This is a genomic window from Vibrio sp. B1ASS3 (assembly GCF_905175355.1).
GTDB lineage: Bacteria > Pseudomonadota > Gammaproteobacteria > Enterobacterales > Vibrionaceae > Vibrio > Vibrio owensii.
Window position 1 is genome coordinate 2,018,501 of record NZ_HG992743.1, and the last position, 57,671, is coordinate 2,076,171.

Annotated in this window: 46 protein-coding genes and 1 pseudogene (2 of these 47 running past the window's edge); 18 read left to right on the forward strand and 29 right to left on the reverse strand. The window is 46.7% G+C overall.

Annotated elements, in window-relative coordinates; genetic code table 11:
• The 3 genes and pseudogenes from KJB05_RS27240 to KJB05_RS27250 form a co-directional block, all read right to left on the reverse strand.
• Positions 1 to 199 (reverse strand): annotated as a pseudogene (locus tag KJB05_RS27240) (PTS transporter subunit EIIC) (its annotated part extends 1,112 nt beyond the left edge of the window); the annotation flags it as partial.
• 50 nt (positions 200 to 249) lie between these two features.
• The gene (locus KJB05_RS27245; RefSeq protein ID WP_208446540.1) at positions 250 to 1,170 is read right to left on the reverse strand and encodes an IS5 family transposase; all 921 of its coding nucleotides are present in this window, start codon (positions 1,168 to 1,170) and stop codon (positions 250 to 252) included.
• A gap of 51 nt (positions 1,171 to 1,221) precedes the next feature.
• Positions 1,222 to 1,383 carry a PTS transporter subunit EIIB gene (locus tag KJB05_RS27250; protein ID WP_208445367.1) on the reverse strand — a complete coding sequence of 54 codons (162 nt, stop codon included), beginning with the start codon at positions 1,381 to 1,383 and terminating at the stop codon, positions 1,222 to 1,224.
• A 262-nt stretch (positions 1,384 to 1,645) separates the two neighbouring features.
• Between KJB05_RS27250 and KJB05_RS27255 the strand changes: the two genes are divergently transcribed.
• Positions 1,646 to 2,845 (forward strand): D-galactonate dehydratase, encoded by a 1,200-nt coding sequence (locus KJB05_RS27255; RefSeq protein WP_039974011.1) that lies wholly within the window; start codon positions 1,646 to 1,648, stop codon positions 2,843 to 2,845.
• Positions 2,846 to 2,897: 52 nt separating this feature from the next.
• Here the strand turns inward: KJB05_RS27255 and KJB05_RS27260 are convergent, their stop codons facing one another.
• The 11 genes from KJB05_RS27260 to KJB05_RS27310 all read right to left on the reverse strand — a co-directional run bounded on the left by KJB05_RS27260 (position 2,898) and on the right by KJB05_RS27310 (position 18,027).
• Complete coding sequence (locus KJB05_RS27260; protein WP_208445368.1) at positions 2,898 to 3,614, reverse strand: GntR family transcriptional regulator; 717 nt, start codon at positions 3,612 to 3,614, stop codon at positions 2,898 to 2,900.
• Between the two features lie 226 nt (positions 3,615 to 3,840).
• The gene (locus tag KJB05_RS27265) at positions 3,841 to 5,763 is read right to left on the reverse strand and encodes an alpha-amylase family protein (protein WP_208445369.1); all 1,923 of its coding nucleotides are present in this window, start codon (positions 5,761 to 5,763) and stop codon (positions 3,841 to 3,843) included.
• A complete protein-coding gene (locus KJB05_RS27270; RefSeq protein WP_208445370.1) occupies positions 5,757 to 7,238 on the reverse strand; it encodes a glycoside hydrolase family 32 protein in 1,482 nt (493 codons plus the stop codon). Before KJB05_RS27270 ends, KJB05_RS27265 begins: the two co-directional genes overlap by 7 nt.
• A gap of 244 nt (positions 7,239 to 7,482) precedes the next feature.
• Positions 7,483 to 8,487 carry an OmpG porin family protein gene (locus KJB05_RS27275; protein ID WP_005434293.1) on the reverse strand — a complete coding sequence of 335 codons (1,005 nt, stop codon included), beginning with the start codon at positions 8,485 to 8,487 and terminating at the stop codon, positions 7,483 to 7,485.
• 194 nt (positions 8,488 to 8,681) lie between these two features.
• Positions 8,682 to 9,815, reverse strand: coding sequence for a sn-glycerol-3-phosphate ABC transporter ATP-binding protein UgpC (ugpC, locus tag KJB05_RS27280; protein ID WP_005434288.1), 1,134 nt, complete (start codon positions 9,813 to 9,815; stop codon positions 8,682 to 8,684).
• Between the two features lie 96 nt (positions 9,816 to 9,911).
• Complete coding sequence (pgmB, locus tag KJB05_RS27285) at positions 9,912 to 10,547, reverse strand: beta-phosphoglucomutase (RefSeq protein ID WP_005434287.1); 636 nt, start codon at positions 10,545 to 10,547, stop codon at positions 9,912 to 9,914.
• The gene (locus KJB05_RS27290) at positions 10,540 to 12,882 is read right to left on the reverse strand and encodes a glycosyl hydrolase family 65 protein (RefSeq protein WP_041056115.1); all 2,343 of its coding nucleotides are present in this window, start codon (positions 12,880 to 12,882) and stop codon (positions 10,540 to 10,542) included. The genes pgmB and KJB05_RS27290 overlap by 8 nt, the downstream gene beginning before the upstream one ends.
• 18 nt (positions 12,883 to 12,900) lie before the next feature.
• Positions 12,901 to 14,319: a carbohydrate ABC transporter permease gene (locus tag KJB05_RS27295; RefSeq protein ID WP_208445371.1), complete on the reverse strand. Its 1,419-nt coding sequence runs from the start codon at positions 14,317 to 14,319 to the stop codon at positions 12,901 to 12,903.
• A complete protein-coding gene (locus KJB05_RS27300; protein WP_208445372.1) occupies positions 14,312 to 15,406 on the reverse strand; it encodes a sugar ABC transporter permease in 1,095 nt (364 codons plus the stop codon). Before KJB05_RS27300 ends, KJB05_RS27295 begins: the two co-directional genes overlap by 8 nt.
• Positions 15,407 to 15,417: 11 nt before the next feature.
• The gene (locus tag KJB05_RS27305) at positions 15,418 to 16,656 is read right to left on the reverse strand and encodes an extracellular solute-binding protein (RefSeq protein ID WP_045410777.1); all 1,239 of its coding nucleotides are present in this window, start codon (positions 16,654 to 16,656) and stop codon (positions 15,418 to 15,420) included.
• A 393-nt stretch (positions 16,657 to 17,049) separates the two neighbouring features.
• Positions 17,050 to 18,027 carry a LacI family DNA-binding transcriptional regulator gene (locus KJB05_RS27310; RefSeq protein ID WP_005434280.1) on the reverse strand — a complete coding sequence of 326 codons (978 nt, stop codon included), beginning with the start codon at positions 18,025 to 18,027 and terminating at the stop codon, positions 17,050 to 17,052.
• 505 nt (positions 18,028 to 18,532) lie between these two features.
• On the opposite strand from KJB05_RS27310, the gene KJB05_RS27315 reads away from it, so the two are divergent.
• Positions 18,533 to 18,919 carry a DUF2541 family protein gene (locus KJB05_RS27315; protein WP_005434277.1) on the forward strand — a complete coding sequence of 129 codons (387 nt, stop codon included), beginning with the start codon at positions 18,533 to 18,535 and terminating at the stop codon, positions 18,917 to 18,919.
• A gap of 116 nt (positions 18,920 to 19,035) precedes the next feature.
• Here the strand turns inward: KJB05_RS27315 and KJB05_RS27320 are convergent, their stop codons facing one another.
• The 8 genes from KJB05_RS27320 to KJB05_RS27355 form a co-directional block, all read right to left on the reverse strand.
• A complete protein-coding gene (locus KJB05_RS27320; protein ID WP_208445373.1) occupies positions 19,036 to 20,031 on the reverse strand; it encodes an OmpA family protein in 996 nt (331 codons plus the stop codon).
• A gap of 10 nt (positions 20,032 to 20,041) precedes the next feature.
• Positions 20,042 to 21,082 (reverse strand): adhesin, encoded by a 1,041-nt coding sequence (locus tag KJB05_RS27325; protein WP_208445374.1) that lies wholly within the window; start codon positions 21,080 to 21,082, stop codon positions 20,042 to 20,044.
• Positions 21,082 to 21,840 (reverse strand): molecular chaperone, encoded by a 759-nt coding sequence (locus tag KJB05_RS27330; RefSeq protein ID WP_039974007.1) that lies wholly within the window; start codon positions 21,838 to 21,840, stop codon positions 21,082 to 21,084. The genes KJB05_RS27325 and KJB05_RS27330 overlap by 1 nt, the downstream gene beginning before the upstream one ends.
• 17 nt (positions 21,841 to 21,857) lie before the next feature.
• Positions 21,858 to 24,323 (reverse strand): fimbria/pilus outer membrane usher protein, encoded by a 2,466-nt coding sequence (locus KJB05_RS27335; protein ID WP_208445375.1) that lies wholly within the window; start codon positions 24,321 to 24,323, stop codon positions 21,858 to 21,860.
• A gap of 69 nt (positions 24,324 to 24,392) precedes the next feature.
• Positions 24,393 to 24,926, reverse strand: a complete 534-nt coding sequence (locus KJB05_RS27340) for a fimbrial protein (RefSeq protein ID WP_009706582.1) — start codon at positions 24,924 to 24,926, stop codon at positions 24,393 to 24,395.
• Positions 24,927 to 25,262: 336 nt separating this feature from the next.
• On the reverse strand, positions 25,263 to 26,009 hold the full coding sequence (locus KJB05_RS27345) for a helix-turn-helix transcriptional regulator (RefSeq protein WP_306301440.1): 747 nt from the start codon (positions 26,007 to 26,009) through the stop codon (positions 25,263 to 25,265).
• A 379-nt stretch (positions 26,010 to 26,388) separates the two neighbouring features.
• On the reverse strand, positions 26,389 to 27,189 hold the full coding sequence (locus KJB05_RS27350; protein WP_038894649.1) for a tyrosine-type recombinase/integrase: 801 nt from the start codon (positions 27,187 to 27,189) through the stop codon (positions 26,389 to 26,391).
• Between the two features lie 543 nt (positions 27,190 to 27,732).
• A complete protein-coding gene (locus KJB05_RS27355) occupies positions 27,733 to 28,164 on the reverse strand; it encodes a Spy/CpxP family protein refolding chaperone (RefSeq protein ID WP_009706585.1) in 432 nt (143 codons plus the stop codon).
• Between the two features lie 206 nt (positions 28,165 to 28,370).
• Between KJB05_RS27355 and KJB05_RS27360 the strand changes: the two genes are divergently transcribed.
• On the forward strand, positions 28,371 to 28,697 hold the full coding sequence (locus tag KJB05_RS27360; RefSeq protein WP_005434274.1) for a 2Fe-2S iron-sulfur cluster-binding protein: 327 nt from the start codon (positions 28,371 to 28,373) through the stop codon (positions 28,695 to 28,697).
• Between the two features lie 69 nt (positions 28,698 to 28,766).
• Here KJB05_RS27360 and KJB05_RS27365 read toward each other — a convergent pair whose 3' ends face one another.
• The gene (locus KJB05_RS27365) at positions 28,767 to 31,517 is read right to left on the reverse strand and encodes a M16 family metallopeptidase (RefSeq protein WP_208445376.1); all 2,751 of its coding nucleotides are present in this window, start codon (positions 31,515 to 31,517) and stop codon (positions 28,767 to 28,769) included.
• Between the two features lie 317 nt (positions 31,518 to 31,834).
• Here KJB05_RS27365 and KJB05_RS27370 point away from each other — a divergent pair, with 317 nt between their 5' ends.
• Together KJB05_RS27370 and KJB05_RS27375 are read left to right on the forward strand one after the other, a co-directional pair.
• Positions 31,835 to 33,721, forward strand: coding sequence for a methyl-accepting chemotaxis protein (locus tag KJB05_RS27370; protein WP_208445377.1), 1,887 nt, complete (start codon positions 31,835 to 31,837; stop codon positions 33,719 to 33,721).
• A gap of 233 nt (positions 33,722 to 33,954) precedes the next feature.
• Entirely contained in the window at positions 33,955 to 34,887 is a 933-nt protein-coding gene (locus KJB05_RS27375) for a hypothetical protein (RefSeq protein WP_208445378.1), read from the forward strand.
• Positions 34,888 to 34,892: 5 nt separating this feature from the next.
• Here the strand turns inward: KJB05_RS27375 and KJB05_RS27380 are convergent, their stop codons facing one another.
• Entirely contained in the window at positions 34,893 to 35,342 is a 450-nt protein-coding gene (locus tag KJB05_RS27380; protein ID WP_045484240.1) for a DUF302 domain-containing protein, read from the reverse strand.
• Between the two features lie 218 nt (positions 35,343 to 35,560).
• Between KJB05_RS27380 and KJB05_RS27385 the strand changes: the two genes are divergently transcribed.
• The 5 genes from KJB05_RS27385 (at position 35,561) to KJB05_RS27405 (ending at position 43,334) form a co-directional block, all read left to right on the forward strand.
• Positions 35,561 to 37,552 carry a peptidase U32 family protein gene (locus tag KJB05_RS27385; RefSeq protein ID WP_208445379.1) on the forward strand — a complete coding sequence of 664 codons (1,992 nt, stop codon included), beginning with the start codon at positions 35,561 to 35,563 and terminating at the stop codon, positions 37,550 to 37,552.
• Positions 37,553 to 37,594: 42 nt separating this feature from the next.
• Positions 37,595 to 37,981: a hypothetical protein gene (locus tag KJB05_RS27390; protein WP_208445380.1), complete on the forward strand. Its 387-nt coding sequence runs from the start codon at positions 37,595 to 37,597 to the stop codon at positions 37,979 to 37,981.
• 519 nt (positions 37,982 to 38,500) lie between these two features.
• Positions 38,501 to 41,620, forward strand: coding sequence for a hydrogenase expression protein (locus KJB05_RS27395; RefSeq protein WP_208445381.1), 3,120 nt, complete (start codon positions 38,501 to 38,503; stop codon positions 41,618 to 41,620).
• 210 nt (positions 41,621 to 41,830) lie between these two features.
• Positions 41,831 to 42,472: a methyltransferase domain-containing protein gene (locus KJB05_RS27400; RefSeq protein WP_208445382.1), complete on the forward strand. Its 642-nt coding sequence runs from the start codon at positions 41,831 to 41,833 to the stop codon at positions 42,470 to 42,472.
• Between the two features lie 37 nt (positions 42,473 to 42,509).
• The gene (locus KJB05_RS27405; RefSeq protein ID WP_244868328.1) at positions 42,510 to 43,334 is read left to right on the forward strand and encodes a hypothetical protein; all 825 of its coding nucleotides are present in this window, start codon (positions 42,510 to 42,512) and stop codon (positions 43,332 to 43,334) included.
• A 20-nt stretch (positions 43,335 to 43,354) separates the two neighbouring features.
• Here KJB05_RS27405 and KJB05_RS27410 read toward each other — a convergent pair whose 3' ends face one another.
• Both KJB05_RS27410 and KJB05_RS27415 read right to left on the reverse strand, forming a co-directional pair.
• Positions 43,355 to 44,359, reverse strand: a complete 1,005-nt coding sequence (locus KJB05_RS27410) for a glycosyltransferase family 2 protein (RefSeq protein WP_039840640.1) — start codon at positions 44,357 to 44,359, stop codon at positions 43,355 to 43,357.
• Positions 44,360 to 44,389: 30 nt separating this feature from the next.
• A complete protein-coding gene (locus KJB05_RS27415) occupies positions 44,390 to 46,156 on the reverse strand; it encodes a glycosyltransferase family 39 protein (protein ID WP_208445384.1) in 1,767 nt (588 codons plus the stop codon).
• Between the two features lie 332 nt (positions 46,157 to 46,488).
• On the opposite strand from KJB05_RS27415, the gene KJB05_RS27420 reads away from it, so the two are divergent.
• The 7 genes from KJB05_RS27420 (at position 46,489) to KJB05_RS27450 (ending at position 53,998) form a co-directional block, all read left to right on the forward strand.
• Entirely contained in the window at positions 46,489 to 46,734 is a 246-nt protein-coding gene (locus KJB05_RS27420; protein WP_005374689.1) for a DUF3297 family protein, read from the forward strand.
• 226 nt (positions 46,735 to 46,960) lie between these two features.
• A complete protein-coding gene (locus KJB05_RS27425) occupies positions 46,961 to 47,671 on the forward strand; it encodes an ABC transporter ATP-binding protein (protein WP_208445385.1) in 711 nt (236 codons plus the stop codon).
• On the forward strand, positions 47,658 to 50,183 hold the full coding sequence (locus KJB05_RS27430) for an ABC transporter permease (protein ID WP_208445386.1): 2,526 nt from the start codon (positions 47,658 to 47,660) through the stop codon (positions 50,181 to 50,183). The genes KJB05_RS27425 and KJB05_RS27430 overlap by 14 nt, the downstream gene beginning before the upstream one ends.
• A complete protein-coding gene (locus KJB05_RS27435; RefSeq protein WP_208445387.1) occupies positions 50,183 to 51,292 on the forward strand; it encodes a lipocalin-like domain-containing protein in 1,110 nt (369 codons plus the stop codon). The genes KJB05_RS27430 and KJB05_RS27435 overlap by 1 nt, the downstream gene beginning before the upstream one ends.
• Positions 51,293 to 51,374: 82 nt before the next feature.
• Positions 51,375 to 52,226, forward strand: coding sequence for a helix-turn-helix domain-containing protein (locus KJB05_RS27440; protein WP_208445388.1), 852 nt, complete (start codon positions 51,375 to 51,377; stop codon positions 52,224 to 52,226).
• Positions 52,227 to 52,312: 86 nt separating this feature from the next.
• Entirely contained in the window at positions 52,313 to 53,665 is a 1,353-nt protein-coding gene (locus tag KJB05_RS27445; protein ID WP_208445389.1) for an MATE family efflux transporter, read from the forward strand.
• A 66-nt stretch (positions 53,666 to 53,731) separates the two neighbouring features.
• Positions 53,732 to 53,998 carry a DUF2999 family protein gene (locus tag KJB05_RS27450; RefSeq protein ID WP_004746427.1) on the forward strand — a complete coding sequence of 89 codons (267 nt, stop codon included), beginning with the start codon at positions 53,732 to 53,734 and terminating at the stop codon, positions 53,996 to 53,998.
• A 111-nt stretch (positions 53,999 to 54,109) separates the two neighbouring features.
• On the opposite strand, the gene KJB05_RS27455 is transcribed toward KJB05_RS27450, so the two are convergent.
• Positions 54,110 to 54,697, reverse strand: a complete 588-nt coding sequence (locus tag KJB05_RS27455) for a GNAT family protein (RefSeq protein ID WP_208445390.1) — start codon at positions 54,695 to 54,697, stop codon at positions 54,110 to 54,112.
• A gap of 91 nt (positions 54,698 to 54,788) precedes the next feature.
• Entirely contained in the window at positions 54,789 to 55,652 is an 864-nt protein-coding gene (locus tag KJB05_RS27460) for a helix-turn-helix transcriptional regulator (RefSeq protein ID WP_208445391.1), read from the reverse strand.
• Positions 55,653 to 55,836: 184 nt separating this feature from the next.
• On the opposite strand from KJB05_RS27460, the gene KJB05_RS27465 reads away from it, so the two are divergent.
• Entirely contained in the window at positions 55,837 to 56,736 is a 900-nt protein-coding gene (locus KJB05_RS27465; RefSeq protein WP_061009002.1) for an AraC family transcriptional regulator, read from the forward strand.
• Between the two features lie 40 nt (positions 56,737 to 56,776).
• Here KJB05_RS27465 and KJB05_RS27470 read toward each other — a convergent pair whose 3' ends face one another.
• Positions 56,777 to 57,671, reverse strand: the 3' portion of a protein-coding gene (locus KJB05_RS27470; protein WP_213053078.1) for an IS4 family transposase. The gene runs 485 nt beyond the window's last position; 895 of the gene's 1,380 nt are visible here — the last part of the coding sequence; its start codon lies beyond the right edge, outside the window; the stop codon is at positions 56,777 to 56,779.

Genomic DNA, 57,671 nt, shown 5'->3' on the forward strand with positions numbered 1-57,671 from the left:
TTCCTGCATCTTCTGGTGCAGCACTCGCGCCAGACAAGGCTAAGTACCATTTTTCAACGTCAACACCGATGATCACCTGCGTCTGACCTTGTCCAAGCACCACGCCTTTTACGCCTTGAATTGCTTCAAGTTTTGCTTTGTCGGCTTTCGATTCATCCACCAGCTTAAAGCGCAAGCGGGTCATGCAGTGGGTAAGGCTTTGTTGCTGAATTCAGTTTAAGAGTTAACCCTGCCTAAATAGCTTATATTTTAAACAATATACTGAGTTTCGGGCATACCTAGCCCTGTAAGCTTGTTTAATGCCTTAATCATGGCGTAACACTCCCCAACTTGTGCGTTGTAGTGACGCAGAGTCAGCGAGGCTCCGAGTAGCTGCTTCACTCGATACATGGCGGTTTCAGACAGTGAGCGCTTGTGGTAACCATACTTTTGTTTCCACTTTTTGTTTGAGCCATAGAGCTTTTGACAACCAACAGCGTGATTACGAGGATGTCCTTTTTCCCAGAAGGCTGCACCGTCTCGCGGAGGTATTAGCGGAGTGGCTTTCTTTATGAAGATTGCCCTATGGCAGTCTCTTGTATCATAAGCGCCATCGCCCGATATCACTTTGACGGTTCGACGAGTTTGCTTGAGCAGGCTAGGAAGCACTTCCGCATCCGTTACTCCTGACAGTGTTAACTCGGCAGCAATAATTTCATGAGTATCAGTATCAACGGCAAGATGGAGTTTTCGCCAGACTCGACGCTTACCATCGGTACCATGCTTTTTCACTTTCCATTCACCCTCACCGTATACTTTGAGGCCAGTAGCATCAATGGCAAGATGTTGAATCACTCCTCTCGAAGACGTATGAAAAGAAACCTCGACCTCCTTAGCTCGGCGACTTATGCAGGTATAATGTGGGCAAACCAAGGGGACATTTGCCAGTTTAAATACGGAGTCGATGAAGCCTTGTAACGCTCTTAAAGGTAAAGAGAAGATACGTTTCACCATGAGTGCTGTCGTAATAGCGAGATCGCTAAACTGTCGTGGACGCCCCCGTTTGTACTGTTTTGATTGCTTCCACTGATTTATCGCTTCTTCGTCAATCCAAAATGTAAGCGAGCCACGTTTAATCAGAGAGTTATTGTACTGATGCCAGTTAGTGGTTTTATAGCGGGGTTTTGGCATGGAATCGTCGTTAGTGAGTGAATGTCACTGATCTGATCGTAAGATTCTGATTTAGTTCACTCGAATTCGGCAACAAAGCCAGTGGGTAATGTTAGCAATGTTCTCGTTGCCGCCAAGTGCCGCGACCAATTCTTGTAGTTTCATGCTAAAGCTGTCTGCCTTACCTGACGACGCATCGCCAGTTGCCATGTTTGTTTGTGTCAATTGCATCATACTTTCCTATGTGCTTTGTCTGCTCATTCACTGCGCTCATCTTAGCTACTGGAGGTATTTATCCAATCGACAAATTAGTGATTAAACTCACATTAAAACGGCTAAAAATTAAATTTTCGGCTTTTTTCGCCAATTGGTTCGTTTTTCTTGCCGAATTCAAAACAGGAACGAACCAGTTAAATTTAAGCATAATTTACCGCTTGTAATTTGTATTTTTTCACGCTTATATAAAATAAATCCTGTTAACTAGAGATAGTTTGAAGTGAACAAAAATACCATATCAAATATTGAGTGCGTGATTACCAAGCCAGACAGACATAACCTGATTACTGTTATTGTAGAAACAGAATCGGGTGTAACGGGCTACGGTTGTGCGACATTCCAACAACGACCATTGGCAGTAAAAACCATGGTTGATGAATATCTTAAGCCATTATTAATTGGTAAAGATGCAAATAATATTGAAGATCTGTGGCAAATGATGATGGTCAATGCATATTGGCGTAATGGCCCAGTGATCAACAATGCTATTTCTGGTGTTGATATGGCACTTTGGGATATTAAGGCAAAAATAGCCAACATGCCGCTTCATCAATTATTTGGTGGTAAATCTCGTGATGCTATTCAAGTATATACGCATGCCACCAGCGATACGATGGAAGGCTTGTATGAGCAAGTCGATAAATACCTAGAACAGGGTTATCAACATATTCGCTGTCAGTTAGGTTTCTACGGCGGTGTGCCAGAAAATATTCAAACGGCGCAAAACCCAACCCAAGGCTCTTACTACGACCAAGACCAATATATTGAAAACACGGTAGAAATGTTCAAAAACCTACGTGAGAAATATGGCAAACGATTCCATATTCTTCATGACGTACACGAGCGTTTGTTCCCGAACCAAGCGATTCAATTCGCGAAACAAGTTGAGCAGTATAACCCGTTCTTTATTGAAGATATTCTACCGCCAAGTCAGACAGAATGGTTGGATAATATTCGCAACCAATCGAGCGTATCTCTGGCTTTGGGTGAGCTGTTTAACAACCCTGAAGAGTGGAAAGCGTTGATCATCAATCGCCGTGTCGACTTCATCCGTTGCCACGTGTCACAAATCGGTGGTATCACACCAGCACTGAAACTCGGTCACTTCTGTGAGAGCTTTGGCGTTCGTATTGCTTGGCACTGCCCACCTGATATGACGCCAATTGGCGCCGCAGTGAATACTCACTTAAATGTGCATCTACATAACGCTGCGATTCAAGAGCATGTTGAATACAAAGCCAATACACAGCGCGTCTTCCCGAACGCAGCAGAGCCAATCAACGGTTACCTATACGCATCTGAAATTGCAGGTATCGGTGTGGAGATGGATCGCGAAGCGGCACAAGACTTCCCTGTTGAATACCGCCCACACGAATGGACGCAAAGCCGCTTGCCAGACGGCAGTATTCACACGCCTTAATGCCTTGTTTGTCCTAGCGACGGCGTTAAATGCAGACCTAAAAAAACGACCGCTATTCGCGGTCGTTTTGATCTCGGTAGTTAAGACTCTCGGGATTAAACTTGGTGTGATAAGTACACTGGTAATTAATATCAATAATATCGCTCACCACAAAGACTTCACCTGTTTTTAAGAATCCTCGATTAGTAATATTCATCGCGGAACTATTACGTTTACAACCCAGTAAATCCGCATCTTCTTTAGAAACATTAATTGCTTGATAAGTGGTTAAATAACTGTCGATTTCTAAACCTAAAGACAACACGTGTTTCTGTAGTGAACTTTCAATAATCTCATCGGTAATTTTAGGAAACATACTTACGGGTAATTTTGTTTCCTCAATCTGGGTAACTTTTCCCTGAATTAATCGCAGACGTTTAATATTCCATAGATATTCATCATCCTCGATAGAAAACATCTGCATTTCATGCGTAGTGGGTAGACGTTTATTCAGTTTTATTTTCTTGTATGAAATCTCACCAAATTTATTTTCAGTGACCGAATTATAGATGAGTGGCGAACCAATAATTGAGGTATTAACGAAATAACCCGAACCTACTTTGGATTTCACAATACCAATCGCTTCAAGTTTGGACAGCGCCTTTCGTACCGAAAAACGAGAAATATCATACTTTTCCGCCAATTCACGCTCAGATGGCAACTTCACATCGATGACGTTTTGGCAAATTTTACTGATGATATCTTGAACTAATTCTTCGTATTTCTTCATAAGCATTCAATTATTATCGACAATGGGTGATTTATACCATCTTTTACTTATCAATATAATCCAAATACCGAAACTTAGAAGCAAAATAGAGAATGCGCGCACCTTATTTTATTTTCGAGTGATTATTTACTTAGCATTCACTATAAGAGTGAAGATTACTTTGGCTCAAAAACGACAAAAGGGCACATTCCGTGCCCTTGTTTTTTGGGGTGATGAACCGTCGAAGTTACTTGGCTTTCAGCCAGACGACGTCGTATGCGCCCATGACCAGTTCGTCGCCAGTTTTCTCGTCTCCCGTTAGGATGTCTGCGACTTGGCGTGCGCCTAGAACGTCACAAATCGACATTGGGAGTCGTTGTTCATGCTCACTGAAGTTACACACTGCCAGCAGTTTATCGCCATTGTCATGCTGTCGGCAGTAAGCAAACAGATGTGGACGATAAGTTTCTAGGATCTCGGTTTTCGCAGCGCCGAATACTGGGCTCTGACGGCGCAAACTGACCATTTGCAGCAAGTCACTGTGAATACGATGCTGATAACTGCCTTTGGTTTCTGCCAATGCGACCGCTTCTGCGCTAATTTGAGGGCGGTTAACCCAACGCGCATCTTCGCGTTTAAACTCATCATTCAAGTAGCTGTGATCGTTCAAGATACCTAGCTCATCACCCTGATAAATCAGCGGAATACCACCGATGCTCAAGTTGATGCTATTAAGCAGACGAATACGCTTCAATGCGTGCTCAATCGCTTGTGAATCATCCGCTTCTATCGCTTTTTCTAGCCCAGCAAGAGAGGCCAAAGAGCCACATACTCTGCAATCACCCGTAGTTGGGTTTTCTTGGAATGGCACACCCTGAGAGAATGAACCGTCGAATTTGCCAGTGTAGAACTGATTCAAAAAGCGGCGATGCTCATAGCCATTAATGCCAAGCTGCTCAGCGACTGCATCATCAAACGTCCAGCCAATATCGTCGTGACAACGAATGTAGTTCACCCATGAACACGCATCTGAAATCTCAAAGCTTTTCTTTAATGATGCTGTCAGTAGCTTGGTTTCACGTGTTGCCAAACTTTCCCACATCAGCGCCATCATCAGTGGGTTGTAGGACAACTGACACTCATCTTTGTCGATGTACTGTGCCACCTCATCTGGGTGCACAATCGCTTCAGATTTGAATAAAACGGCAGGCGCTGCAATCTGCAAACAGGTGTTGAAACACTGAATCAGAGTATGAGCCTTCGGCAAGCTTTCACATTGGGTCCATTTCTCTTTCCAGATGAACGCCAGTGCATCCAAACGTAATCCTTCACAGCCAATATTGGCAAGGAACAACATCTCATCGGTAATCGCATTGAACACCGCTGGGTTTGAGTAATTGAGATCCCATTGGAAGCTGTTGAAGGTTGTCCAAACGTACTTCTCTATATCTTCTAAGAAAGTGAAGCTGCCACGACGAACGGTTGGGAAGATCTCGCGGCAAGTTTGGTTGTACTCATCCACTTCTTGCTTATCGGTGAAGAAGTAATAAAAGTCTTCAAACTCAGGGTTGCCTTTACGCGCTTGCTCCGCCCAGTGGTGTTCATCTGAGGTGTGGTTGAACACGAAATCCAGCACTAGGCTGATGCCTTCATCACTCAATGCCTCTGCTAACTGCGCTAGATCTTTCTCTGTGCCTAGCTTTGGATCGACCTTGCGGTAATCCGACACGGCATAGCCGCCATCACTGTCCCCTTTTGGTGCTTTGTAAAGCGGCATCAGATGAAGATAGTTGATACCCAGAGACTTGAGGTACGGGATCTTCATTTGTAGCTTTTTCAAATCACCCGCAAACAGGTCGACATACACCGCCATACCGAGCATTTTTTCACTGCGGTACCAACTTGGATTACTGAGACGCTTCTCATCCAAGTTCTTCCATTTGCGTTTGCGACCTGCAAAGGCTTTGGCAAGCACAACCACCAGCTTTTGTAGGTGCAAGAAGAAGTCATAGCGTTCACCATAAAGCGAGTGCAGTTGCCCAACTAGAGATGGAAAATGCTGCGCCAGACGTTCAAGAAACACCTTCTCGTCTTTCTTGGTTAGCTTTGGCAATTCAACCGAATCAAGAACTTGCTGCAGTGCTTGCTGGGTTTGTCGTTCGTTTAACATGTTTTCTCTCCTGCCAAGCTAGATACTTGAACGTTGCGCAATGCCAGCGAGCCGCTATCCACGCTCAGGGCGACACTTGCTTGCGTCTCTTTGGCGTAAACAAGGTTGGTAAAGCTGAATTGGCCAGCATTGAGCAGCAACTCGACTGAGCCTTTGTCGATCAACACTTCGACTTGGAATTCATTATCAATCGGTAAGGTCACGCGGTAATCGTGTGGGAAGTGTTCATCAATGCGTTCCGAGCCAAACTGACCACGACGTACAGAGCGCACTTCTATGCCTTGCTCGACGCAAACAAACTCAAAGTAAGCCGGATTGTCTTGGTACACATTCAGGTGCAACGTTTGGCTATCTTGTAGCGTCACATCAGCGCTGAACTTCATGACTTCTTGCAGGCTGTAAAGGCTAATCGCTTGTTCGTCACTTGGCTCTGGCGTTTGCACATCAAGACTTAACGTCTGACTAAGCTCTCTTACAAAGCGTTGTCCAACACGTAAGCCTGCTTTCCCTTCAAACAGGAACAGCTCACGAGGCATAGCCATCGAACTGCGAAACTCTTGGGTTGGTAACTCAAGCGAGTACTGATGATTACTCATCCATGTACTGACGATACGGCGGCCGTCTTCAACCAGGATGTCAGAAAATGACTGAGTCGCGTAGTAATCACGACCGAAATCGAGCCACAATACACTCTCTGGATGATTGTGATTGATGAAGGTTTCGCCATCAAAGTCACCAATAAAATACTGCGTACCTGCTCCGCCACAGTGAGCGCCTTCACCAATGCCAACCACCAAGACCCAACGCGTTTCTTGCGAGCCTTCGATAGGCAGTTCAAACAAGTCTGGACATTCCCACGGGCCTTTACTGTGCGCACCATGACGGTAGCCAAACTCGCTCACTAAACGCCAATCCAATAGGTTGGTCGAACGGTAGAACTCGATATGTTGACCGCAAGACACCACCATCACCCACGCTTGGCTTTGCTCATGCCAAATCACCTTGGGATCACGGAAATCCGGATTGCCCCGCGCAGTAATGATCGGTGCACCGTTGGCGAACTTCTTCCACGTCATGCCATCTTGGCTATAAGCGAGAGACTGCTGTTGGATTGGGTCTTCAACTTCAGTGCCATCAGCTAATGTCACTTTAGGTTGAATGAAAGACGTGTAGAACGCCAATAAGCCCGGTTTGCCAGCCTCAAATAAACCTGAGGTGTTATGCCAATCGACAATCGCACTGCCCGAGAAGCACATGCCAGATTCATCTGGATACAATGCAGGCTCAAGCTCTTGCCAATCTATCAAGTTGGTACTGATTTTGTGTCCCCAGTGCATTGGTCCCCAAACCGTATCGCTTGGGTAATACTGGTAGAACTGGTGATAATGACCATTGAAGAACACCAATCCGTTTGGATCGTTCATCCAACCCGAATCTGGCGTCATGTGAAGATATGGGCGGTATTTTTCTGTCATAGCAAATCTGATCGTTGTAAGTAAAACTTGGTTTGAGCGAACCAGCAGGAAGAAAAAAGGAGTCCCATAGAACTCCCGGACAAAGTCGTTGCTGCCAAAGCGCGTCCAAAACAAGGCTTACTCTAAGTACCCTTCAAATAACTTAGCCTCGCGGAACAAGTTAGCCCGCCAGAGGACAAGCTGAATAGGCACTTCATAAGCAAATAGCTTTCTCCTCTCCCCCAGAGGAGAAAGCTATTGGGGTTTAGAAGCTGTAGTTCACACCTAGGATGAACAGCGGGATGTAGCCATCGAACGCATCACGCTCTGGGCCGCTTTCTAGGTCAAGTTTCTTGTAGCTTGCCTCACCGAACATGCGCCAGCTCTTAGACAGTGGGTAGTTCGCTGAGATACCGATTTTTGAGTAATCTTCAGTCCATAGGTGTGCGCTGTCTGAGTTGCGCTCTTTCTCGAATGAACCAAATTCACCCCATAGAGACGCCGACAGTTTGCCCCAGCTGTACCAGATACCCGGTTTGATGATCCACTCGGTTTCCGTTTCTGCGTAACCGTCTTTTGCGTTCCACTCACCGACTTGGTAACGGAAGTTTAGCCATGCGCCTGAGTTGTCAGAGATTTTGTAGCCAAAGCCCGGCTCCACTTCCCAGTATGGGAACTCACCTGTACCGCGTTTGTATTCCACGTGGTAAAGCGCGTAGCCGTGCATTTCTAAATTGTTGGTCAGTTGGTAAGAACCGAATACTTTCGCTTCTGGCGTGGTACGTTTATCAATACTTTCACCCGCCAGTTTTACACCCCAACCGATATGACCTTTGTCGTGACCGTAGCTGCGGTTCACAAAGATCTCTTGAATTGCGTTCACGCCTTTGTCGTATTTCGCGTGTTTTAGGTTGCCGTTGAACAGTTCTTCACGGCCAGAGTAGAAACCGAAGTCCCAACCCGGTAAATCATCATGGCGGAAGTTACCTTGCAGCAAAGTGTATTTCACTTTACCTTCGTTCACGCCGTCATCGCGGATCACGCGTTCCACTTCCACGTTGGTGCCCAGTGTGCCGTGGAACTTCGCTTCTTCCTGCTTTGGCACGTCCAATGCAGTGAGCAGTTCTGCGGTTGAATAATCCGCTTTCAGTTGTTCCACTTTTACGGCAAGCTCAGCGTCCTGCGTTTCTTTCTTCTCTTCTTCGGCAAAAGCGTATCCTGAAAGGGTCAAGCTAAAGAGGATGGAAGAAGCCACTACTGTTTTTTTCATGATGTTTACCTTATTATTTCGTCGTTACTGTCTGTCCCGCGCCAACGGGATAGTTTTTTTGATGCCTGCGCCAACAGGCATTAAGGTCACATTCAAAATTCATCCAGAACCCGAATTTTGAATGCAGTAATCCTAAGCCCGCCGCTGTAGCGGGCTTTTTTATTATTTTTAGAATGGTGTCGGCGTACGCCGAATTAGATAGCTTGTTTGACTTGCGGCGGAGGCGTAATCAAATCGTTCAACGTCATACCCCGTTGGAACGCGTGACCCTTGCTATCGAATAAGTGACATTTCTCAGCCGGAATGCGGATGTTCAAACGCTGGCCGATTTCGACATGCACAGTACCTGGCACGCGAACTAATACTTCCTGACCACCGCGTACTAGCGTGGTGTAAAGCAGTGATTCTGTCCCTAGGCGTTCGAAGCCCTCAACAATCACACCCACACCTTCTTCATCAAGGTGGATGTCTTCAGGGCGGATACCAAGCGTCATCAATGCACCTTGTGTTGCGCCTTTTGCGTTTACGTCCGCTTGGAAGGTGTAGTCACCCACTTCTACCGTTGCTTTTTCATCGCAAGCAGAAACCAGTGTCGCTGGCAGCAGGTTCATTTTTGGAGAGCCGATAAAACCTGCTACGAACAGTGTTTGAGGGAAGTAGTACAGCTCCAGAGGCGAGCCAACTTGCTCAACAACGCCTGCGCGAAGTACCACGATTTTGTCGGCTAGCGTCATGGCTTCCACCTGATCGTGGGTTACGTAAATCACGGTAGATTTGAGTTTTTTGTGGTATTCCGCCAACTGCAAACGCATACGAACACGTAGGGATGCGTCTAGGTTAGATAGCGGCTCATCAAGTAGGAACAACTTCGGATTGCGAACAATCGCACGACCAATCGCCACGCGCTGACGCTGACCACCCGATAGTTGACTTGGTTTTTGTTTCAGAAGGTTTGTCAGCTCTAGCATTTCCGCTACCTGACGTACTGCTGAATCAATATCGTCTTTGCTTTTCTTCGCCAGTTTTAGGCCAAAAGCGATGTTTTCGTAGACCGTCATGTGCGGGTAAAGCGCATAAGATTGGAACACCATGCCAATCCCACGATCGGTTGGTGAAAGGTTGTTAACCACCTCACCGTCTAAGCACATGTCCCCTGATGAAATCTCTTCCAAACCTGCGACCATACGCAGCATGGTTGACTTACCACAGCCTGATGGCCCAACGAATACCGTGAATTCACCGTCTTCAATGGTCAGGTTGGCATCCTTGATGATGTGTGCACCATCAGGATAAATTTTGTTGATGTTCTTCAGTTCTAAACGTGCCATTGTTCTACCTATAATTCTTTAAGAGTCTGGGCTTTAGGTGATTCGGGGGCAGCACGCCGATATCAACGACTGCCCCACCACACTTCTTATTTTGGATTAACCTAGGATCTCGCCCAAGTTGATGCCTTTGGTGTCATCGAAGCGCCAAGTCGCGTGACCAACACGGTCGTTAGGACCAATGCCCACTACGCGCATGCCTGCTTCTTTTGCTGCGTCTACACCCGCTTCTGCATCTTCAACTACGATGCACTCGTCAGCGTTTACGCCCACTTGGCCTGCCGCGTGGATGAACACGTCTGGTGCTGGCTTAGATCGGTTAACTGACCAGCCATCACCGATAGCATCAAACAGTGGTGTTAGGCCAAGACGGTGCAGGATAGGACGAGCATTCTTACTTGCTGACGCCAGTGCCACTTTGATGCCACGTGCGTTTAGCTCAAGTAGGAATTGCTCAATACCCGGTAGAACGTCTTTCGCAGAAATCGTGTTCAGCAGATCCACGTAGTAATCGTTCTTACGCTTCATTAGCTCAGCAAACTTCTCTTCGCTGATCTCTTTGCCGTTCAAGATGATGTTCAGCGACGCTTGACGAGATACGCCACGTAGCTGCTCATTGATTTCACGGTCGAAGTAGTAACCTTCTTCGTTCGCCATACGTTGCCACGCTTGGTAGTGCAACTCAGCCGTATCCGTGATAACGCCATCTAGGTCGAAAATAAATGCCTTACACATTGAACGTCACCTCTGTTGAATCGATAACACGTGGCTCACCTGCAACTTCGATGTTTAGTACTTGGCCGTTGAACTCAGGGCGTTCGATGCGAACTTGCTCTTGGTCAACGGTCACTTCTAGACGCTCACCTTTCCAGTAGATTGGGAAGTTCAGGCTTTCCCATTGCTTTGGAAGGTTAGGGTTAATACGCAGGTTGCCACCTAGCATACGAACACCACCGAAGCCGTAAACCACACACTGCCACATGCCGCCGATAGACGCCGCGTGAATGCCGTGATCAGAGCTCTTCATGTTCTGACCGATGTCGATAGACGCGGCTTGTTGGAATAGATCGTAAGACAGCTCTGGGTTGCCAACATCTGACGCTAATACCGAGTGCGTAGAGAGACTTAGCGACGAATCGTGTAGCGTCTTCGGCTCGTAGTAGTTCCAGTTAGCCAGCTTGGTTTCTAGGTCGAACTTATCTTCTTGCTGTAGGAACAGCACCATAATGTCCGCCTGCTTAGAAACCTGCATGTCATTAACCTGTTCTAGGTTGTAGTCTTGGAACAGACCACCAACGAATGGCTGCTCTTTGTACTTAGTCAGGTCGATGATTTCTTTCTGTAGGTAAGTGTCATCCTGTGGGATTACCTTATCTTCAGCACGTGGCTTAGGTAGGTAGATGTTGTCTACGCGGTCTAGCCACATTTGACGAGCTTCCACTAGGTTTAGCTTGTCAGACAGCTTAGCCAATAGCTCTGGGTTCGACGCTTCTAGATCCTCGTAGTAACGAATCGCTAGTTTGATGTTCTCTACCGCCATGTAGTTAGTGAACGCGTTGTTGTCGATGTGCTCTTTGTACTCATCAGGACCGATTACGTCACAGATACCCCACATGTTGCGGTCTTCTAGCCAATCTAGGCGGCTTGTCCAGAACGTTGCTGTGTCGAACATGATCTCGTAGCCCATGTCATCCATGAACTTCTGGTCGCCAGTGATTTGGTAGTACTGCCACAATGCGTAAGTGATGTCACACGTGATGTGCTGCTCGATAAAGCCAGACCAAATCTTCGTCGACTTACCCGTGATGATGTCTACTGCGCCCCATACAGGCGTTACTTCTTCACCCGTTAGTGCCGATTCCCATGGGAACTGTGCACCAATGTAGCCGTTGTCTTTCGCTTTCTTACGAGCGCCATCTAGCGTCTTAAAGCGGTACTCAAGTAGGCTGCGCGCCACTTCTGGCATGGTGTAGATGAAGAACGGAAGCATGAATACTTCTGTATCCCAGAACGAGTGACCTTTGTAGCCTTCGCCAGATAGACCTTTCGCACCGATACCGAAGCGAGAGTCGTGCATTGGCGTGAAGATGTTCAACTGGTATTGAGCAAAGCGAATTGCAAGTTGGTCGAAATCGCTACCACCGATGGTGATGTTCATGCCTGCCCAACGCTTATCCCACTCTGCTGCACTCTCTTCTAGAAGTTCATCAAAGCTGCGGTCAGCGTTGTTCTTTAGGTTCGTCAGTGCGTGGTCACGAAGTGCTTGAAGCTCGTAACCTTCCACATCGAACTGCTTGTCGCGAGATGTATGAACCACACCGACTTTTTCTGTGCCGAACGTTTCGCCCGCTTTCAGATCGTAGTTGATGTTTACCCATACTTTACGACGGTCCATCGCAAGTGATGGGTCGATTTCTGTCTCTTGGCCGTCAACTAGGTAGCGGTGAGACGTTAGGAAAACAAAGTCTACTTTGCTCTCTGTTGTGTGTTGTAGAAGCTCGATAAAACGCTTGTCGTAGATACGCTTTTCGCCTTCGTGGAAGTGCTGTGCACCTGAATTAGAAAGCTGCGCATCCACACCAGAGCGGATTTCAATTTTCGCATCGCTGTTCAGTGCTTTTACTTGAACGTCGAATGCCATTAGGTGAAGGTTTGCTTGCGAGAAGAAGCGACGGAAACGCATCTCAAAGCTCTTACCTTCGTTGTTTGTCCATGTGAATTCACGGATTAGCTCACCGTTTTTCACGTTTAGGCGACGAGAGTAGTTGCTCACTTCACCGGTTTCTAGGTGGAAACGGCGACCATCGATGAAAATTTCAATCGAGCTCATGTCTGCAGAGTTTGGCAGCTCAGTTACTTCGTCTGCATCAAACTTGTTGTAAGTACCAGCAACGAAAAGGTTGCGAACTTGGCCCACGTATTTTTCTTCCGTTGCACTACGCGCACCCATGTAGCCATTACCTTGGCTCATTACCACTTCACATTTGCCTTGGAAAGCTGAGTCAAACGCCGTCTCTTCAACGATCCAGTTTTTTAGTTCGCCTTGACCAGCGTTGTAGTTCATAAACATCTTAAATATCCCCGAAATTTAACCTTTAACAGCGGAAGAAATGTCGTTACCCACGAAGTAACGTTGGAAAACCATAAATACAATCAGTACTGGGATTGTTGACAGGAAAGCCCCCGCCAAGATCAGGTTCCAGTCACCTGCTACGCCATAGGCGTTACGTAAACTCAATAGACCAACAGGAAGCGTGAACGCGTCAGCTGGGCTGTTAATCACCACAAGCGGCCAGAAGAAGTCGTTCCAAGCGCCTTGGAAACCAAGGATGGTGACCGACAAGATGGCAGGCTTCGCCAGTGGCATGAATACCTTCCAAAGAATCACAGCAGGGCTTGCGCCATCTACGATTGCTGCTTCTTCCAGTTCTTTCGGAATGTTCTCGAAGAACTGTTTCATGATCAGAACCTGACCCGAAGCAACGACCGCGGTGATGACCGCCCATGGTGTGTTCAATAAGCCGATATCCTTATAAATTAAGTAGTTAGAGATGAACGTTACTTGGCCCGGAATCATCATGCTGAACAACATGAAAGCGAACACAGCACGCGCACCAGTGAACTTCAATCGAGCTAAGGCATAACCCGCAGTACATGCAAAGAACAGGGTCAGAATCACCTTACCAATCGCAATGAAGAACGAGTTGATGGTCCAGCTCATAAATAAGCTCTTACCTGTATCTAGGCTCACCGACTCGGTGTACACGCGAACGTAAGACTTAAATACATAACCAATCACACCCGGCGCTGCGTTATCCCATGCCGCGACACGGCCACGACGTTCCATCTTGCTTGGCGCTAGTGTGCTATCAATCAGCACTTGGCCGCGCGGTGCTTCTACCGTTAGGGGTAGCGTTGCGATTTCAGGACCTTGCCCTTGATACTTGATGGAAAACGCCCACGTTTGGCTATGACCTTGCTTAGTAAGTTCACGACGACCACGCTTCTCTACAAACGTCACGTTGTCGTTGGTGTCTACCAGCACTGGCTCGCTGACTTGTGCGTAATCGGCAGCAAAGTCGGTCACGATAGCCGCAGCCATACCTGTACCTGGACGACGGCGTGGCACTTCAATCTCTGGCGTTGCCAGCGCTTTGCCGTCTTCCACCGCGTAAGTCACGGTGAAGTTCACTTCTGCGCCCGGAGCAAAACCACCGAACATTGGCGCATCGTTACCTTCTTTACCGAGTTGGTAAGCCGCACCCCAGTTGCTTGGTTGAACCTGTGCAAAGTTGAACTTAAATGGCTGCTCTAGTGGGTCATCTTTCAAACTCGCTAAGAAAGCCACCACGAACGTACCTAGCATGACAGTCGCAACCAGTAGCAATGCACTGTAAACCCACGCCACTTTTGCCCAACGACGACGCGCTTGGAACTTGGAAATCTCTTCCATTGATGCCATAGGTTTCGCATCATCGTGATTCATGGTTGAAACGGGATTAGTCATCTGCTTTCTCCTTCACACCAAAGATTTTCTGCAGATAAACCACTGCCAACGTGATGAATGCCAATACCAATGCTGCTGCGCTTGCCATGCCGATCTGTGGCGTGCCACCCGGTGGGAAGGCGTTGTGGTAAACGTAGTAAGCCAGCGTAATACGTGATTCCAACGGTGCTGCCGAGCCAAGTAGTGCTACTTGGTCAAACATTTGTAGCGTACCGATAATCGAGAAAGTCACGACAACGAACGTCACCGGTGCTAACTGAGGAATCGTAATGTTCCAGTGTTGTTGCCACTTGTTCGCACCATCAATGTGCGCCGCTTCGTAAAGCTCACCCGGAATGCCTTGCAAGCCCGCTAGGAACAACAGCATGAAGGTCGGGATAGTGGTGTAAATGTTCTGAATCACGATAGCCCAAAGTGTTAAAGGCATCGGCCCCACATTGTCTCGCGTGTTCAACCAGTTCACTTCCACGATTTGGTCTGTCACTTCAACCCAGCCCATTGCGCTGGCTACGAAAGTCGCCACACCCGCAACGATGAAAGAGAGAATGCCCCATGCTGGATCCAACCAACCTACTGGTAAGCCTTTCAAACGGTCTTTGGTTACCAACACAAACTGAGTAGCGATAGCGACAAGCACAAAGCAACTCAAGTGTGGGTAATGATTCACGACATCCGTTACAAAGCCGTTGAGATAACCGTTCTTTTGGTAGAACCAAATGAAGATCAGTGTCACCGCGGCACTCGACAAAATACTTGGTAAGTAAAATGCGGTTCTAAAGAAGCTTTTTGCGCGAATTTTAGAGTTCACCAAAATTGCTAAGCCAAGTGCTAACACGGTTTGCACACAGGTCACGATCAACGAGAACCAAATGGTGTTTGCCAGTGAAAGCAGGAATAAATCGTCAGTTAGCAGAGCTTTAAAGTTCGCTAAACCAACCCAAATTGCATCGCTGAACAAGTCGTACTTGGTAAAGCTGAAGTAAACCGTTCTGATCAATGCGTATAGAAAGAACACCACCAAAGTCAGTACAAATGGCCCAGCTAGGAGCCATCCGTAAACTTGTTGGCGTAAACGTAAAGAGTTCATCCCTCGCCCCGTTATTTCGCCATCAGTGCATCGTATTTAGCTTGCGCCATCTTGATCGCTTCTTTCTGCGTCATCTGACCAAGCAACACTGAATTCAATGCTTCATTAATCGGAGTCATCCATGCTGTACCGTAGTTACCAAATGCGAATGGCTCTACATTTCCTTCAAGAGCACCTTCAAACACTTGTTTTGCCAATTCGTTTTCTGCTTTTTGCTGCGCAAAGAACTCTGACTTACCAAGCGCTTCACGGCTTGGCAGAGCAAGACCTGAATCCAACACCCATTCTTGTGCTTTTTGGCTAGTTAGGATCTCTACCGCTTTTTGCGTCGCTTCGATGTTCTTACCATCTGCATTGACGCCCCAAGCAACAGTAAACAGTAGGTTGCCACGTTCACCGCTTACTGGATCTTTTGGCATCAACGTTGTGCCATAAGGCAGGTTTGGCGCTTTATCGCGTAAGTAACCACTGATCCAGTTACCTTCTAGAGCGATTGCCGTTTCTTCCGTACCGAAACAGCCGCCACCCCAGCCTTGACCAAGGTCAGTCGCCAAGATTCCCACTTTGTCTTCGGTAACTAAGCCAGTGTAGAAGTTAAATGCACGCTCGAAGTTCTCATCCAGAACGGTTTTGCCTTCAGCGTTGAATGGCGTCCAACCTGTTGCGAGCGCAAAGGGTGCAAAACGCGCGTAATCAGGCATAACGCAGATACCAGACACTTCATCTGCTAGCGCATCTTTCACATCCAGTAGTTTTTTACGTAAATCTTCCCAAGAGTCTTGATTCGTTGGGTAAGCGACTTCAGCATCATCAAAAATGTCTTTGTTGTACTGCAGTGCAATTGTGTTGAAATCCTTAGCTACGCCGTACTGTTTACCTTCTAACGTAAACGCCGAGTTCAAGCTTGGGATCATGTTGGTCGCGACTTTTTCTAAGCTGCTGTTATTTGGAGAAACTTTGCCAGAGTTAACTAATGTGTTAGCGAATACAACGTCGATGTAGAAGGCGTCTGGTGCAGTGCCAGCTGAAAGAGAGTTAGTAATAAACTGAGAAAAATCGCCTTCAACTGCTTGATATTTAACAGTAAGACCTGCTTTATCAAAATCGTCAGCAAGTACCTCGTTCACCAACTTGTTCAGAACCACAACATCATTACCGCCCCAGCCGGCAATCGTGACTTCTGTATTTGCAACTGCGTTTGCAGATAGGCCAGCAGCTAGTAGGGATACTGCCAATATTGTTTTTTTCATCTCGCCCTCAAATCCCATTTCTTTCAAAATCTGAGGGTATTATGCGAAATTAACGTAAGCGCTTACGTTAAGATGATCACAAAAAACTCAGTTACGTATCAGAACGCACAAGAATGGTGATCTCGCTTACAAAAATGGTGCATTTTTCGCTCGTAAATTCAGAAAAACGCCATAAAAGGCCGTTATGTAACGAAATGTGATTCGTAAGACCATCTCATTCTTACGAAAAATTTACGTAAAATAGATACAGAGATAACGATTAATAAAACTCGATTGGAGATAGGAAACGGAAAAAACAAAGAAATGGGTAAGAAGAGGATGAAAACCGTAAACAAAAAGAGCATAGACTCAGCCATGCTCTTTGCTTTCGATTACCAATATGAGGAATGCGAGTTAGCTTGTTTTACCTAGCTTCAGAGACACAGGTACAACGGAGCCAACAGGCTGTTCACGCAGCATGGCTTGCTCTAGCATGCTCGCAACACGCGCCGCGATCTTGTCCGTGTCTTGCTCAATAGTCGTGAGTTCACGTGAAATACCAGGTAAACCATCGTAACCCACCACAGAGAAGTCATCAGGTAGCGTGTAACCGCGATCTTTTAGTGCCGCAATAACACCAAGTGCCGTTTCGTCACACTCACAAACAAAGCCTTGATAGCCCTCAAGCTGTTTTTTATCAATGTTCATGAAGTAACGATAAGCTGCGATTTCACCCAGTGGATCAGCGCCTGTTCTAAGCTCTCGAACAGGAAGTGCGTTGCTTGCCATCACCGACATGTAACCTTGATGACGGAACTGATAACCGTCGCCATAAGTCGTTGGCGTCACAAAGCAAATATCTGTTAAGCCTTTATCAACAAGGTGTTGCGTAGCTTCACGGCCGCCATTGAAATCATCTGGAGCCACCCAAAAAGAGCCTTCACTCATGCCGATACAAACGTAAGGCAAGTCCATCTCTTTACAGGTTTCAATGCGTGGGTCGTTGTGGGTAATACCAAGTAAAATAGCGCCGCCAACCTGCTCTAAATCCACTTCTCCAAAGCTTACTGGCAACAAGTTGCGTCCAGAATTACGGATGGAAGCAGACAAAGAAGGCCATAGCATACCGAGGTAACGAGAAGCGTAAAAATCGTGCGGACCAAGCGAAATTGCGATGGTATTTTTGTGACTACCAGTCAATTCACGTGCAGACGTGCTTGGTACATAACCCAACTCTTTGCATATATCGAGAATCTTTTTACGCGTTTTTTCGCTGATCCCCGGTTTATTATTTAGAGCTCGACTAACAGAAGCGATTGATACACCTGCAATTTTTGCAGCTTCGTGTATGGTCGCTTTCTTCAGTTCCGCATCAGTTTTTGGTGCACTCACGGCGCTCTCCTACGGCAAAACGTAAAATTTACGTTCATTATGTGAGTAAACAGAGAAAAAGCAAGCGAGAAATACGTAAAACGATAGCAAAGCGTAAACTTATGACTCATATGTCACATTTTGTATAAAACCAATAAGCACAAGCACAGACAAGGCCCATTCTTTTATAAAAACATCGAATAATCTGACAGTTAGAATAGAAACAAGATGAATATCAGCACAACAGACTGATAACGAACGTCGACAAAGCACTCAGAAACTGGATGTTTTTCTCGCACTGTCAGCTCAGAAATTACGTAAATCGATTTACGTAAACCTTATTGGGCTATCTGCGGGCGATGAAAACCGCTAAATACCAGTCTCAGCCCCTTCCCTAATACAACTGATGCTTTCTTCGCCTAAAGTCAGCGAATTGTGAAACTTCATCCACATCAGAAAATATTGCTAGTTGTTTTTCATTCCTCTCGACTATGATTCGCGCTCCTGTGTTTTGGTGATTTTTTAAATGAGAATTTATACCGCTATTATCACGGCAGCATTGGCTGCAACAACACTTATCGCTCCTGCACACGCAGACGATAAATTCACTTTAGGTCGTACTATCTTGCTTGAGCACGGTAACCTAGCTGCAAAAATCCCAATGGTGATTTGCCGCAACACCAACGCGATCAAAGTGAAAGCAGAGAAAGACCTAGAACTAAGAAAGGTCGTTGTGCGATTCCAAAACGGTGACGAGAAAACCATTCGCTTCCACCGTGATTTAAAGAAAGACAAGATGACCGATTGGCGTTACTTCGGTTACCGTCGCTGTGTGAAAAACATCGAAGTATACGGTAACTCAGAAGGCTCTAAAGCGGGCGTACGCGTTTACGGTAAAGAGAAGAACGATTAATCGTTACTGATCTCGACATTCAAAAGGGATGAGAATTAACCTCCTCTCTATGAATACAAAAATCCCTCGTCGATTGGCGAGGGATTTTTATTTTCAGTCATAAACGAAGAAAGCTCTTATTCTGGCGAAACCAATTCGGTTCCATTGACCGTAATTTCCACTTTACGCGCGGCTTGCTCGCGATGCTCTTGTTCAATGACTGACGTCTCAAGACGAATGTTGTCCGCTTTCACGCCATGCAAAATCAAGAAATCCGCCACGACTTTTGCTCGCTCTCTCGCTAAGTGATTGTTGTATTCCAGATAAGCTGGCTTACTATCGGCCCCTCCTGTTACCACCACTTCATAGCTTTCCAACTCAGTAATTCGACTGGCCAATTGCATCAATTGAGCTTCCATCTGTGGGTTGAGTGCTGCATCATCGTAGCTATAAACCGGACTGTTCTCCGCTAGAATCACGGTTTGCTCTTCTGGCGCATCTTCTATGTACTCAATAGGTTGCGGATCGTAACTGCTGCTCGACCACGGATGAAGCACCAAAGACAAGTTAACCTGACGCAACTGTTTGGTGTCTTTTTTGTCGTAGTACTGATCGAGCACACTGACATTAAACAGATTGTCAAATTGCAACGAGACGTCGATGTACTCACTTAAGGCATAGTAGCCACCCAACGACAGATACGGTGCCACGCCGCTAGTTTCTGTCGGTGAATCCAACTGTGGCTTGTCCATGTCGGCGTTGTAGATGTACCCACCCACACCAGCAAACAAACCACCATCGCGCCACAGTGACCATTTGTGTTTGGCGAGAATGTCCAAACCTTTCATGTCAAAACCATTGCCGTCCGATAAGCTGCGATAGCCTAACTCATAATCAAAAGGCTGCGTCGAGATACCTAAGCTGTACTTCAAACTGGTGATGTCGTTATCGTGCTTGTAAGGATCGTCTTTAAACTGAGCGAGTCCCCCTCCCACTTGAAAATACAACCCATTGGATACCAAAGTATCGATAACGCCTTTCTCGGGTTCGTCGACTTGCTGAGCCTCTTGTGCCAAAACTGGGGAGAGTGCAAAAACAGAAATCGCGAACAAAATCATTTGTTTGTAATTCACAAGCCTTCCCCTATAAGTAAGAAACGGTGTACACCACCATTCCTTCAAATTTCCCTTTCTTGATATTGTCAGGGTCAAAAGGCACCAGTTTGGCAAGATAACGATCATACCCGACTTGCTCTACTTCGTAGCCATCACCGACAGGCTCATTAAGTTGCACCTCTTCACCACTTGGGGTGTAAAGCTTGATGCCGTAGGATTTGATTTCTTTGCCGCTTTCGTCAAAGACAGGCACATAAGATCGGTTGGTCAGATCACGCACGTTATCAAAGTAGCCACGCAGCTTAACGGATGGGCAATCGGCTCCGTACTTTAAGTTGCGAACGATAATAGTGAGAGGGCGAGGCTCGGTTTGCACAATATCGTCCACACCAATGCGCCCGTAGTCGATGTTGTTGTTCTTGATCTCTAGCTCAACCAAACATTTAGAAGGCTTAAGAATGTCCATGTTCTGAATCACACTGCGATAGTTCGCGTACAATCCGTTATAGCCCAACTTCCCATCTACCTGAAAGATGTTGACTGGGGCGCTATAGCCGGTGAAATCCCCCGGCCCTGTAACAATAATGGGTTGGTACGTGATGGTTTTGGTTGTTCTAGTTCGCGATTCACAAACGTTGTTATCCTCAGCCTTACTGCAACTCGGCACAACAAAGCCTTCGACAGCCCTTTTCTCACCGTAAATATCTTGGCCGTTATAACGAAAGCCTACCTTAATGCCCGGAATGCTAGGCACCACGGTATCGCCCGTTTTGCCAGGCCAGAAGAACACTTGTTCAGAGAAGTCCTTCAGATCAGGGTAATTCGTCGCATCTTTATAACAAGTAACATTCACCGTCTGGGACGGGCCACGCCATACCACTTGCCCATCAGGGGCATCTATGGGTACCGATGCAGAAGGATCAATGTAGAAACTGCTTACACCGCCAGGACCACTACCACCAAAACTACCACCGGCTTCTGTGCTGTAGCAGGCTAACGCCCACGCATTGGGAGCAACTGAAAGCCCCGTAACGAGCAAACAAAGTGCTAGAAATAACGCTCTCATCATTACCCCTCACTTTCGTCTTTGGCCGTGCAAATGTTTTTTGAATTGCAGAAATAGGTGTTGCTCACCGTAGCACCATAATCATTGATGTGGCTTAACGTGTATCGGTCGCTTTTTTCTACTTTCAAGGTTCTGCTGGTAAACGGCGCCAGCATCACAGGGGTGAAACCCGTCGCGTCTTTCTTCGCTCTCCCCACCATCAACTCAGAGTAAGTCACGTAAAATGGCGAACCGTTTTCTACCAAGATCTTATTGCTGCCCGTGCGCTTAATTTTGGTCGCGCTCGCCACCGCTTTATCGACGCGCTTAATCTTGTCCAGACTGGAAGGTCGATAGAAAAATTTGATCACCGATTCAATTGCGATTTGGATAGAACCACTGGCGGTTTCTGCGACAGCATCATCGTGCTTGTCATGCTCCGAAGGCGGCACTTCGCGAACATGTAAGAAGTAAGCCGTTTCCCTGTCTTGCGGAAGCTGGGAAGCGGTTGGCAAAGATTTGATGCGCAACATGGCGTAATCTTTACTCTCGATTCTCAACACGGGTGGAACAACGATGAATTTGTCTTCTACATCCTTTCCATCCATGTCCGTCAACCAAGATTGCGCCAAGAATGGAATGTCAGCGGGGTTCTTTATTTTGACGGTCTCTACCTTTGAATTACCTTCATAAACCACACGAGTTCGGTCTAAAGCCAATGCCGCATTCGCTGATGCCGAGACCATCAAACAACACATGACGGCTAGAATTGATTTTTTCATAACTTCTCAACTACTGATTAATTATCACAATGAACGGAACGGATGACTTCTTTACTGTTTAGAATTGAGTCATCAATGATTAAGTGGCAGCTTTGGTTATCCCCCCAGCTCACACTGATTTTTGAATCGAGATTGACGCCGACCAGATAAGCTGTTGAGTCTTGCCCTACAATGCCAATCTCTTGATTGAGCTCGTCGTCAAACACCAATGCACCAAACGGAATGTCTTGTTCGCCTTGCAAGCGCGCCATAAAGTTGCTGCCTTGGCGGGCCTTAATTTTTTGATAGCCGATCGCACCTTCGGTCAGCACCATGCTCTTAACGCTGCCGAGCACCTCAACATCATCAGGTAGTGATTTGTAATCGATGGTGTTGTAGCTCTTTTGATAAGGCGTCACGCCATTGATCAGCGCCAAGCCAAACGCATTGGTCTCTTCGTTGTTACTACCGTTAATGGTGACGTCCGGTACATTCGAGTCGATAAGAATGCGCGACGTACCCGAGTTAAGTGCGCTGTAAGCCAAGCCATGTTTTGAAAGCAGCACTGTGCCCATCGCATTGGCGTTCACTTGGCTGTACGAATTGGTTTTGTAGCTGCCACCAACAGACGTCGACATGAATGAGAAATCGCGATTGTAGTTGCCACTTACGCCGTTGGATTCACCCTCATAAACATCGTAAGCAACGCGATAGTTAGAACCGTCATCGTTGTTGTATCCCGAGTAGGCGAGGTTTTGGGAGTAATCGCCACTACGTGAGTTGGTTTGAACCGAGACAGTGTTGCTGCCACCGATAGGAATAGAGATCCCCAATGACCAGCCTTTTTCGTCAATGCTTGGCGAGTACTCATTAATGCCCGACTCGTAGTCGTAACTGATGTATGAATCGTTCGACTTGTACAGGTTCATCGTTAAGTAGAGGTCGATCCCGTTGATCTTCAACGGATGCGAAATATTGACGTCGTAACGAGAACTGTCGCGGCGATTGTCCCAATAGTTGTTTGAGGTATAAGACAAATACGCACTGGTCGAGCCGAAACTCTGGGTTAGCGCAATGTACTTTTCATCTTTGCGGTTGTTGTTCGCGGCATAGACGATGGAAGAAGTGCGGTCATCATAAGACTTCAAATACTCATCAAATTCGTAGTATTGCTCTTCCGAAAATCGGTAGCCTGCGACACGTAAACCCAAGCCAAAGTCGGTCAGCGTGTTGTTGTAAGTAAAGCCATAAGACAAACCAGAGGCATCCGTGTCGTCACCTAATTTCGCCTGCGCAGAAGAAATATCGAATGAAGCCGCCCCGAAGTAATTCAGGTTGATACCACTACCGAAAGTGTAAGATTGGTAATCTTCAGAGAGCAGCGTTGCAGAGAACAACGACAGGTAGTTGTTGACACCATAGGACGCTTCGGCGGAGAAAAACTCTGGCGTGTGCTCATAAGCATCACTGTCCGGTACGCCCGCGGAAACGCTATAACGCACGTGATTAGGTCGAGTTAGGTACAGCACATCTGCACCGTTCACTTGGTAACGTTGAATCATCCCGTCGGCTTGTTTGACCTCAACATCCAACGTACCTTGAGATGCTTGTGACAGGTCATCAATCAGATACGGCCCCGCATTCACATTCACTACTTTAAGTACGTTGCCTTGCTGGCGAATGGTGATCACCGCATTGGTATTGACCGTGCCAGAGACCACTGGCGAGTAACCGCGCAAGTTCGATGGCAACATTTGGTCATCGCTTTGCAGACGAACCCCCGTCATTTGGAACGAGTCGTACACGTCCGAGCCAAACTGGGTATTACCGAACGTCAATTTCGATTTAATGCTGCGGATCGGCGCGTAGCCATACAATGAAGTAAAGTCACCCGAGTAGTTGTTAGATGCTTGGTAATTTGCTCGAAAGCGAAACGCTCCGGCATTTAGCCCAACAATGCCATAGGTGGATAGATCGTCATTCCAACCGTTCTCATCGTCTTGTTGGCTAGAAAAGTAGTTAACGTTGTAATCCAGATAGAGCGCGGCGATGCCATCGTCCCATAAACGATCAGGTACAAAACCATATTTGTACTCATTGGCGATGTATTCTTGAGGCGTCGTGATGTCTAAACGTGCTTTACCGAGATCGGACGTGACTTTGGTATAGCCGACATCTTCAAACTGATAACACACACCACCATCAACTGAAATCGCGTTTTCTTTGTAGACTTTATAACCACGCTCGCTAAGAGGAAGGCTGTCCATTAATGCATCAGAAATGCAGGGTTTATTGTTATTAAATACAATATTTTCTTTGGTTAAGAACTCCCCATTAATATAAACCTCTAGCTCATATTTACCGTCTTCCACAAAGTTCGCATTCGAGAATTTGCTTAAATCGACACTATTTTTACTTCTTATAAAATAATCATTGAAGCTGGTCGCGTAAGAAAAAGAAGGAAAGGAAAGTACAATTATTAAACCGAGTAAATGACGACGCATTTTATCAACCAGTGTTTTTTATTAGAACGAGAGCTTTGGCTAAACAGCCAAAGCTCTCTCGGCAACTGCTTATGGGTACGTTACGCGTAGTAGCGCCCAAGATTCTGCAACACCCGCTGTAACAGGTGTTGCTGTTACGTCTACGTTTGCTTCATACGCTGCAGAGAAAGACGCGATGTTTGTGCCGTCTACGATTACGTTGCTTGCCGCTACGTCACCGTTGTCGATTGGGTTACCATCGTGAAGGATACGTACGCCAACGCCCGTTGCACCGCCTTCAACGCTGAATAGGTCGCCAGTGGTATCTGGGTTAGAATCGAATGTGAATTCCGCTTTTGTTGCCACAGTCGTATCACAATCCGTCAACTTCACTTGGAAAGGCACTGGTGTAGAGCGGTCACCTTTTGCTTTAAAGATGTGCGTTGGCTGTTGACCAAGTTGGATTGTCTGATCGATGCTGTCTGGTGATAGACCACATGCTGATTCTACGATTTCACCTTTGAAGTAAACGTTGGTCGTGTTTTCTGCCAAAGCAGGCGTTGCAGACATCAGTCCAAAAAGAAAAGTAGCTGCGATTGATGAGCGAATGAATTTAGCTTTCATTTTTAAATCCCGTGTATTTTTAGCGAATAAATGCAGACAAGAAGTGATGACTTCTTATCGTTGCAATTTAGTTTTTAATAAATGTGTGGATGGAATAGTTTTATTTCCAACTCGATGTGTTTGTAGCGTTTAACAAACGTTATGATTTTTGGTTAGCGTGAATTTTATTAAGTTCTAAACCATTAATTCTCCCTAAATTATTCGCTCCTTTTCATCAAGAAATGCTGCATTCTTGTTATGAGCCTATATTTTTAATTACCTGTTCCTAATAAGATTTATCCAATTAAACGTTGACCCGAACTATAAAGTTATTATTGGGTGTACGATCCGTGAACATTACGCGCGATTTGAGTGGCTCCACGAACGAATCGTAAGCAGCTCACCCAATACATAATCGGCCCCCGCGGAATAAACACCGGTACTCGCTCCGACTTCTTCAAGTTGGAACACTCGTACTTGCTTAACGGTTTTCTTTTCTGGCGCAACCATTAAGAAAAGCCTTGCCCGACTGGCGTACAACAACTCAATCAATCGCTCAATGCTAGACAGCAAAGCCGAATAACTGAGACTCTCGGTATGCATGAGAATGAACGCGTCACCTTCGACTCGGTAAGTCAAGGAAGCTAAGGCACTCCCACCAACGGACCATTGCTCCGTCGACTCTTTGCCATTGAGAAAGCGTTCATACTCTGTCAGTGAACAAAGCTGTCTTAAAAACTGACGACCACTGCCCTTTTCGTTCAAACGTCGCCACTTCCCCTTTCCTTCAGGGAGCGGGACAAGGCCAAAGTTGCCATGACGATAACGCTCGAACCTTTTGATCAATTGAGGCTTGGTCGGAAAGCAGCATGTCTTGAGTTCATCTACACTGTTTTCAAGTACTCTGAGAATCTGAACCATCCGCTCTGCTGTGGGTTGGACTTTCTCACTTTCCCACCGAGAGAGCGCATTAACATCGAGCCCAACAAACAAAGAGAAAGGGAAATGGCGTAAGCGATCCACCAGCTCTCTTTGCGACCAACCTCTTCTCTTTCGTGCCTTTCGAAGGTGTTGAGAAAAGTTCGACTCCACCTTTACCTCCACATGCCTTAATTGACTTATGAATCAAACAGTTAAATAGGCATAACAAAGTTAAGCAATATGGGCATGCTCTGTCGGTTTGAATTTGAACAAGGGTAGAATATGCCCCGAATTGAGCGAGGTTATATTCCTGAAAAATAAAGGGAAACGCTTAAAATCGGCATTTTGATTCAATGGTAAAGAACAATTGCCCAATTTCAGAAAAAGGTGTGTAGCACGTAGTACCATTCCTACAGGAGTGAGGGCAAAAGCGTGCAATCGACCTACTAACAGACGTCAAAAGTTGCCTCTCATTGCGAGAGTTTGGGGCTTGAGATACTGGGATGCCTGAGGTCGCGTTGGCTTCCTCAACCTATAAACGAGAAGGTCGTTGTGTTATTCGCTACGCGAAGAAATAGTCAAACAGCCGCAATTGCGCCCGCTTAGTATCTTCATCTGAAATACCGATATACCTTAGCGTTGTCGAAACAGACTGATGGCCGATAATGGTCGCTACTAGGCCAATGTCCATATCGCTTGAGTGATAAAGGTGACGTGCGAATATTTTCCTCAGGCTGTGACAGCCGATTTTGTACTGACGCAACTCATCAATACATCGAGATAAGCACGAGAAGACACTCCAACAAGCCTGACGCGAAATAACGCCTCGCTGTCTTTTAGCTCGATTACTGGCTAGGGTAGAACGAGAAAAAATCAGACCGTTATCCTTGTCTTGCCACATTCTTCGGCGTTTCTTCAGTGCGGTTAAAGTACGCGGGCTAAGATAAGCGATGCGCTTTTTCACCGGCGCGTTTTTCGTTGCTTCTTCCAAACGTGCTTGGACGCTGTTCTTCCAACTACGAGGCACTAACCCCGCTACGTTTCGGTAATCACACACGTACACTGAGAGCAACTTGGTATGATCTCGTTTGTAGTAGTTGAGCAATTCATTTTTGATGCTTTTTAATACTTTATGTCGCGCTCTTGCTTGTCGCGCCAGCGTTCCTTTACTCTCAATCACCACCACTTCACCCGATTCGAAATTAATGTTGTCGTAGCCCAGTTTGGTGATGTCGGTAATTCGTAATCCCGTTTCAATGCCTATTCGCCAAATTAGCCAATAGACTTCATCGTGGTGTCGCTTCAGGTATTTTTCTGCTTTCTTTAAAATACGCTTGTCGCTAATTGCCTGCACGGTACTCATGAACATACCTTCCATTACGTTATAATTATTAATATTAAATATAGCTCAAGCAGTAATAAGCATTTGAGTTAATATTACTTACTGTTATTAATCTCAATTGCCATGGTTATATTTGTTTCTATACCATTAATTTAATTGATGTATTAATTGAATAATTCCAATCAAGTGATTTATCAGTCGCTTTCACTATATCAATTTGATTCAAGCCCCTCACAGTGACGATTTGATAAGTAAATTCATGTATTAATTCGATAATTTATCTGGATTCATAACTATATTGATTTTTTACTCAGAAAGATGGCGGTTTATTTGGTGATATGAACGGTGTGAAATTGTTTTGTAGCGCATTTTTTGTGATCTACTTCTCATGACAGTTTTATTGAACCGACATCACACACGCTCTCGAAGTGTCGTTGAGTAAGTATTCGGCAATGGAAAGCCAAACCTTTATGCGCAAACCAATGCAAACCAATGCAAACCAAACAAAAAAGGCTCCCAATTGGGAGCCTTGAACATTCTATAGGGAGTAAAAAGTGGTTTCGATTACTGCGCTTGTTGCTGCTTCATCGCTTCTAACTTTTTAAGCTGCTCTTGTTGACGCTTCTCTAGCGTCGACTTTTGCTCTGCGGTTAGAACATTGTAGATATCGTGCTGTGCTTTCAGTTGAGCCAGCTGCGTATCTAGCTGTTTTGCATGCGCTTGTTGGATAAGTTGCTTAGCTTTTGCTTCATCAAAAGAAGACGCTTTCACTAGCTTCTCGAACTGCTTCGCGCTTTCTTGTACTGCTTTAGGATCCTGCTGACCCGCTAGTTTGCTGCTTAAATTGATTTGAATTTCTTCAATCTTCGCTTGTTGATCAGCCGTAATGCTCTCTAAACCGAATGGTTTTGGCGCTGCAGGTTGAGTTGGTGCTGCTTCTGCAAATACATTTGCGCTGCTTAGTAGTAGAATCGTCGACAATAGGTAGCGTTTCATTGGGGGAACCTTCATTAACTTCAGTTTGGAGTTAGGTGAGACTCAATCGATACCACATGGTTTCCTGTACCGGACAAATATGAGACTTTCCGTCACAAAAATAAGCAAAGACTGATATGACAAAAACGACAAATAATTTCCAATTTCCTTCGTCTTTTTCTTTTGTCCGTCGTCTTAGTCATTGTTTAACCGTAATTTAAGAGCCTATGTTTACCTTTAAACCTGCAATCATCGAGATTGATCATCACCAAATCACCCTTTCACCTGACGACCAAAATCTGGTTGAGGTGGCACGCAAGGTCAAAGTGAATATCGCCGCACCTTGTTTGAAGAACAAACGTAAACACGGTTGCTGTCATGTATGCAAAGTGGAAGTGGACGGTGAGCCTCGTTACGCTTGCAAGGTAAAACCTAAGTCGGGGATGAAAGTCGTGGTGCGTCGCCCTGATCTTGATGCGGCAAGAAAAGAAGCCGTTAAAGCGTATAAGCAACAAATAAAGACAGGCGAAACCACACCTTGCCAGTGCGGTTAAAACAGATAACCGAGTTTACCTTACCGCGCAAAAACAAAAGGGCGACACGAATGTCGCCCTTTTTGATGATTATTGTTGCGGATTTAATATGATGGTGGTGCGTTTGGCTCTGCTACCAAAGGCTTGTTTCGCTTTCGCCCTCACCTCTTCTAACGTAACGCTTTGCGCTGCTTTATCAACGTCCAGCAAGACATCAAGCCCGTAATCATGCACTAAGTAGCGAGTGTATGACCAACTGCGCTGTCCCGGATTGTCATCCATATCTTTCATAGACACAGCAAGTTGTTTAGCGGCCGTATCGACTTCTTTTTGCGTGATGTTTTTCGCTAGACCATCAAAGATTTTATCCAGCTGAGCGTCCATCTTGTCGACGTCTTTTGGAGCGATTTGTGATTCAAAGAACCAATCAGAAACCTGTTCTCTATCTTGTGTAATTGGGTAGATGCCAGGGCTGTAGTCCAAGCTTGCTTCTTCACGTAATTGTGCGGTAACACGCGCAGCAGCGATGCGTTGCAGCATGTCTTCAACCACCGTGTCACGCGCCATTCTCGGTGACTCACGCTCATTGGTTAAACGCAGCAAATACAGCGAAGATGGCTCGTTACCTGCGGCCATGACCAAACGACTTTTCGCATTGGGATCAAACTCAATATGGTAATCCACGGGCGAGGCCGCTTTTAGATCAATCGATGCCACATACTTACGTAGCAGCGGTGTGATCTGCTCAGGCTCGACATCGGCTACGATGATCATTTTGTAACCGTAGTTATGCTTGAACAAGGCTTCGTGCATCGCAAACACTTGCTCCGGTGTGACGTTCTCTGCGCCATTGATGGACAAAAGGCGATGGCGACTGTTCGGCAAATATGCGTTTTCATTTGCGGCCTTAATCCACTGGCCCATTGGTGATTCAAAGAAAGCGCGTCGCTGTTGGACGTATTCACGTTTTACCGCTTCGAGTTGACGCTCATCGACTTTGATTTCCGTCGCCACGTTATACAAACCATTCATGGCACTGGCTAAATGTGCTTTGGGTGTGATGACCTCAATACCGTGATTCGTTGGCCCAAGGATCGGGAAGAGTGAAATGTCGTTTTTGCGTAAGTAGCTGTCGAGTTCAGAGCCTGAGAACCCCCCCAACCCACTGCGTGCCGCTGCCATGGTCGCCACTTCAAACGCAGGATAGAGTGATTTATCAAGCGCAGCCTTACCACCTTGGCTAGCTAAGTAAATGTAGGCTCGGTTCGCCGCTTTCTCATCTTTCTGGAACCAAACTTCGATGCCATTTGAGAGTGAATAAACTTGGAAACCGCCTTTCTCTTCTCGAACGGCGGTGATGTCACCTTCTTTAGTTGGCTGAATAAAACCATCGGTTTTCGCGTACATCTCAAGCGGCTTTTCACCGGCTTGTGCGTAAGCTGCGCTTAACAACGCAAACTCACCTGCGAACTGTTCTTTGTTTTCCGTTCTACCTAACCCCACCACAAAATTCGCCGGTTCCGATAACAGGGCTTCTAGCTCATCGTTCGCGTGGTTAAGGTCATTGGCAGCGACAAAGGTGGCTAAGCTTTGCTCATACCCTTGTTTGGATTGCGATACTGAATCTCGCTCCAATTGATAGACTCGCGCTTCTGCATAACCAGCGGGCTTTCGCTTCGCCCAATCAGCGTCTAGGTTAGACAGTTCGCCATACCAACCCGACATCACGCCATCCAGTTCCTCTTGAGTCACACCGTAATCACGCAGCGAGGTCAGTGTATTCAAGAAGATTTGTTGGATATTGTCACGGCGTTCAGGGGCAAAAGACACCCCTGCCGACATCATGCGATGATAGTTGGAAGAATAAGGTTGCGCATAAGCGTATTGGAACGATTCGGCCGCATCATTCAACACTGTGAGTAAGCGTTGTTGGATCAACTGAGCACTCAACTCATCTTGCCAAGCTTTGTGTTGTTGCTGCATGGTTTGTCGAGTAACAGAATCCCGATCGATGACCAAATGCAGGCTCGGTGATTCCATCTTACTGCTTGGTAAAATGCGATTAGCGTTATTCACTCGAATATCACGACGCTTCTCTACTGCCGCATTAGAAACGCTTTCCCAATTAGAAAATTTGTTCTCAATGATCTTTGAGATGGATTCGACATCAACATTACCTGTGACAATTAGCTCAGCGTACTGCGGCTGATACCACTTGTCATAGAACGCTTTTAGCGCTGGCGATGTCGTGTTTTCTATTGAGCTGCGCGTGCCAATCGGATCGTGTTCTGCATAAGGCGTGCCTTCAATAGAAGCTTGGTACGCGTTAAAAGATAGCGATTTATCATCAGGCCGCGCGCGACGCCATTCCCCTAAAATCACCCCTTTCTCTTTTTCTACCTGCGTTGGGTCGAACTCGATGCCGTCACTGATATCACGCATCCACGTTAACGCATCATCCAGTTTACTCGGATTAGCAAGATCAAGCTTATAGGTCGTCTGTTGATAGGTCGTCGTGGCATTAATATCTGCACCAAAGCTGCCGCCTGATGCTTCAAACAGCTTTACAACATCATTGCCAGAAAAGTGAGTGCTGCCGTTGAACGCCATGTGCTCAATAAAGTGCGCGTAGCCTTTTTGAGTCGCGTCTTCTTGGAAGGAGCCAACGTTCATCAGCAAACGTACTGAAACTTCTTCATCTTGGGTTGGATAAATGTGGTATTTCATCCCATTAGGCAGTTGATCAACGTACCAATTCGGATCGGTTTGAAGCGGTGTCGATTGGGGAGTCAGAGCACACCCTGACAGCAACAATGCGGTGAGTAACAACGTGCTACGCATAACTATCGTCCCTAATAATAATCAATTGAGGCAATATATCGAGCACGCCATATGCTTGATATTTAATATGAAAACTACGCCTGAATAGTAAGACCTAGCTCACATTTTATAAAATGAGAAGGTTTTACAACGTCTTAGATAACACTTCGCTACTAATCAAGTTAGCGCAAAAAGGCAAACCACATTGTTTAATATTTGCGCACTGAAGTTAATGCGACTCAAATACGCGACATAGATCGGAATTTATTTTGACCACTAAAATATAATGTTCGCGCGAAACACCCATTTTTATAAATATAAGAGCCAACGATACCTTTATGCTTAAGAATTTATCTTTGAAGAACAAGCTGGCGATTTCTGCCAGTGCTGCCATCATCCTCGGGGGAGTGTTGGTGGAGGGGCTGTCTTTCCGTGATGCTTTAGAGCGACTTGATGTTGAGGTCGCCCAACGTCTAGAAAGTACCAGCGCATCTTACAATCAATATGTGAGCGATTGGCTGCTATCGAAAGAGCGCGCACTCACATCACTGTCACAAGATACTGAGAAATCCGCCATTGTGACCCACCTAAAACAAGTTCGTGATTCTGCCGCGTTTGATAACGTCTTCCTTGCTTATCCAGATGGTTCTCAAGACAACGCGAACGGTGTTGTCCTTCCACCAGGTAACGACGACCCTCGTCAATGGGGTTGGTACACCAACGCAATCGCAAACCCTTCGAAAGTCTTTATGGACAACCCTACTGTCGCCGCAGCAACTGGCGCGAACGTGGTGTCTTTGGGTAAAGCATTGCAGCTTCACGGTCAAACCAGCGTGCTAGGTGCAGACGTGGAAATCGGTGACATCCTAAATAGCCTGAACCAAGTGATTCTGCCCGGCGAAGGTTATATGTTTATCGCCAACGACCAAGGCAATATCTTCACCCACAATGACAGCAAGCTGCTTAACCAACCTGTCAGTAAATTAGGGCTGAACAACAGCGATATCACAGCGGCAGCAAGTTCTGGTCAAGATCGTACCGTGTCCATCAACGGCAAAGACTTCGTGGTTTACGCGAAAGCCATCGACGGCACTAAACTAACAACGGTCACGGTTCTGGATAATGACTCTTTGGTTGCCCCACTTTACGACGCAGTTTGGGGCCAAATCATCGCGACAACGATCGTAGTGATCATCTGTGTGGCCTTGTTTAACCTGCTGTGTAACATCCTATTCCGTCCGCTTTACAACGTTTCTAATGCTCTATCGCAAATCGCTAATGGTAGCGGTGACTTGACTCAGCGCATCAAAGTCGAGAACCGTGATGAAGTGGGTGAATTGGCAGAGAACTTCAACCAGTTTGTTGCTAGCCTTCAGCAACTTATCGGCCACATTCGTCACCAAGCGGAAGACTTGAATCATCAGTCAGAGCTGAGCACCAAACGTGCAAACCAATCCGTTGACGAGCTAAACCACCAGCAACAAGAAATCACGCTTGTGGCAACGGCAGTAACGGAAATGGCCTCTGCGACGCAAGAGATCGCTTCTCACGCTGAGCAAACGGCTAAAGTGGCACAGGACTCTTCCGTGAGCACGCAAAATGGTCATTCGTTGGTCGTGAACACCAAAGACTCGATCAACAACCTGTCTTCGGAAGTGAACCAAGCCAGCGGCGTGATCAGTGAACTAAACCAGCACGCTCAAGACATCAATACCGTGCTGTCGACCATTCGTGACATTGCAGAGCAGACTAACCTACTTGCCTTGAACGCCGCGATCGAAGCCGCGCGCGCAGGCGAACAAGGCCGTGGGTTTGCTGTGGTTGCGGATGAAGTTCGTGTTCTATCGCAACGCACTCATACATCAACAGAAGAGATCAAATCCACCATCGAAACGCTGCAGCGCACAACTCAGCGTGCTGTTACTTTGATGGAACGCAGCTCTGAACTGGCAGTAGGCTCGGTAGAAGATGCTGACCGTGCTTCTCAAGCGCTGGATGAAATCAACTCGGCAGTGGCGATGATCAGCGATATGGCGACCCAAATCGCCACCGCCGCGGAAGAGCAAACCCACGTGACCAATGAAATCACCCAAAACGTTACTTCAATCAAAGACGTGACGGACCACTTGGTTATCGGTGCAGAAGAGTCGATGAATCAGTCATCTGAGTTGAAGTCTCAAGCAGAAGATCTCAACTCGAAAGTGGCAACCTTCAAACTGGCGTAATACCCACTTCAACCATTAATTTCAAACCCCGTCATGTTGCGGGGTTTGTTGTTTTTCCCGCCTGTAAATTCGGCTTAATTTGACCCGAAAGCCCCGAATAACCGTACATAAAAGCAACACAATCAACATTATCGCCTATCAACATCAGTAAGTTCCTCAGAGAACAAGATAGGCAAAACTTTTAGGGAAACGGCTTTTCAACCTTATTCAGAAACTTTTGAAGGGGTGCGCTTATGAATCTTATGGACCTACCCAAAAAACGGGGCAAATGGAACCTAGAGCTGTGCAAGCAAAGTGCAGCAAAATTCAAGACTCGCACGGAGTGGTGTGAAGGATGCAAAGCGGCTTATAGCGCGGCGTATCGCAACGGCTGGCTCGACCAATGTTGCGCTCATATGCAGCGCGTTGGCTTAAAATGGACGTACGAAAAATGCAAACAAAGCGCCTCTAAATACAAAACACGCTCCGCGTGGAATCATGGTTGTAAGAGCGCTTACCATGCCGCCAGAAAAAACGGATGGGTAGAAGATTGCTGCGCCCACATGCTCCCTTCTCGGACTGGGAAAAAATGGACATTTGAAACCTGCGCAGAAAACGCCAAACGGTACAAAACTCGATCCGATTGGCAGCGCGGATGCAGCGGCGCTTACAACGCGGCTAACCGCAATGGGTGGTTAGAAGACTGCTGTGCCCACATGAAACCAATCGAACTTAAGTGGAACTTATCAGCCTGTATACAAAGCGCCCGACCATTCAAAACTCGTACGGAATGGATTAGCCATTGTAAGAGCGCCTATCAAGCGGCAAGAAACCGAGGGTGGCTAGAGCAATGCTGCGCTCATATGGGCGAACCAAGAACACAAAAGAAATGGACGCTCGATGCCTGTATGAGAAGCGCGGCAGAGTACAAAACACGAACAGCGTGGCAAGAAGGATGCAGCGGAGCCTACTTCGCCGCCCACCGAAATAATTGGATGAAAAGGTGCTGCGCCCACATGCGTTCTGCACGTTCAAAATGGACGCTTAAGATCTGTAAAGGCAGCGCGTCCTACTTCTCAAGTAAACGAGATTGGCTGCGCTGTTGTCGAGGCGCATACAACGCTGCTCACCGTAACGGTTGGCTTGCAGAATGCTGCTCACACATGGAGAGACCGCGAGCAGCATGAGGAAACTACTTCGCAGCCGCGCCTGTGAGCTTACTCAGCACACCACTGACTTTGGTCAACACCTCGTCACACCCTTCAATCTTGTGGCGCTCTTTTAGATACATAGGGTTGTTGTAAGCGAGCCAAGTTTTGCCTTCTGCATCTTCATAAACCAGCACTTTTTGCGGCAAATCGATCGCCACCTCTTGGGCGCATTGCATCAGCGGCGTGCCCACTTTTGGGTTACCAAACACAATCACTTCGGTTGGTCTTAGATCCATATCGACCTTAGCCGCATTCTCTTGGTGATTCACACGCGCAAACACGTTTAAGCCCTTACTTTGCGCGATTTCGACAAACTTATTCGCCGTATCTTGCACCGAGTGTTGACTCGCAACTCGTACCACACTGTCTTCTGCCAAAGAGGAAAATGACGCCAACACTGCGACCAATCCTACTGTTATTGCTTTTACCATCTGCTGATTCCTTATGCTTCGATGTCACTACTCAAAAACTATAGAAGCCAAGACCCAGACTCGCGACTTGTACGTGTTTGATTTTCGGCTTTCCTTATCAACAACAGACCGACTCAGAGTGAAAATTGATTCAGATTAATAAAGCGTTAATCAGTCCAACATTAAAACCGTGAAGCACATAAAATACGTGACCTATTTTACTGAGTAAGAGATAACTAGTGACACGCGATCAATTTGAGTTATTAGCCCCGGGCGGCGATCTGGATTCCATCAAAGCAGCCATTGCTGCGGGTGCCGATGCTATCTACTGCGGACTAGACCGTTTTAATGCCCGCAACCGAGCGACCAACCTCACTTTAGATAACTTGAATGGCGTGCTGACGCTAGCTCATCAGCACAACTGTAAGATCTTCCTGACTCTGAACGTATTGATACTGGAAAGCGAAATCCCAGCCATCGTGCGTTTGCTCAGCCAGTTAAACACCACCGCAATTGATGGCGTGATCGTGCAAGATCTTGGTTTGGCTTACATTCTCAAGAATCATTTCCCAGATCTAGACGTACACGCTTCAACTCAGCTCAACACGCACAACGAAGGACAGATCTTGTTCCTTAATCAGCTGACGGCAAGCCGTGTGAACCTCTCTCGTGAACTGAACATCAATGAGATCAAGCACCTGGCTCAGTTTGGTCGTGAGCATGACGTGATGATGGAAGTGTTTGTGCATGGCTCTTACTGCATCGGTTTCTCAGGCATTTGCTACATCAGCTCTGCACGCAACGGTGCTTCGGGCAACCGTGGTCGCTGCAGCCAGCCTTGTCGTGAGCAATACGAAACCACCAAAACAGGCAACAGTTACCCACTCAACATGAAGGACAACTCGGCATTTGGCGATTTAGAAGCACTCGCTGATGCAGGCGTGTATTCGTTGAAAGTGGAAGGCCGCATTAAGAAATCCCACTACGTGTACACCGTGGTCGATAACTGGCGTAAACAGATTGACCGCTTGTGTGATGGCATAGAACTGTCGAACGACACCACAGAGTTGTACACCGTATTTAACCGCGATTTCTCTAACGCGTTTTTGCAAGGTGATTTCGGTAAAGCTATGTACATCGACAACCCTCGCGATCACGCCGTAAAACACTTCTCGAAGATCTACAAATGCGAATCCGCCGATGATGTGCAAGGCGTGAAGAAGAAGCTCTACGACGACAAAACCGCAATCATTGAGAAGGTTGCAGAGAAGACTCAAGATTTTGATGTGACTTCAACGCAAGCCTCTGGCAGCAGCCTAAAAGGCGCGATTGATGTACCGACTTTGCCGACGCTACCTCAACCAGATATGCGCGAAGGCGCTCCGAAGCTATCTGTCTTGATTTCATCAGTAGAAGACACCGCACTATGCGAAGACAGCAATGTCGATGTGTATTTCCAGCTACCAATGGGATTGGCGGGTGAACTGAATGCGATGATTGAGTTGTTCCAAGCAAACCCAAGATTGAAACCTTGGTTCCCTGCAATTTTGATTGGCGACGATTACCAAGCCTCACGTGCATTCTTAGAAGCAGTGAAACCAGAATTGTCGATCACCAATAACTCTGGCGTGGGCATGTTGGCTCAAGAGCTAGGATTAGGTTGGGTTGCTGGCCCGCAGATGAACACGGTGAACTCCTACTCATTCAAATGTTTGCAAGAAGAATTCGCCGCAAGCGGTGCGTTTATCTCTAACGAGCTGAACATGAAGCAGATGCGCCACATTAAGCGCCCGCACAATATGCGCAGCTACTACAGCATTTACCACCCGAACACTCTGCTGACTAGTCGCCAATGTTTGTTCCAACAAACCGAAGGTTGCCGCAAGATTAAGGTCAACAAAGGTTGTTTGAAGCGTTGTGACAAGCGCACATCGATCATCAACCTAAAAGACAACCCGTATGTGGTACAAAAACAAAAAGGCAGTCACAACTCGATCTACAGCGAGCACAACGTATTGAACCTGCAAGTACTGCAGGATTTGCCGCAGCTGTTAACTGACGTGTTGATCGACCTACGCGACATCCAGACAGAAACTAAAGTCACGATGACCAAACCTGAATTGATCGATGCCTTTACCGCTCTGTTGAATGAACATAATGAGCAGCATGTTGAAGCACTTAATACCGTGATTCACCCAACGGCAAACGCTCAATACTTGAAAGGCTTGTAACGGAATCTCATCAGATTCAACCGCACAATTTATGGAAGACTTATGCACCCAATGAAGCGAGAAACACTGAGCTACTTTGATGATTTGAACTACAACGTGATGGCGCAAACGGAAGCGGTTTATGAACTCAAACAAAACCGCACGGGTTTAACCGTTGAGCTTAACTTTTCAGCGCTTGGTAAAGGCAAATTGCCCGAAGAAAGCGAACAAAGAACCGATAAGAAGCTGTATTTCATTGATATTGAAGACATTGAGCGCATTGGGTTTGAAGCTCTCGAACCCTTCGTGGTTGGGCTTGGTGAGCATTGCTCTATGGTGGTGTTTGAAGAAGAGTTCTTTGAACAAAGCATGAAAGAGATGTGGATGTTCCTATCGAACGATCCGCGTGATCGTGATGTTTTCAACGACAGTAAGTTTTATCGCGCTTAACCCTTTCAAGCCGATTTTGCTCTTGATTTTTACCTCTTGGATGGCCGCTTTGAACACCAAAATCGCCATCCAATTTATCACTTTATCCCGCTTATTCTGACTCTGTACCAGCCTATTTTTGGGCTCAAGATCCACTTTTCTCATCGTATTAGCAGTTCATTTTATTCGCCCCAACAATGCTCTCCTACCCAACCAAAAGCATCAATCAAGTAAATACTCTAGCCACCAATAATTGACACCAATATTCATCCCAATCAATAAATTATCTCAACTTATAAACCTAAGTGCATATGGTGATTTTTTTCTGAATCGGCCTTCAAATTTTGAGTTGTTTCTTTTCATTTGTAACTGGATGTAAGCAAAAAATATGAGTAATTTCGGCAGTGGTTAGATCAAGGGGCTTCCCTCTCTTTGTGACGTTTGCTTAGTGTTTGAAGTCCTCGCCGGAAATCACCCACGAATAGAAAATCAACAAGGACAGTCACTTAGCTTTTTAAAGCAAGTGATGAGGATTCAACAATGAAGAAAACAACAATCAGTTTGATGGTAACAGCGGTGCTCATGGGTTCCCCAATCATGGCCACCTCTGCACTCGGCGCAACACAAGAAAACATCATAACGGCCGCTCAAAGCGAGTCAGTCTCTGCCACGATAACCGTGCCACAGGTTGACCAGTGGTACTCACAAGCGCAGGTCGATTTGAAGAATATCTCAGGTCAGCAATTAGACTTGGCGGACGCAGAGATTTGGGTTACCTCAGACAAAGACGCGACGGTGAATAGCTCATGGGGTGCACCTTTTAATGTCAGCAGCCCTGCTCCTAATACGTTTGTCTTTACTCATGACAGCACGTCACAAATTCTAAACGATGGTCAAACAGCTCAAATCTTCTTTGGTCTTAATGCCAGCAATGGTGATTACATCGATGGAAACGACGTGCATGTCGAGAAGGTGATCATAAAGAATGATCCTACGCTTCAAGGCAAGATCACCTTACAGGCACCAAGTGCACCACATGCCAGCCTAGCCGCAGCCTCGATTTTGGTCGAGGGTGAGAACTACAGTGAGACCGTGTCTGTGCCGTGGGGAAGCAGCTTTGTTCTAGATCACCTCCAAGATGGCGAGTACCAAGTCACCGCGCAAGATGTAACGAGCGAAATGGGGATTGCCCACGCCTCCTCGCCAACCTCAACCGTGACTGTCGATAGCGATGCAACACAGCCTAGTGTCTCCGTGCAGTACGATGCGTTTATCTACTACGCGACCATCTCGCTCACCATGCCTGCACTGGACGGCATTACGGCAAGCCTAACCACAAATGCCACAGTGAAAGCGGCAGGCACGCAAGACGTTGAACGCAGCCTAGTGGTGCCATTTGGCGGCGAGATCGACATCAGCAAACTGCTTGATAACCACAAATACGATCTCTCCTACTCACCTATTACGGTGAACAACGTGCTTTACCACCCGAGCGACAACCTCGATGTAATGGTCAACAAAGACACGGCGACAGAAATCAGCACCAACATCGTTGAAACGCCGATCGCGAGTGACGATTTCACTACCGTTCAAGCGAGTGTTGTCGACTTACCTCAAGAAGCGATGCCAATTGTGCTCAACCTTGTCGCGAAAGATGGCTCTAGCCGCTACAGCTACGAGATTACTAGCTCGCCATTCACTTTACCTGACGACGTTAAACCGGGTGAGTACGATATCCAAATCGATTCGGTATTTGCTGGAGATACACGTTACGCCTATGACGGTGATGACTCTGTCTCTGTCATGCACAGTGATGCTCCGTTGTTGCTAACGCTGCCATTCCGCGAAGCGATGAGCCTTGCAGTCAAAGGCTTCCCAGACTACGTAGCAAACGGCACGGTGACGAACGACAGCGAACAAACCACCAATGAAATCGGCGCAACCAAGGTCAATGCCATCTTCAAATATGCGGGCTTGAGTGGCTCTGGTGATCCGGGTGTGATCTTGGCGAAAGACGAGCTTCCGCTGCATAGAACCTACGCGAACGCACAAAGCGCTTCAGAGCTTTCAGGGCATCACGTACTGCCAGTGATGGTGGTTTACACTGCAAACGCAAGTGGTGGTGCAAGTTGGACAGACTTAGTTGATGATGAATTGCTCTACAAACATTACGCGACCTTCATTACTCAAGCCATTGCGGCGCAAGAGTACGCGGCTGGTGATGGCAGCTCGCCAATGTCGTTTGTACTTAACCCTGACTTCTTAGGTGAACTACAGAAAAACCCAAGCCATGTGGACGATCTAAACCAAGCGGGCGCGGTCAATGTGAATGATCAACTCGCTCGTGCGTTGGATTACATGAAGACGGCCTACGGTTATCAACCACCAGTAGCCGTTCCTCAATTCGAGAACACACTGAAAGGCTACATTGCGTCACTCAACTTCATCATGAATGGCTTAGCAGAAGACGTAACGTACGGCTGGCAAATCAACTTGTGGGCGGTAGGCTCTGCCAACTGGATTCACCAGACCGACGACCAATCAGCTGACAAAGGCCAAGAAGTGGCGAACTTCGTCAACTCGTTGGATGTTTACACTGGCACTTACCAACCAGATTACATTGTGTTCGACAAATATGAGCGTGACGGTTTCGGCTCAGAAGCGATAGCGAACTACGCGTACAACGCCACCAGCTGGACGCGTTACCTATCGTATGTGAAAACCATCAGTGATGGCGTTGAGTCTCCGGCCATGATTTGGCAAATCCCAGGTGGTCACATGCCGACTCAAAATGAAGGTAATACACTGATCAACGTAGAGCATGAGGCGTCTGGCGGCTCTTACTTTATGGGTGATGCGCGGATCGGAACGGACATCAACAACGTACGTACTGGCCTACTCGACAAGCAGCTCAATCCAACCACTTACAATGGTGCGAGTAACGTTCGCGAATTGTTAGAAAAAGACGCGGGCTACGACTGGTCTCATGTGGCTATGCAAGATCTACCAACGAGCAACGTGTTTGCCTTACTTTGGGGTGGTGGCTCAACTACGGCGGTAGTTACCATTGGCTCGAACGGCACGGACAACGGCTGGCTAGACAACAAAGTCGACGCTTACGCACAAAACCCAACGTGTTTGGTTGGCAACGATTGTGACGGCTCAATTTGGGGCGGTGACGGCGGCGATAAGCCACCAGTCGACAATAATCCACCAAGCGTTTCACTGTCTCCGAACTATCAGGTGAACAGCGGCGAAAGCGTAACCATTACGGCTAACGCTTCTGATCCGGATGGTGACTCGATTAGCTATCAATGGGAGGTTCCTTCTGACCTAACGGTTGTCGGCGACGCCAATAGCGACACACTAGTGGTAACGGCTCCGGTCACAGACCCAGACCTCACCTTCACGATTTCATTGCAGGTTTCTGATGGCGAGCTAAATGCCTCAGATTCAACGTCATTGAAAGTCGTTGGTGATAACAGCGGTGGCGGTGATGGCATTTGTGCCGACATCCCAGAGTTCGAGCAAAGACAGTACCAACCGGGCGAACAAGTGACCTACCAAGGCAGCTTGTATAAAGCCGACCGATGGACAGACTCAACGCTGACTCCGGCCGACCCATACTCAGGCTGGACGTTGATTGATAGCTGTTCGTAACCGTCTGATTAATCAGCGTTAACCATCCAAATTCATAACATTCGATACCGTCTTGATAGGCGGTATCTTTTTTTGTTTGGTTTCATTTATTCCAAGGTCACTCTAAATCTCGCATTCTGTTCTAGACTAATAGAAACCCGTGTAACGCCTTGTAAGCTAATGCTTTTACTAGGCACTCTTAAGCATGCTCAACACTCAGAAAGGCAAAGGATGAAGATTTCAAAAGGCATTGAAGAACAAGGCATCCCTGTTGGCAACTACTACGACAAGTACAATACCCAAAACCCTATTGCTCGGAGGTTGATGCAAGGCTTCGACCGTAACTTAACTGAATTGGTCAACAAAGTAGCACCGCAATCAATACACGAAGTAGGTTGTGGGGAGGGGATATGGGTACTCAAATGGCAACAGCAGGGTATTGATGCCAAAGGCAGTGACTTCTCTCATCAAGTCATTCAACTCGCGAAAGAAAATGCTCAGTCTAGTCACCTAAAAGAAAACCTATTTGAACAGAAGAGTGTCTATGACGTTGATAAAGCGCATGACTCTGCTGAGATGATTGTTTGCTGTGAAGTGCTTGAACATTTAGAGCACCCAGAACAAGCACTCATCGCAATCCAACAACTTAGCGCCTCCCACTATATTTTCAGTGTCCCGCGAGAGCCACTGTGGCGAGTACTGAATATGGCGAGAGGGAAATACCTGCAAGATGGTGGTAACACACCAGGACATATTCAGCATTGGTCAAAACGGACATTCAAAGCACTGCTGTCCCAACATTTCGAGATTCTTGAAGTGCGATCCCCTATTCCTTGGACGATGGTACTCTGCCAACGAGTCGAACATGACTAACGGAGGAATGAAGCTCATCTTGAGGTGGCTCGGTAGGTTGATTACTGTTTTTGCCATCGCGTTCGTTCTTGCGAAAATCACTGATTATTCTCAGCAAATAAATGTAACGTCCTTCTCTTCTCAAACCTACTTCATTACGGCTTTATGCGTCTTACTTTATGCGTTCGGTAACTTACTTTTAGCCCGAGCGTGGGGGCTCTTGTTGTCTGGTTTAGGCTCTCAGCTAAAGCGTGACTCCGTGATTTGGGTGTTCGGTGTTTCCCAACTCGCCAAATACTTGCCGGGCAATGTCTTTCAATTCGCCAATCGGCAAATCATTGGCGTGGAACAAGGCATCAACAACCATACGTTATTGAAGTCCTCAGCTTGGGAAGTCGGGCTAATGATAGTGACGGCGAGTACCTTCAGCACCTTTCTTATCACTTATTACTTCCCTAGCCTAACGTGGCTCAGTGTTGTGTCTTTTTTCACTTTAAATACCGTTATATCCGGAATTTTACTGCGAATATCGAGCATCGACTGTGTAAAAGCGCTTGGGTTGTACCTGATCTTTTTTACGTTGTCCGGTAGCTTATTCTCTGCAGTGTATTTGAGCCTATCTGCTCATGATGGGGTTGGGCAATGGAGCCAGCTTATCGCTTATTTTGTTATCGCTTGGCTCGCCGGTTTTCTTACTCCTGGTGCACCTGCAGGGCTAGGAGTGAGAGAAGCCGTATTGCTTGTTTTATTGGGCACGACAGCGCATCAAGAAACACTATTACTCGCCGTGCTGCTTTCACGCATCATCACTGTTTTTGGTGATCTGCTTTTCTTTGCCATCGCTTCTTTTTATCGGCCACGACATAAGATTTCGACCAATTAACGTTTATACCCTTACTCAGACTACTCTCCCGAGCGCTTTCTCCGTTGCTCGAATTCGCTTGTCTCTTTGGGCTGGTCTTGCTTTTCTAGCTTCTCTTCCAAGACTTCAATTCGGTGCAATACCTTTTCTGTCAGCTTCCGGTTGAAACCAATTAAATCAGCAACTAACCCCATCAATAGCGTGATGAAGCCGAGAATCAATAACGTTGAACCAAGCACCAAAGACTGCACATGACCATCGCCCGCCCCATGAAAGAAAAAGTACAAGAAGCGCATAATAGGAATCACACCACAAACCATGGCCACAAGGCCAATAAACAAGAACACCTGCAACGGTCGATACATGGTGTAGACACGCACTAACGTCGATACCGACATTTTTAAGAACTGAGGAATACTCTTAAATAGGCGAGACTCTCGAGTCTTCTCATTGGTTCGAATCGGAACAGAAACCACATTCAAACGCTTGGCGCTGGCCTGAATCAGCATCTCGATGGTGTAGCTGAAGTCAGAGACAATATTGATTTGCTGCGCAGCACTTCGACTAATAGCACGAAAGCCACTCACCGCATCACTGACTGGTAATGCTGTAGCTTTAGCAATCACAAAGCTGCCAAACACTTGCAAACAACGCTTAAAAAAAGAAAAGTGTTTATTGCTGTATCCACCGCGATCGCCAACCACAATCTCAGCTTGCTGCTCTAAGATGGGCTTGACCAACAACGCAATATCTTCCCCGTTGTATTGGTTGTCGCCATCGGTATTCACGATGATGTCCGCGTGCTGGCGTAAACATTCTTCCAGCCCTTTACGAAAGGTGTGCGCTAGCCCTTTGTTACTGTGGTTAATCACTATGTGATCGACACCCAACGCTTTGGCAACCTCTGCAGTACCATCTGTCGAACCGTCATCAATGATAAGAATTTCCACCTTATCAATACCTTCAATCTCTCGCGGTATGGTATGGATAACCGCGGCAATATTGTCCGCTTCGTTATAGCAAGGTATCTGGACTATCAGCTTCATCAAATCACCTTCTTTCCATTAGAGCGAGGGTCAGAACCCTGTGAACAACGCTTTTGATTGGGAAACATTCTCTGGTCGGTATAAATGATCACCCCAGCGCATCACTACCTCGCCAGCGGATGCCGAGCTTACTTGGTATGAACCTTTCGATAGATAACGAACTTGGTCACTTTTCCATATTTGGCCATCAAGCAAAATATCGATTTCTCCCTCAAGGGTGTATTCACCTTCAATGTGAATTTGAATCACTTGCAGCTCATCTTCCTGAGTAAAATGCAGCACTTTTCCGGCAACAAAGAGATCTTGCCAGTGATGAATATAATTCGATTTCAGCGCCTCACTATCTTGCTCGAGTAACCAATCTTTTGATTCCGAGCCGCCATGTTCATCTTCTTTAGATTGATTAACGTTAAGCGCATTTACACCGAGTACATCTAAATAGTGCGTATTGGCCACGACAAACACGGGATTCGCATTTTCTATCGCAGATTGAATCACAGGAGTGCCTCTTGCCTGATAATCCTCATAGCCCCAAGTACTCATAAAGAAGCCCTGCTTTGAAAAGCTGGAAATCATGGAGCAGCGATCAATGTAGGCGACAGGTTGAGGAAAGATCTTATGAATTTCTTCGATAAAGTTGCGTTGATAATCCAGCGTACTTTTCGTCGGAAAAATAAAACCATTTACCACAATGGAAACGGCAAATAGGCTCGGAATAATAATGGAGAAAAAGCGGCTGGCTTTATCACTTAGATAATGCTGTGCCCCATCCCATGCGACAGCGAACAACACACACACCGGCGCTAACATAAAAGCGTAGTAATAAGGAAAGGCGTTTCGATACAACAACAAAGTGCCGAGCAAGAGTACCAAACTCAGTAACTTTAGAGACGCAGTACGGTTGATTTGAACTTGATTAAAGCAAGAGAAAACCGCAAAGGCGATACCGAGCAGTAAAGCTATCCAATATCCAAAGTCCGTCACCAATGAATGCTGGAAATAAAACCATCGTGGAAAGAACTCTCTTTGATTCATGGTTTTATCCGCTGCACTCAACATAGAGCCCGCGTCTGCTCCACTACTCAAACCACTAATAGTGAAATAATGCCAACTGTAGAGAATCGCAAATGACACCAATATCGAGCAGCCATAAATCAAAATTTGCTTGGCGTATCCCACGCGATCTTGTGTCCAATAAAAACAAACCAACACCGTCATTAAAAAGGTGGGAATATACAAAGAAGTCTTAAGTGTGATGAGTAAAGCGACAGCGGTAAGCACTCCACAGACAACCGAAGCGCGCCAAGTAAGCTGGTCCCGAAAGACATAGAACAAAGAGATCATGACGAGAAAGGTCGCAATAGGATCCGTTCTAAAGCTTGCCCCCATTCGGACGTTGAATGAGAAAGCAAAGTAAGCAAGTACCGCAAACAAAGCCCCCGAGACACTGCACTGAAGCCGGCAAAGCTTATAAATGCACAGCCCTGTTCCCAACTGAAAGACGATCATAACTAATCTAGCGGCAATGATTTGATCGACTTCATTGCTAGAAACATGCTGTAGCCAAGTGAAGAAGTGGATATGAAAGGTCTGAAAGCTATTGATTGCCTCACCGTTAATCAATTGGTGAACAAAAGAAAGGTAATAAAATTCATCCCAATTGACTTCATAGCGGAATGCCACATAAAAACGAACGACCACAGCGGTAAAAAGCAGCGCCCCCAATATAAGTGCGGAACGAGGCAAAACCTTGGCTCCTGACTGACTGTACTTATCTATCTGCTCGGTTGTTTCCATAGGCACACTTTCCTTGTTAACCTACTTATCATCCATAGCCTTGGCGTAAGACTCTGTTTTGCTTGAAGACGCTTAAGGGCTAGAACAAGCTATTAGTTAGTATAGTTGCTCCTAAACTGCTAAGAAGATTTCTTCACATCACGACAAGCGAAACATCATTTTTATCAGTTGATGTTGATAACGTTCAACTTAAACGCTAAGTCACATATTAAAAAAGCGGATTCAGTGGTTGTGAGTGTTATACGCTTCAAACTCACATCAACATTTCTTGAACACTCGCCTTGCACTGACTACAATGGCGCACTTTTTTTAATGACTTCAAGGTCACAAACATGACAGATACAGCTAAACCAGCTCTACCAGATCGCCTAGCGGGTAACCCACGTAGCCCATTCTTCATCAAAGAATGCTTCGAGCACCAAATCGGTATTCGTATCAACGGCCAAGAGCGTACTGACGTAGAAGAATACTGCATCAGCGAAGGTTGGGTAAAAATTGCTTCTCCTAAAGCAAAAGACCGTTTCGGTAACCCAATGCTAATCAAACTTAAAGGCGAAGTTGAAGCGTACTACGTGTAAGCTGACCACGCTGAATATCTTTGAAAGCTCGAGTCTGACTCGGGCTTTTTTAATGCCTGTCATATCCCTTCCTCGTTTAATCTATTCCTTCTTCTTTTCAGTACAAGTTATTAAGAAATCGATGTAAATCGCTGTTTTTATCTGATTGTTGTCTAAAGTTTCTAAAGAACGAACTGCAATAGCCATTGCCAAAAGAAACGACACCTTTTGATTGTAGGGAGAGGAAATGGAAAGCCCACTTGTCACACTCAAACACGCCAGCAAAAGCTTTGTTGATGGCAAAGAGACACATCGCGTGTTGGAAGGCGTCGACTTTACGTTGAACACAGGAGCGAGTGTTGCGCTGACGGGCGCCAGTGGTAGCGGCAAAAGTACCCTACTCAATATCATCGCTGGCTTTGAGCCGCTTTCCGAAGGTGAGTTGTGGTTAGATGGCGATAACACGGCGACTTGGAAAGACCCACAATGGAGCCGATTTCGACACCAAAAGCTCGGTGTTATCTTCCAGCAATTCAATCTGTTAACGCCGCTCAACGTGCAGCAAAACATCGCCTTCCCTCTGCATTTGAATCAACAGAAATGGAACGACTGGTGCGATTACTTGGTCGAGACTCTGGGCATCAGCCAACTGCTCGATAGACATGTTTCTGCCCTTTCCGGTGGTCAACAACAACGAGTTGCTATTGCGCGCGCATTAGCCCACAAACCTAAACTGCTGCTTGCTGATGAACCCACAGGTAACCTCGACCAAAAAGCTGGTTTGGAAGTGATGAAACTACTGAGTGAAATCACCACCCAAGGCAATACGGCAGTGCTGTTAGTCACCCACAGCCCTGAATGCGCTGAGTTTATGAAAACACGGCTGCGATTAGATAATAGTCAGCTACAGAACAGTCATCGCCAAAACAAACATGAGCTTCGCCATGAAGCAAGCTAAGCTATCAAACACCAGATTTACTCATACCCGACTCGCTCTAAACCTGTTTGCGGCGCACTATCGGCAGGCGCCACTGCAAGCTGCCGCGATTCTGATCGGTATCGTGTTGGCTGTGACCTTGTTTGTTGCGGTGCAAGCTATCAACCTCAATGCCAAGCGCAGTTATGCGGAGTCTACCGAGCAACTCAGCGCACAAGCTCAGAACTTAATTATTCCACCAGCAGGGCAAAACTACCTGCCTGAATCGCTCTACTTCACCCTCAGGCAAAACGGACTCAGTGCAGCGCTACCTGTAATCGAAGGGCGAGTGAGAGACGAACAAGGTCGACGCTGGTCAGTACAAGGCAGCGAGTTGATTGCTGCCATCTCTTCGCGTTCTCGGTATTCTGCAAACGGAAAGTCATCAGAAAACCAACAAAACGTGTCTTTGTTCGACAGTGCTTTACCTTTACCTGAGCTTTTAGCTGGCGAGCCAATCGTGATGATGAGCCAATCTCAACATCAAAACTTAGGAGAGGTAGAAACCCTAACTCTGGACGATATTCCAACCCAAGTGGTGGTGCTACCTGACGAATGGCAGTTAGGCAGCCGAATGTTGATGGACATTGGTTTTGCGCAGCAACTGCTCAATAAACAAGGACAGCTCAGTTACATCGCGGTTTTCCAGTCGGGTAATAAAGGGAATAAAGACACGCAAGCAAAATGGCAGAAGCTGATTGGTGAACAAGGACAATGGATTTCCAATAACCAAAGTACAGACCTTGGTTCGCTGACCGACAGCTTTCACCTCAACCTCACCGCAATGAGCTTACTTGCCTTTTTAGTCGGGCTGTTCATTGCCTACAACGGCGTAAAATACAGCTTGCTGAAACGCAATCGGCTGTTAGTGCAGATTCAACAGGCGGGCGTTGCGCCGAGCATTGTGTTCTCTGCACTGTTAGTTGAACTCACTCTTCTCGTTACCATCGGCGCTTCCCTCGGTTTTGTATTGGGCATACAGCTCAGCCATTGGTTACACCCGACCGTGGCACTGACTCTAGAACAACTTTATGGCGCGACACTTCTGCCCGGCACTTGGCAGTGGCAATGGTGGGCGCAAGCGCTGCTGCTCACGTTAGCCGCCACCCTATTAGCATGTTGGCAGCACTTTAAACAGCGAGTGCGTCAGCCGCTTTCCTCTCATGGTGGATTTTATCAAGCACCTGAAGCCTCTAACGAAAACCAATTGTTCGTGATAGGTGCTGCGCTGACGGCTTTCGCACTTGCAGGGTTATGGCTGAGTGAGCATCACCGCTTCACCATGGCGTGGCTCGGCGTACTTGTGGTGTCGATTCCTTTATATCTACCTAAAACACTCAGCGTATTAGCCAATTGGTGCGAGAAGCGCACCACTTCCGGTTTGATGCAGTATCTGTTTGCTGAGCTGCGCGAGCTGATTTCTCCGCTTTCTCTCGCCATGATGGCACTGCTGCTCGCTGTTACAGCCAATATGGGGATGAACACCTTAGTGGGCAGCTTTGAATCCACCCTAAAACAGTGGTTAGAACAAAGGCTACACGCCGATATTTACGTCAGCCCTGCCCAAGGAGAAATCGCTGATGCAGAGCGCGCATTGGGACAGTTCGACAAGGTTGAGACCGTCTACAAGCAATACTACGTCGACGATAACCTGCAAGGCTTACCGATTTTGCTTGGCACCAAAGACAAAGACACCTTAGAACAAACCATGGTATTCAAATCGCACTTGGAGAACTTCTGGCCACGCTTTTACCAAGGTGAGTTAGTCGCTATCAGTGAGCCAACCGCGGTCAAACTGGGTTTATCACTGGGTAGCGAGCTCACGCTTGATGCCGTTCCAAATAAGAACCTACTTGTGGGTGCGGTATTCCATGATTACGGCTCACCCAACGGTGAAGTGTTATTAGCACCAAAGCTATGGCAAGAGAGCGGATTTACCGACTTACCAACAAGCCTTGGTATTAAAGTCTCGGGGGACCCACAAATCGTCTACGACCAACTGCGCGAGCAACTGAATCTACACCCAAGTCAGCTCTACGATCAGGCGCAAATCAAATCCATAGCGTTAGATATTTTCTCGCAGACCTTCGCCATTACACGCGCACTCAACGGCGTGACTTTGATGGTCGCGGTGATTGGTTTGTTCAGTGCTTGTTTTATGTTGCTCGACGCGCGCAAAGCCGCCATCGCAAGGCTGTATGCACTTGGCGTCAGCCGTCGCAAATTAATGACCATGGTGGTCGGGCAGATCGTTGCTCTGGTCAGTTTTACTCTGGTTATTGCCCTGCCCCTCGGTGCCATAGTGGGATATGTGCTGACAGACATCGTCACCTTGCGTGCTTTTGGTTGGAGTTTAAATTATCTGTGGAATTGGAGTGATGCGCTGAGCATTGCGGCAATCACCATCTTGGTGGCAGTGATCGCAACCTTGATTCCGCTGTGGCGATTGGTCAGCAAGCCTGTCGTGTCCAGTTTGCAAAGCGAGGTGTTGTGATGGCTAGATTAGCAAGCACACTTACTCTACTCATAAGCAGCTTATTCCTGTTCGGTTGTGAAGATCCCCAACAACAAAATATGGGCACTTTGCTGGGAAGCGGAGATACGCAAAGCGAGAGCAAACTATTCACACCCGTAGAAAAAGGGGTGGAACTCACCTTTCCTGCCGATCATCAAGCGCACCCAAACTTTCGTCATGAATGGTGGTACTTAACCGCTAACTTAATTGATGAAGATGGCAACCCACTTGGCGTCCAGTGGACACAATTTCGCTTTGCTGCTGCGCCGCCAACGGACGAAGATGACGTGAAGAAAACCGAGTGGCAAGCTCAACAAATCTACATGGCGCACAGCGCGGTCACGACAACCGACAAACACTACGCTGATGAAAAATGGTCACGCGCTCAAGCCTCTCTCGCTAGCGTCGACACCTCACCATTTCGCGTTTACCTCGATGATTGGCAGTGGACTTCTTCAACCAACGACCTCTTCCCTGCCACATTGAAGGCGAACTCCGAGCAGTTTGGCTATTCGCTGATGCTTACCAGCAGCGCACCGTATCAAAAGCAAGGCGAGCAAGGTTACAGCACCAAAAGCGCCGATGGACGGGTGGCTTCGTATTACTACAGCCAACCGTTTATTGAAGTCTCCGGTGAAGTCACGATCGACGGCAAAACCCATCAAGTGTCCGGCAAAGGTTGGATAGACCGAGAGTGGAGCTCGCAATTCTTACTCGACTCACAACAAGGTTGGGACTGGTTTGCCTTAAGGTTGAGTGACGACACCAGCTTGGTGGTGTTCCAATTGCGGGATTCCAAAACCGGAGCAGCCAGTTACTCCAGCGCAAGGCTGATGCAGCAAGATGGTTCTGGCATCGCCATTTCTCAAAAAGACATTCAGTTAAAGGCGACTAAGCAAACAGAAATCCAAGGGCGAAAGTATCCAACCGAGTGGCAAGTGTCGATTCCTAATCAGCAAATTGAGCTTACCGTTTCTGCACTCAACCCGAACGCGAAAATGCCCCTTTCGGTGCCTTATTGGGAAGGCCCTGTGCGTATTGAGGGCTCTCATTCCGGGACTGGTTATATGGAACTCACCGGCTACTGAGCACAAAAATTTACGTGCACAATCTTGACTATTCGATTCATAATGATCAAATCCTCATCCCCAAGAGCTGTTCAATGCCCTCATGAGCAATATGATTTCGCCAATCCGACAAGTGCGACTCATTTTAGGTGAGCCGTGTCGAGCGCTTGAATTTTCGGACATCCAAGAAGACCCATACATCGAACCGCATCGTCACGAGTACTGGGAAATCGTGTGGTGTTTAGATAACAGCGGAACACAGAGCATCGATTTCGTCGAATACCAAAACCGCCTTGGTCGCTTATTTACCATTTCACCAGGGCAGGTTCACCATTCCGAGTTCATGGGTAAAAACATTCGCATGTTGATATTCCGTCCTGGCTTTGCTGAAACCAATCCACGCAGCACACAGTTGGTAAATAGCGTATTTTCTACGATTGAGCGACCACCATACCTCGATTGCAGCGACGAGGGTTTTCCCTACCTAGAATCGATTTACACCCTAATCAAAGAAGAGTGTGAAAGACAGGATTGCGATTGGGACCTTGTCGAATCACTCATCAACAGCTTTCTACGCTATGCATTGCGCTTTGCTAAAACACCATCTCAAAAAGGTGAGCAGAAAGATTCTCGCATCGTTCAGTTAACCGAATTAATTGAGCTGCACTATCGCGAACAAAAGAAATGCCAGTTTTACTCCGATGCATTAGCTCTCACCAGTAAGCGTCTAAACGAGTTAGTGAAAGCTGCCAGAGGCAAGACGGTCACGCAACTAATTCATGACCGAATCATATTAGAAGCCAACCGAGAACTGGTGTTTTCGACGAAAACCGTCAAGACCATAGCGTTTGAATTGGGCTTTGATGACCCTGCGTATTTCAGCCGATTCTATCGAAAACAAAAAGGAGAAACGCCAGCGGAATTTCGTCACCGATGTTTAGATAGTGCAATATAATGGGCGGATAATCCCTTTTCGCCACGCTTGAATGTACTGATAATACCCGAACATAAATCCACCACATTCGGGTATTTTTCTATTCCATGACTATCAATCTAAAAACTGATCCCATTTCAAAATCCTTTTATCAGTATCTATGGCCAGCGCTCACTGGAATGGTGATTAAATCACTGTTCATCATGGGTGATGCGTTATTTATCGGTTTAGGCGTCGGGCCCGATGGGCTTGGTGCTATTGCCTTGGTGATTCCACCGTTTTCTATTTTTACTGCCATCGCCATGATGGTTGGCATTGGTGGCGCTGCCAAAATGTCGATCGAAATAGGCAAAGGCAACACGGAATCCAGCCAGATGTGGTTCAGCCAATCCATGTTGATTACCACTCTGTTATCCACTATCACGGTGACGCTCGCTCTCATTTGGTTGGATGAATTGATTGCCTTGATGGGCGCTTCAGGCAACTTGGCTCAGCTTGCTCATGATTACCTGATCGTGCTGCTGCCCTTCTTTGTTCTTTACTCGCTGGCTTGGGTGTTGTCTTGCTTTGTGCGTAACGACACCAACCCGAAATTGGCCACCTATGCGATGTCGATTGGTGCCATTACCAACCTAGCTTTTGATTACCTATTTATCATAGAGATGAACATGGGGATGAAAGGCGCAGCGTATGGTACGGCCATTGCTCAAGCGGTTATCGCACTGATTTTGTTGACTCATTTCGTGGGTAAGAAAGGCTCATTAGAATTCAGCCTAAAAGGCATCGGCTTAAGCAAGACTAAAGAAATCTTAAGCATCGGTACTCCGACATTCTTTATCGAAGTCACATCCGCGATGACCATCGTGCTGTTCAACTACGTGTTGCTGAGCCAATTCGGTGAAAGCCACATCATCGCCTATGGATTAACCACCAATGTCGGTGTATTCGCTCTGTTTGTGATGGTCGGTATCGCGCAAGCTTGTCAGCCAATCATCAGCTTTAACCACGGCGCAGGGCGACCAGAACGCATTGACGAGATTCTAAAATTGGGGATGAAAGCAGCTATGGGCAGCGGCACAGTCTTTCTTTTAGGTATCTGGCTGTCAGCGCCACTGATTGCCTCGATTTACTTAGGCAACGCGAATGACTTAATCCCAATCGCCGCGAGCGCACTGACGTTCTACTTCTTCGGCGTCCCTTTGATGGGGTTAAACATGGTAATTGCCAACCTGTTCCAAGCCATTGCCAAGCCAAAACAAGCGACGCTCATCTCCTTATGCCGAGGATTTGTGTTTGTCGCGCTAGGTGTATTGCTACTGCCTAAGTTCTTCCCGCAAGACGGCATTTGGGCGAGCATTGTCTTTGCAGAAACACTCACTGCAGTGATCAGTTTGAGTATGTTATTCAACTACCGAAAACGCGCAGTGGAGCTAACAACTTCCTTGGCGAGAAGTTCCTAGTTCAACCAAGCTCAGCCAAATGATAAACTCGGCTTCTATTTCATTCTGTGATTAAAAGGAAATGCGATGAACCCGATTATTGCGCTGCTAAAAGAGAACAACATTAGCGATGAGCAAATCAACGAGATTTTTCAGACTCTGACGCAAAACCCTCTAGCGGCAATGGCAACAATCAGCCAACTAGGTTTGCCACAAGACAAGCTACAAATGCTGATGGCGCAAGTGATGCAAAACCCTGCGCTAATCAAAGAAGCGGTAGACGAATTGGGATTGGATTTCTCAAAGGTTGAAGAAGCAAAAGAGAAGCTTCAAAGTCAAAACCAAGGCAACTAAGTCTTAGCCATTAGCGCTGAATATAGGAAAGGCCGTTAACCCGAGCATGTGGGTTAACGGCCTTTTTTGTTGGCTACGTTGTTGTTAGCTACTTTTTTTGTCGGCTAGTTATTAGCGATTTAAAGCCGCGAATTGTTCTGCGGTCATGCCGTAGTACAGCTTGTCGTCAAAGCCTTGCTCTCGTTTGTAGTAGTCTTTCTGACGGCCTTCTTGAGTAAAACCATTTTTCTCTAACGTCTTGTAAGAACCAGCATTAGAAGCGTAGCAATCTGCACTGACTTTATGGGCGTTTAGCTCAGTAAAGCCAATCTCGGTCATCATTTGGCAAGCGCGAGTCGCAACGCCTTTGCCCCACGCGCAAGTAGGTAACTGATAACCCACTTCGTAGTTGCCAGTTAAGAACATCACCGCGGTCACTGCACACATTCCCATGTACTGACCTTGTTGGTCGCGAATCACGAACGTTGGGCTGTCTGGCCAGACACCGTCTTTGATCGCTTGTGCCGTATTTTCAATAATAGGGCCAAAGAAGCCTTCATACAGGCTGTTGTCAGCAGGTGCGAAGAACAGATACTGATTGACCTTATCGTCGTTCAACATCTCGATAATATCTTGTAGATCAGAGCCTTGAATCAGTTGGATAGTCAAAGATTCATTAAATGGGATGGCTTCGCCTTGTTTTAGTTTTTGATATGACATGTGTTACCTCGTTATCTGCCGAAAATAGTAGCCTAGCGGATAAGAGAAAAATTGGATTTTTGCGACAACTTTCAGGCTGATTAGTAATGTATTACGACTCAAAATCGCCATAGATATCGATGGTTAAGTCACGCTTTTTCAAGTATTTGCTCGGCGTTTTTCTTAGTTGCTGTTTGAGGGTACGAATCAAATGCGATTGGTCACTGAAACCAAATTGCTGTGAGAAGCTCGCCCAATCAATCGCTTCTTGTTGCTTGTAGAGAGTCAAAATCATCTGCTCCAGACGTGCCATTTGTTGATACTGCTTAACACTCAACCCCACCACTTGTTTGAAACTGCGCTCAAGCGTTCTGCGAGAGCAGGCGCACTGTTTGGATATCTCATCAATATCCATCGCTAACTCAGGTGAGCGTAGTGCTTGAGCGTCCATCACGGACACCGCTTTTTGCGATGCCAAAAACGGTCTGCAACGGCAAGGTTCGATATCTAACGCATCTAAATGTCCCTTGATATAGTCCTGCAAACATTGCGGTGAATCTTGCAACTCTAACTGCCATAGACCCAGTTGAAAGCGCTCATCAAACGCCGCGCTGAGCCAATCAAACCATTCGCATTGGTTAATTGCTGCAACTTGGGATGCATCACTAAACCGTGACTCAATGGCATACAAACCCTCTGGGCGAAAGGTGATACCAATACGCTTGATGGGTGCCGTATCTTCCAACAACAGCAAGTGTTCGTTAGCCGTTAATAAATGGCAGCCTTTGCCAGCAAGCTTTGTGTCTCCCGTGTCGTAGCTGTAGCCTTGCTCTGATGGCGTAAAGAGTAAATGAGCACGCGGGTTTGGGATAAGGTGCGGCTTGGGGTCAATGACTTCACCCTCTGGCACTTCCAAGTACCAAACTTGATGAATGAGCCATTCGTACTCTGGCAGAAACTGTTTCCAAGCTATCATGATTGTCCTAGCGGTTAGTAAAGATAATAAGCGCAACGTTTTTGCTTAAACACCAGCTCGTTGAGTGTGACTGATTGACGCGCATCTCGCCACGCATTTCTCACCCTGCTCCCTTGCAAGCTTGTTGGATTGCGGTAGGCTTTGAGCAGAGAAAACAAGCTGAACAGAACAAGGAAATACCCCGATGCGCGTCGACTACCACCAACGACTGGTTCCTGTGATTCGTTATTTAGAACAACACTTTAATGAACCACTCAACCTACCAGAAGTGGCCGCGCTGGCGAACCTTTCCCCTTATCACTTTCATCGCACCTTCAAAGCCGTGCAAGGCGAGACATTAGCCGATTTCACTCGACGTTTGCGTCTAGAAGCCGCCGCCGATGACTTATTCAAATCCAAACAACCGGTATTGAACATTGCCCTAGAGTACGGATTTTCTAGCTCACAGAGCTTAGCCAAAGCCTTCAAACAACATTATGGCGTCACACCTACAGCCTTTCGTGACTGCGAAAACTATCAGCAGTTTTCTGAATTAGCACGAAACAGCAAGATTGGACACACGTTGCGCAAGAATGGAAACGAAGTAACACCAAGCGATTCATATACTGGCTCTGAACTCACCAAATGGAGCACGACAATGGAAACGCAAAACTTTGAAAAAGCAAAACTGGCTTACATTCGTGTAAACGGCCCTTACGGCCAAGGCTATGAAGAGCCATCAGGTCACCTGTATCAATGGGCAGGAATGAAAGGTTTGGCGGGCAATACCTGCATCTTCATCTACCATGACAACCCAGAAATCACGCCAGACGAGAAGTGTCGCACTGATATCTGCTTGATGGTGCCAGAAGATACCGAAGTTCCGAAAGGTATTGAGCTGCAAGACTTCCCCGGCGGTCAATATGCGGTGATGCGCCAGCACATTACTGACCCGAGCCAATACTCAAAAGCGTGGGATGATGTCATGAGCAAGATAATTGAATCCGGTATTGAGAACGACGACCGCCCTTGCTTTGAGCTTTACCACAGCTTCGACCCACAAACGCATCATGCAGACGTTAGCTTCTGCACTGCCATCAAATAAACCAAAAGCCTGCATCGTTGCCTGTCTCTTGATCACAAGTCTAGTGATCAAGAGACATTGCGAGCTCGTAGCCTTCAAGGATGGTTTGCAGTTTAAACCATCCTTCCCATAGTGCCTTTATTGAAGCTCTGCCCGTCCTCTTGGTATCTTTCCAACCGCCTAATTTAGCAAGATTTCTGTACGCCCAGCTCATATCGGGTACTTCTTTAGGTAATGTCTTGCTTTCTAGTTTCAACCACAGCAGCTTCCAAGCTTTTGTGCCCAAGGCCTTTTCACAACTTTCTGTTGATAGCTCATCAACTTCTTTAATGAAACGTAACGCCAATAAACGAGTCGCAACAAAGGCATAGATGACACTTAACCTCTCTAAGTTACCTTTACTTTGGAGTCTTAGTGACTCCACATCCGTACCTTCACTTTTCCAGACTTTATGGAAGTCTTCAATCAGCCATCGACGCTCGTAATAACCGATAATTCTCATGGCGTCTTCAACGTTGTTTATTGGCTCCGACGTCAAGAGGTGCCATGCTAACTTGTCTTTTGATGCCCCTTGCTCAAGGCAACCAACATAATAAACAGGTATGCCTGCGTGCTCTTTTTTGTTTGCCGGAGCCTTTAATGTCACCTGACCATATTTAACGTCAAGCTTTACATCTCTCGCTTTTCTCCCTCCTTTTTGGGGGATGGTAAGCTCCTTTGTCTCGACACTTGGTAACGCTTGCGCATAGTCGTAAAGCTTTTGAGCGTGTTCTTCTAGACAACGACTTTGCATTGAGCGAACGACAAAGCGCTGCTGATGTTGACGTTTATAAGTTAAGTATTCGAATAGGTCTGCTTCTCGGTCACAGACCGAGATAACATCTAACATCTTATCCCCTAGGCGCTCAACGACACGGCGAGAAGCTTGCTCCCATTTGTAACTCTCTTTCTCCTCG

Coding starts and splice junctions, on each gene's coding strand:
- KJB05_RS27395 (WP_208445381.1), top strand. CDS start 38,501: ATGAAGAAAACAACAATCAGTTTGATGGTAACAGCGGTGCTCATGGGT.
- KJB05_RS27360 (WP_005434274.1), top strand. CDS start 28,371: ATGTTTACCTTTAAACCTGCAATCATCGAGATTGATCATCACCAAATC.
- KJB05_RS27450 (WP_004746427.1), top strand. CDS start 53,732: ATGAACCCGATTATTGCGCTGCTAAAAGAGAACAACATTAGCGATGAG.
- KJB05_RS27375 (WP_208445378.1), top strand. CDS start 33,955: ATGAATCTTATGGACCTACCCAAAAAACGGGGCAAATGGAACCTAGAG.
- KJB05_RS27390 (WP_208445380.1), top strand. CDS start 37,595: ATGCACCCAATGAAGCGAGAAACACTGAGCTACTTTGATGATTTGAAC.
- KJB05_RS27355 (WP_009706585.1), bottom strand. CDS start 28,164: ATGAAACGCTACCTATTGTCGACGATTCTACTACTAAGCAGCGCAAAT.
- KJB05_RS27440 (WP_208445388.1), top strand. CDS start 51,375: ATGAGCAATATGATTTCGCCAATCCGACAAGTGCGACTCATTTTAGGT.
- pgmB (WP_005434287.1), bottom strand. CDS start 10,547: ATGTGTAAGGCATTTATTTTCGACCTAGATGGCGTTATCACGGATACG.
- KJB05_RS27460 (WP_208445391.1), bottom strand. CDS start 55,652: ATGATAGCTTGGAAACAGTTTCTGCCAGAGTACGAATGGCTCATTCAT.
- KJB05_RS27325 (WP_208445374.1), bottom strand. CDS start 21,082: ATGATGAGAGCGTTATTTCTAGCACTTTGTTTGCTCGTTACGGGGCTT.
- KJB05_RS27410 (WP_039840640.1), bottom strand. CDS start 44,359: ATGAAGCTGATAGTCCAGATACCTTGCTATAACGAAGCGGACAATATT.
- KJB05_RS27245 (WP_208446540.1), bottom strand. CDS start 1,170: ATGCCAAAACCCCGCTATAAAACCACTAACTGGCATCAGTACAATAAC.
- KJB05_RS27350 (WP_038894649.1), bottom strand. CDS start 27,189: ATGAGTACCGTGCAGGCAATTAGCGACAAGCGTATTTTAAAGAAAGCA.
- KJB05_RS27300 (WP_208445372.1), bottom strand. CDS start 15,406: ATGAACTCTTTACGTTTACGCCAACAAGTTTACGGATGGCTCCTAGCT.
- KJB05_RS27380 (WP_045484240.1), bottom strand. CDS start 35,342: ATGGTAAAAGCAATAACAGTAGGATTGGTCGCAGTGTTGGCGTCATTT.
- KJB05_RS27315 (WP_005434277.1), top strand. CDS start 18,533: ATGAGAATTTATACCGCTATTATCACGGCAGCATTGGCTGCAACAACA.
- KJB05_RS27250 (WP_208445367.1), bottom strand. CDS start 1,383: ATGATGCAATTGACACAAACAAACATGGCAACTGGCGATGCGTCGTCA.
- KJB05_RS27335 (WP_208445375.1), bottom strand. CDS start 24,323: ATGCGTCGTCATTTACTCGGTTTAATAATTGTACTTTCCTTTCCTTCT.
- KJB05_RS27400 (WP_208445382.1), top strand. CDS start 41,831: ATGAAGATTTCAAAAGGCATTGAAGAACAAGGCATCCCTGTTGGCAAC.
- KJB05_RS27330 (WP_039974007.1), bottom strand. CDS start 21,840: ATGAAAAAATCAATTCTAGCCGTCATGTGTTGTTTGATGGTCTCGGCA.
- KJB05_RS27430 (WP_208445386.1), top strand. CDS start 47,658: ATGAAGCAAGCTAAGCTATCAAACACCAGATTTACTCATACCCGACTC.
- KJB05_RS27340 (WP_009706582.1), bottom strand. CDS start 24,926: ATGAAAGCTAAATTCATTCGCTCATCAATCGCAGCTACTTTTCTTTTT.
- KJB05_RS27420 (WP_005374689.1), top strand. CDS start 46,489: ATGACAGATACAGCTAAACCAGCTCTACCAGATCGCCTAGCGGGTAAC.
- KJB05_RS27415 (WP_208445384.1), bottom strand. CDS start 46,156: ATGGAAACAACCGAGCAGATAGATAAGTACAGTCAGTCAGGAGCCAAG.
- KJB05_RS27425 (WP_208445385.1), top strand. CDS start 46,961: ATGGAAAGCCCACTTGTCACACTCAAACACGCCAGCAAAAGCTTTGTT.
- KJB05_RS27260 (WP_208445368.1), bottom strand. CDS start 3,614: ATGAAGAAATACGAAGAATTAGTTCAAGATATCATCAGTAAAATTTGC.
- KJB05_RS27290 (WP_041056115.1), bottom strand. CDS start 12,882: ATGTTTATGAACTACAACGCTGGTCAAGGCGAACTAAAAAACTGGATC.
- KJB05_RS27365 (WP_208445376.1), bottom strand. CDS start 31,517: ATGCGTAGCACGTTGTTACTCACCGCATTGTTGCTGTCAGGGTGTGCT.
- KJB05_RS27455 (WP_208445390.1), bottom strand. CDS start 54,697: ATGTCATATCAAAAACTAAAACAAGGCGAAGCCATCCCATTTAATGAA.
- KJB05_RS27270 (WP_208445370.1), bottom strand. CDS start 7,238: ATGACAGAAAAATACCGCCCATATCTTCACATGACGCCAGATTCGGGT.
- KJB05_RS27370 (WP_208445377.1), top strand. CDS start 31,835: ATGCTTAAGAATTTATCTTTGAAGAACAAGCTGGCGATTTCTGCCAGT.
- KJB05_RS27265 (WP_208445369.1), bottom strand. CDS start 5,763: ATGTTAAACGAACGACAAACCCAGCAAGCACTGCAGCAAGTTCTTGAT.
- KJB05_RS27275 (WP_005434293.1), bottom strand. CDS start 8,487: ATGAAAAAAACAGTAGTGGCTTCTTCCATCCTCTTTAGCTTGACCCTT.
- KJB05_RS27465 (WP_061009002.1), top strand. CDS start 55,837: ATGCGCGTCGACTACCACCAACGACTGGTTCCTGTGATTCGTTATTTA.
- KJB05_RS27295 (WP_208445371.1), bottom strand. CDS start 14,319: ATGACTAATCCCGTTTCAACCATGAATCACGATGATGCGAAACCTATG.
- ugpC (WP_005434288.1), bottom strand. CDS start 9,815: ATGGCACGTTTAGAACTGAAGAACATCAACAAAATTTATCCTGATGGT.
- KJB05_RS27445 (WP_208445389.1), top strand. CDS start 52,313: ATGACTATCAATCTAAAAACTGATCCCATTTCAAAATCCTTTTATCAG.
- KJB05_RS27435 (WP_208445387.1), top strand. CDS start 50,183: ATGGCTAGATTAGCAAGCACACTTACTCTACTCATAAGCAGCTTATTC.
- KJB05_RS27305 (WP_045410777.1), bottom strand. CDS start 16,656: ATGAAAAAAACAATATTGGCAGTATCCCTACTAGCTGCTGGCCTATCT.